The sequence below is a fragment of the Allobosea sp. ASV33 genome (genome assembly GCF_016428755.1).
GTDB lineage: Bacteria > Pseudomonadota > Alphaproteobacteria > Rhizobiales > Beijerinckiaceae > Allobosea.
This window is the reverse complement of record NZ_JAELTI010000002.1, coordinates 57,030-113,819: the sequence shown is the minus strand read 5'-3', so window position 1 is coordinate 113,819 and position 56,790 is coordinate 57,030. Positions and strand designations below refer to the sequence as shown.

Annotated in this window: 52 protein-coding genes and 1 riboswitch (2 of these 53 running past the window's edge); of the genes, 19 read left to right on the top strand and 33 right to left on the bottom strand. The window is 63.8% G+C overall.

The annotated features are described in order from the left end of the window. The 10 genes in view from JHD80_RS01205 to JHD80_RS01160 are tightly spaced (at most 34 nt apart) and all read right to left on the bottom strand, a layout consistent with a single transcriptional unit that may run on beyond the window. Positions 1 to 850 carry the 5' portion of a peptide ABC transporter substrate-binding protein gene (locus JHD80_RS01205; RefSeq protein WP_199084543.1) on the bottom strand. The gene continues 788 nt to the left of window position 1, outside the view, so only the first 850 of its 1,638 coding nucleotides appear in the window; it begins with the start codon at positions 848 to 850; its stop codon lies beyond the left edge, outside the window. A 33-nt stretch (positions 851 to 883) separates the two neighbouring features. Then, complete coding sequence (locus tag JHD80_RS01200) at positions 884 to 1,771, bottom strand: ABC transporter permease (RefSeq protein WP_199084542.1); 888 nt, start codon at positions 1,769 to 1,771, stop codon at positions 884 to 886. A gap of 10 nt (positions 1,772 to 1,781) precedes the next feature. Further along, positions 1,782 to 2,747, bottom strand: coding sequence for an ABC transporter permease (locus JHD80_RS01195; protein ID WP_199084541.1), 966 nt, complete (start codon positions 2,745 to 2,747; stop codon positions 1,782 to 1,784). A gap of 3 nt (positions 2,748 to 2,750) precedes the next feature. Further along, entirely contained in the window at positions 2,751 to 3,956 is a 1,206-nt protein-coding gene (locus tag JHD80_RS01190; RefSeq protein ID WP_199084540.1) for a trans-sulfuration enzyme family protein, read from the bottom strand. A gap of 34 nt (positions 3,957 to 3,990) precedes the next feature. Next, complete coding sequence (locus tag JHD80_RS01185) at positions 3,991 to 4,605, bottom strand: sarcosine oxidase subunit gamma family protein (RefSeq protein ID WP_199084539.1); 615 nt, start codon at positions 4,603 to 4,605, stop codon at positions 3,991 to 3,993. Next, positions 4,592 to 7,516 (bottom strand): sarcosine oxidase subunit alpha family protein, encoded by a 2,925-nt coding sequence (locus JHD80_RS01180; protein WP_199084538.1) that lies wholly within the window; start codon positions 7,514 to 7,516, stop codon positions 4,592 to 4,594. Before JHD80_RS01180 ends, JHD80_RS01185 begins: the two co-directional genes overlap by 14 nt. Next, positions 7,513 to 7,788 carry a sarcosine oxidase subunit delta gene (locus JHD80_RS01175; RefSeq protein ID WP_199084537.1) on the bottom strand — a complete coding sequence of 92 codons (276 nt, stop codon included), beginning with the start codon at positions 7,786 to 7,788 and terminating at the stop codon, positions 7,513 to 7,515. Before JHD80_RS01175 ends, JHD80_RS01180 begins: the two co-directional genes overlap by 4 nt. A gap of 13 nt (positions 7,789 to 7,801) precedes the next feature. Further along, positions 7,802 to 9,079, bottom strand: a complete 1,278-nt coding sequence (locus JHD80_RS01170; protein WP_199084536.1) for a sarcosine oxidase subunit beta family protein — start codon at positions 9,077 to 9,079, stop codon at positions 7,802 to 7,804. Beyond that, positions 9,063 to 10,244: an NAD(P)/FAD-dependent oxidoreductase gene (locus tag JHD80_RS01165; protein ID WP_199084535.1), complete on the bottom strand. Its 1,182-nt coding sequence runs from the start codon at positions 10,242 to 10,244 to the stop codon at positions 9,063 to 9,065. The genes JHD80_RS01170 and JHD80_RS01165 overlap by 17 nt, the downstream gene beginning before the upstream one ends. Next, on the bottom strand, positions 10,241 to 11,710 hold the full coding sequence (locus JHD80_RS01160; protein WP_248311330.1) for an FAD-dependent oxidoreductase: 1,470 nt from the start codon (positions 11,708 to 11,710) through the stop codon (positions 10,241 to 10,243). The genes JHD80_RS01165 and JHD80_RS01160 overlap by 4 nt, the downstream gene beginning before the upstream one ends. On the opposite strand from JHD80_RS01160, the gene JHD80_RS28540 reads away from it, so the two are divergent. From JHD80_RS28540 to JHD80_RS01150, 3 genes are all read left to right on the top strand, one after another. Beyond that, positions 11,621 to 11,884 (top strand): hypothetical protein, encoded by a 264-nt coding sequence (locus JHD80_RS28540; protein ID WP_248311332.1) that lies wholly within the window; start codon positions 11,621 to 11,623, stop codon positions 11,882 to 11,884. The two genes, JHD80_RS01160 and JHD80_RS28540, sit on opposite strands and share 90 nt — an antisense overlap. Before the next feature lie 470 nt (positions 11,885 to 12,354). After that, positions 12,355 to 12,534 (top strand): hypothetical protein, encoded by a 180-nt coding sequence (locus JHD80_RS01155; protein WP_199084533.1) that lies wholly within the window; start codon positions 12,355 to 12,357, stop codon positions 12,532 to 12,534. Positions 12,535 to 12,628: 94 nt separating this feature from the next. Then, positions 12,629 to 13,609 (top strand): 3'-5' exonuclease, encoded by a 981-nt coding sequence (locus JHD80_RS01150; RefSeq protein ID WP_465246488.1) that lies wholly within the window; start codon positions 12,629 to 12,631, stop codon positions 13,607 to 13,609. Between the two features lie 38 nt (positions 13,610 to 13,647). Here the strand turns inward: JHD80_RS01150 and JHD80_RS01145 are convergent, their stop codons facing one another. The 3 genes from JHD80_RS01145 to JHD80_RS01135 are packed head-to-tail and all read right to left on the bottom strand — an operon-like array spanning position 13,648 to position 17,013. Then, positions 13,648 to 15,552: a coiled-coil domain-containing protein gene (locus JHD80_RS01145; RefSeq protein ID WP_199084531.1), complete on the bottom strand. Its 1,905-nt coding sequence runs from the start codon at positions 15,550 to 15,552 to the stop codon at positions 13,648 to 13,650. Further along, positions 15,527 to 16,012 (bottom strand): ABC-three component system middle component 2, encoded by a 486-nt coding sequence (locus tag JHD80_RS01140; RefSeq protein WP_199084530.1) that lies wholly within the window; start codon positions 16,010 to 16,012, stop codon positions 15,527 to 15,529. Before JHD80_RS01140 ends, JHD80_RS01145 begins: the two co-directional genes overlap by 26 nt. Continuing rightward, positions 16,009 to 17,013, bottom strand: a complete 1,005-nt coding sequence (locus tag JHD80_RS01135; protein WP_199084529.1) for an ABC-three component system protein — start codon at positions 17,011 to 17,013, stop codon at positions 16,009 to 16,011. The genes JHD80_RS01140 and JHD80_RS01135 overlap by 4 nt, the downstream gene beginning before the upstream one ends. A gap of 345 nt (positions 17,014 to 17,358) precedes the next feature. Between JHD80_RS01135 and dcm the strand changes: the two genes are divergently transcribed. Next, entirely contained in the window at positions 17,359 to 19,464 is a 2,106-nt protein-coding gene (dcm, locus tag JHD80_RS01130) for a DNA (cytosine-5-)-methyltransferase (protein ID WP_199084528.1), read from the top strand. A gap of 156 nt (positions 19,465 to 19,620) precedes the next feature. Here the strand turns inward: dcm and JHD80_RS01125 are convergent, their stop codons facing one another. Continuing rightward, the gene (locus JHD80_RS01125) at positions 19,621 to 20,037 is read right to left on the bottom strand and encodes an Lrp/AsnC family transcriptional regulator (protein WP_199084527.1); all 417 of its coding nucleotides are present in this window, start codon (positions 20,035 to 20,037) and stop codon (positions 19,621 to 19,623) included. Between the two features lie 130 nt (positions 20,038 to 20,167). On the opposite strand from JHD80_RS01125, the gene JHD80_RS01120 reads away from it, so the two are divergent. Beyond that, positions 20,168 to 21,820, top strand: a complete 1,653-nt coding sequence (locus JHD80_RS01120; protein WP_199084526.1) for a M20/M25/M40 family metallo-hydrolase — start codon at positions 20,168 to 20,170, stop codon at positions 21,818 to 21,820. Between the two features lie 34 nt (positions 21,821 to 21,854). On the opposite strand, the gene JHD80_RS01115 is transcribed toward JHD80_RS01120, so the two are convergent. Together JHD80_RS01115 and JHD80_RS01110 are read right to left on the bottom strand one after the other, a co-directional pair. Next, a complete protein-coding gene (locus tag JHD80_RS01115) occupies positions 21,855 to 22,586 on the bottom strand; it encodes an SOS response-associated peptidase (RefSeq protein ID WP_199084525.1) in 732 nt (243 codons plus the stop codon). Positions 22,587 to 22,598: 12 nt separating this feature from the next. Beyond that, on the bottom strand, positions 22,599 to 22,847 hold the full coding sequence (locus JHD80_RS01110) for a hypothetical protein (RefSeq protein WP_199084524.1): 249 nt from the start codon (positions 22,845 to 22,847) through the stop codon (positions 22,599 to 22,601). 362 nt (positions 22,848 to 23,209) lie between these two features. On the opposite strand from JHD80_RS01110, the gene JHD80_RS01105 reads away from it, so the two are divergent. Next, entirely contained in the window at positions 23,210 to 24,142 is a 933-nt protein-coding gene (locus JHD80_RS01105; protein WP_349237186.1) for an NADP-dependent oxidoreductase, read from the top strand. Positions 24,143 to 24,299: 157 nt separating this feature from the next. Here JHD80_RS01105 and JHD80_RS01100 read toward each other — a convergent pair whose 3' ends face one another. Further along, the gene (locus JHD80_RS01100) at positions 24,300 to 26,150 is read right to left on the bottom strand and encodes an ABC transporter ATP-binding protein (protein ID WP_199084522.1); all 1,851 of its coding nucleotides are present in this window, start codon (positions 26,148 to 26,150) and stop codon (positions 24,300 to 24,302) included. A 314-nt stretch (positions 26,151 to 26,464) separates the two neighbouring features. Between JHD80_RS01100 and JHD80_RS01095 the strand changes: the two genes are divergently transcribed. Then, a complete protein-coding gene (locus JHD80_RS01095) occupies positions 26,465 to 26,629 on the top strand; it encodes a hypothetical protein (protein ID WP_199084521.1) in 165 nt (54 codons plus the stop codon). Between the two features lie 118 nt (positions 26,630 to 26,747). On the opposite strand, the gene JHD80_RS01090 is transcribed toward JHD80_RS01095, so the two are convergent. From JHD80_RS01090 to JHD80_RS01065, 6 genes are all read right to left on the bottom strand, one after another. Next, on the bottom strand, positions 26,748 to 26,951 hold the full coding sequence (locus JHD80_RS01090; protein ID WP_210339768.1) for a hypothetical protein: 204 nt from the start codon (positions 26,949 to 26,951) through the stop codon (positions 26,748 to 26,750). 88 nt (positions 26,952 to 27,039) lie between these two features. After that, on the bottom strand, positions 27,040 to 29,112 hold the full coding sequence (locus JHD80_RS01085; RefSeq protein WP_199084519.1) for an ATP-dependent helicase: 2,073 nt from the start codon (positions 29,110 to 29,112) through the stop codon (positions 27,040 to 27,042). Between the two features lie 378 nt (positions 29,113 to 29,490). Next, complete coding sequence (locus JHD80_RS01080) at positions 29,491 to 29,724, bottom strand: hypothetical protein (protein WP_199084518.1); 234 nt, start codon at positions 29,722 to 29,724, stop codon at positions 29,491 to 29,493. A gap of 136 nt (positions 29,725 to 29,860) precedes the next feature. Next, a complete protein-coding gene (locus tag JHD80_RS01075) occupies positions 29,861 to 30,355 on the bottom strand; it encodes a flavin reductase (RefSeq protein WP_199084517.1) in 495 nt (164 codons plus the stop codon). Positions 30,356 to 30,571: 216 nt separating this feature from the next. After that, positions 30,572 to 31,603: a methionine synthase gene (locus JHD80_RS01070; RefSeq protein WP_199084516.1), complete on the bottom strand. Its 1,032-nt coding sequence runs from the start codon at positions 31,601 to 31,603 to the stop codon at positions 30,572 to 30,574. 27 nt (positions 31,604 to 31,630) lie between these two features. Beyond that, positions 31,631 to 32,617, bottom strand: coding sequence for a DUF1852 domain-containing protein (locus JHD80_RS01065; RefSeq protein WP_199084515.1), 987 nt, complete (start codon positions 32,615 to 32,617; stop codon positions 31,631 to 31,633). 230 nt (positions 32,618 to 32,847) lie between these two features. Between JHD80_RS01065 and JHD80_RS01060 the strand changes: the two genes are divergently transcribed. After that, positions 32,848 to 33,735: a LysR family transcriptional regulator gene (locus tag JHD80_RS01060; RefSeq protein ID WP_199084514.1), complete on the top strand. Its 888-nt coding sequence runs from the start codon at positions 32,848 to 32,850 to the stop codon at positions 33,733 to 33,735. A 44-nt stretch (positions 33,736 to 33,779) separates the two neighbouring features. Here the strand turns inward: JHD80_RS01060 and prpB are convergent, their stop codons facing one another. The 4 genes from prpB to JHD80_RS01040 are packed head-to-tail and all read right to left on the bottom strand — an operon-like array spanning position 33,780 to position 37,910. Continuing rightward, complete coding sequence (gene prpB, locus JHD80_RS01055; RefSeq protein WP_199084513.1) at positions 33,780 to 34,715, bottom strand: methylisocitrate lyase; 936 nt, start codon at positions 34,713 to 34,715, stop codon at positions 33,780 to 33,782. A gap of 11 nt (positions 34,716 to 34,726) precedes the next feature. Next, positions 34,727 to 35,914 (bottom strand): bifunctional 2-methylcitrate synthase/citrate synthase, encoded by a 1,188-nt coding sequence (gene prpC, locus JHD80_RS01050; RefSeq protein ID WP_199084512.1) that lies wholly within the window; start codon positions 35,912 to 35,914, stop codon positions 34,727 to 34,729. Positions 35,915 to 35,928: 14 nt separating this feature from the next. Further along, positions 35,929 to 37,479: an MmgE/PrpD family protein gene (locus JHD80_RS01045; protein ID WP_199084511.1), complete on the bottom strand. Its 1,551-nt coding sequence runs from the start codon at positions 37,477 to 37,479 to the stop codon at positions 35,929 to 35,931. After that, complete coding sequence (locus tag JHD80_RS01040) at positions 37,476 to 37,910, bottom strand: acyl-CoA thioesterase (RefSeq protein WP_199084510.1); 435 nt, start codon at positions 37,908 to 37,910, stop codon at positions 37,476 to 37,478. Before JHD80_RS01040 ends, JHD80_RS01045 begins: the two co-directional genes overlap by 4 nt. 152 nt (positions 37,911 to 38,062) lie before the next feature. Between JHD80_RS01040 and JHD80_RS01035 the strand changes: the two genes are divergently transcribed. The 4 genes from JHD80_RS01035 (at position 38,063) to JHD80_RS01020 (ending at position 44,580) form a co-directional block, all read left to right on the top strand. After that, positions 38,063 to 39,484 carry a short-chain fatty acyl-CoA regulator family protein gene (locus tag JHD80_RS01035; protein WP_199084509.1) on the top strand — a complete coding sequence of 474 codons (1,422 nt, stop codon included), beginning with the start codon at positions 38,063 to 38,065 and terminating at the stop codon, positions 39,482 to 39,484. Between the two features lie 73 nt (positions 39,485 to 39,557). Then, on the top strand, positions 39,558 to 40,097 hold the full coding sequence (locus tag JHD80_RS01030; RefSeq protein WP_199084508.1) for a hypothetical protein: 540 nt from the start codon (positions 39,558 to 39,560) through the stop codon (positions 40,095 to 40,097). 38 nt (positions 40,098 to 40,135) lie between these two features. Then, a riboswitch (cobalamin riboswitch) is annotated at positions 40,136 to 40,336 on the top strand. A gap of 111 nt (positions 40,337 to 40,447) precedes the next feature. After that, complete coding sequence (locus tag JHD80_RS01025; protein WP_199084507.1) at positions 40,448 to 43,363, top strand: ribonucleoside-diphosphate reductase subunit alpha; 2,916 nt, start codon at positions 40,448 to 40,450, stop codon at positions 43,361 to 43,363. 89 nt (positions 43,364 to 43,452) lie between these two features. After that, positions 43,453 to 44,580, top strand: a complete 1,128-nt coding sequence (locus JHD80_RS01020) for a ribonucleotide-diphosphate reductase subunit beta (RefSeq protein WP_199084506.1) — start codon at positions 43,453 to 43,455, stop codon at positions 44,578 to 44,580. Between the two features lie 244 nt (positions 44,581 to 44,824). Here the strand turns inward: JHD80_RS01020 and JHD80_RS01015 are convergent, their stop codons facing one another. Further along, positions 44,825 to 45,124, bottom strand: a complete 300-nt coding sequence (locus JHD80_RS01015) for a hypothetical protein (protein ID WP_199084505.1) — start codon at positions 45,122 to 45,124, stop codon at positions 44,825 to 44,827. A gap of 168 nt (positions 45,125 to 45,292) precedes the next feature. Here JHD80_RS01015 and JHD80_RS01010 point away from each other — a divergent pair, with 168 nt between their 5' ends. From JHD80_RS01010 to JHD80_RS00980, 7 genes are all read left to right on the top strand, one after another. Continuing rightward, a complete protein-coding gene (locus JHD80_RS01010; RefSeq protein WP_199084504.1) occupies positions 45,293 to 46,066 on the top strand; it encodes a DJ-1/PfpI family protein in 774 nt (257 codons plus the stop codon). A gap of 114 nt (positions 46,067 to 46,180) precedes the next feature. Then, positions 46,181 to 46,693 carry a YcnI family copper-binding membrane protein gene (locus JHD80_RS01005; protein ID WP_199084503.1) on the top strand — a complete coding sequence of 171 codons (513 nt, stop codon included), beginning with the start codon at positions 46,181 to 46,183 and terminating at the stop codon, positions 46,691 to 46,693. A 47-nt stretch (positions 46,694 to 46,740) separates the two neighbouring features. Continuing rightward, on the top strand, positions 46,741 to 48,330 hold the full coding sequence (locus JHD80_RS01000; RefSeq protein WP_199084502.1) for a copper resistance CopC/CopD family protein: 1,590 nt from the start codon (positions 46,741 to 46,743) through the stop codon (positions 48,328 to 48,330). A 29-nt stretch (positions 48,331 to 48,359) separates the two neighbouring features. Beyond that, on the top strand, positions 48,360 to 49,475 hold the full coding sequence (locus JHD80_RS00995; RefSeq protein WP_199084501.1) for an ABC transporter substrate-binding protein: 1,116 nt from the start codon (positions 48,360 to 48,362) through the stop codon (positions 49,473 to 49,475). 58 nt (positions 49,476 to 49,533) lie between these two features. After that, the gene (locus tag JHD80_RS00990; RefSeq protein ID WP_199084500.1) at positions 49,534 to 50,652 is read left to right on the top strand and encodes an ABC transporter substrate-binding protein; all 1,119 of its coding nucleotides are present in this window, start codon (positions 49,534 to 49,536) and stop codon (positions 50,650 to 50,652) included. Then, positions 50,649 to 51,713, top strand: coding sequence for an iron chelate uptake ABC transporter family permease subunit (locus JHD80_RS00985; protein ID WP_199084499.1), 1,065 nt, complete (start codon positions 50,649 to 50,651; stop codon positions 51,711 to 51,713). The genes JHD80_RS00990 and JHD80_RS00985 overlap by 4 nt, the downstream gene beginning before the upstream one ends. Beyond that, positions 51,710 to 52,456, top strand: coding sequence for an ATP-binding cassette domain-containing protein (locus JHD80_RS00980; RefSeq protein ID WP_199084498.1), 747 nt, complete (start codon positions 51,710 to 51,712; stop codon positions 52,454 to 52,456). Before JHD80_RS00985 ends, JHD80_RS00980 begins: the two co-directional genes overlap by 4 nt. Before the next feature lie 9 nt (positions 52,457 to 52,465). On the opposite strand, the gene JHD80_RS00975 is transcribed toward JHD80_RS00980, so the two are convergent. From JHD80_RS00975 to JHD80_RS00955, 5 genes are all read right to left on the bottom strand, one after another. Next, positions 52,466 to 53,488 carry an amino acid ABC transporter substrate-binding protein gene (locus JHD80_RS00975; protein ID WP_199084497.1) on the bottom strand — a complete coding sequence of 341 codons (1,023 nt, stop codon included), beginning with the start codon at positions 53,486 to 53,488 and terminating at the stop codon, positions 52,466 to 52,468. A 110-nt stretch (positions 53,489 to 53,598) separates the two neighbouring features. Next, on the bottom strand, positions 53,599 to 54,783 hold the full coding sequence (locus JHD80_RS00970; protein WP_199084496.1) for a trans-sulfuration enzyme family protein: 1,185 nt from the start codon (positions 54,781 to 54,783) through the stop codon (positions 53,599 to 53,601). 84 nt (positions 54,784 to 54,867) lie between these two features. Next, a complete protein-coding gene (locus JHD80_RS00965) occupies positions 54,868 to 56,028 on the bottom strand; it encodes an amidohydrolase (RefSeq protein WP_199084495.1) in 1,161 nt (386 codons plus the stop codon). Positions 56,029 to 56,048: 20 nt separating this feature from the next. Beyond that, a complete protein-coding gene (gene ehuD / locus JHD80_RS00960; protein ID WP_199084494.1) occupies positions 56,049 to 56,708 on the bottom strand; it encodes an ectoine/hydroxyectoine ABC transporter permease subunit EhuD in 660 nt (219 codons plus the stop codon). Beyond that, positions 56,698 to 56,790, bottom strand: partial view of an amino acid ABC transporter permease gene (locus JHD80_RS00955; protein ID WP_199084493.1) — the 3' portion only. The gene runs 567 nt beyond the window's last position; only the last 93 of its 660 coding nucleotides appear in the window; its start codon lies beyond the right edge, outside the window; it ends in the stop codon at positions 56,698 to 56,700. The genes ehuD and JHD80_RS00955 overlap by 11 nt, the downstream gene beginning before the upstream one ends.

The following is a 56,790-nucleotide window of genomic DNA, read 5'->3' as shown; positions in this document are numbered from 1 at the left end:
CGAGCGGGAAGAAGTGCCGGTCGGGGAGCTTGGCGGCCTCGGTCCACCGATCGAACGGCACCCCGGACACGCCGATGTAGTCGATCTCGCCCGTCCTGGCCTGGCCATAGGCCACAAGCTGATCGGGCACGAATTTGTGGATGAACTGCCGGATCTTGGGCGCGCCGCGGTGATAGTTCGGGTTGGCCTCGTAGACCATGTGGCTACCTGCTGTGCGGGTTTTGAGCAGGTAGGGGCCGGTTCCGATAGGCTGCGCGTTGAAGCCGGAGGTGTTGATGTTCTCCTCCTTCGACAGCAGGTGGTGGGGCACGATGTGCATGTTCTGCCAGGCCCACATGAAGGGCACGAACGGCCGTTCGAGCTCGATCTCGACGGTGTGTGGATCAGCGACCTTGAAGTTCTTGATCAGATCGAAACCGCTGCGCGAGCGCACTGCGACCTTGGGATTGATGATGGTCTGGTAGGTGAATTCGACGTCCTTGGCAGTAAAGGGTTGGCCGTCGCTCCATTTGACGTCGCGCTTGAGGTTGATGCGCCAAACCTTTCCGTCGGCTGAGATATCCCCGTTCTCGACCGAAGGGATGCGCGCGGCGAGATTGGGGATGAACTCGCCCTTCTCATTGACGTCCCAGAGCGCGTCGAACAGGCAAGCTTCCGGGATATTCTCGGCACCGGCATTCACATAGAGCAGCGGATTGAACTGCACCGGCTCCTGGGTGGTGCCGAGAATGATGCGGTCACGCTTCTGCGCGATGGCGGGGCTATAGATGCCCGTCACCGGGACGATCAGACCGGATGCCGCGGCGCCCTTGAGCACGGTGCGGCGGGTGGGTGAGAACTTAGTAGGCATCGCGCATTCCCCTCTTTCTGGTTGGAATTTGGTTCAGGGATCGATCTTCAGCCGGGCGTCGATGGCGTCGCGGAGGCCATCGCCCAGGAAATTGAAGCTCATGACGGTGAAGGTGATCAGGACGCCCGGGAGGATCGCCAGGAAGGGCACGGTGTCGAAGTAGCCCTGGGCGTTGGTCAGCATGTTGCCCCAACTCGCCATCGGCGGCTGGACGCCATAGCCGAGGAAGCTGATGTAGGACTCCATCAGCACCGCCGTCGCGACCTTGAGCGTCGCGGCGACCAGCACCGGCGCCATGATGTTCGGCAGCAGCTCGACCAGCATGATCCTCCAGTTCGAGGCACCGAAGCCGCGCGAGGCCTGGATGAAGTCCATCTCCTTGAGGGATGAGACCTGCGCCCTGACGATGCGGGACACCTCCATCCAGGAGGTCAGGCCGATGATCAGCGAGATCGACAGGATGGTCGGGGGCACGAACGCCGCAATGACGAGCAGCAGGAACACCTGCGGGAAGCAGAGCAGTGTGTCGACTAGGCGCATCAGCAGGTTGTCGATGATCCCGCCGTAATAGCCCGCCGCGAGCCCGACCAGCGTCCCCGTAACCATGGTCGTCAACATCGCGACGATGCCGACCGCAAGCGAAACCTGGCCGCCATAGAGCAGGCGGCTCAGCGTGTCGCGGCCAAGGTCGTCCGTGCCCAGCACATGGCTCCACGAGACGAAAGGCGGCAGAAAGCGCTGGGAGGTGTCGATCCGCATCGGATCCTGCGGCGAGACGAGCTGCGCGAACAGCGCTGAGGCGCAGAGCAGCACGACCATGATGGCGCCCGCGACGGCGAGACGATGGGACAGGAAGCGCCGCGCGATCGTCTGTGCGTAGGAACGGGCCGGGACGGCGTCGGAAACGGAGATGTCAGCCATGTCCGCGTCCTCAGGCCAATTTCACGCGCGGATCGATCGCCGCGATGGCGACGTCCGCGATCAGATTGCCGACGATGACGAAGAGCGCCGTGAACATGATCATCCCCATCAGGATGGGGTATTCCTTCATATTGAGCGCATCGACGAAGAGGCGCCCCATCCCAGGCCAACTGAAGATCGTCTCCGCGACGAGGGCGCCGGAGAACAGGGTTGGCAACTGCACGCCGAGCAGAGCGACGAGCGGGATCACTGCGTTGCGAAGAGCGTGACGGAAGAGAATTTGGCGCTCGCCGAGCCCCTTCGACCGCGCGGTACGGATGTAGTCCTGCTGGATCACATCGAGGAAGCTCGAGCGCGAATAGCGGCTCCAGGTAGCCAGCAGGACCAGCGTCAGCACCATCACGGGCAATACGAGGTGGCGGGCCAAGTCCCAGGGGTTACCCTCCTCGCCAAGCTCGTACATGCCGCCGGACGGCAGCCAGCCGAGCTGGATCGCGAAGACATAAATCGCCATCAGCCCGAACCAGAAGGTCGGAAAGGACAAGGCGAGCATGGCGCCCGTCGTGGCCAGATAATCGAAGATCGAGCTGCGCTTGACCGCGCCCAGGATGCCGATCAGCGTGCCGATGACGATGGCCAGCGCCAAAGACGTGCCCATCAGGATCATCGTCGCCGGCACACGCTCGAGGATGACTTCGAGAACCGGACGACCGCCGAAGAAGGTGACTCCCCAGGAGCCCGTCAGCATCGCTTTCGCCCAGCTCAGATATTGCAGGTGGATGGGCTGATCGAGGCCGAGCGCGACGCGGAGACGTTCGATATCCGTGACGGTGATTGTCGGATTCAAGGTGTAGACCGCCAGCGGCCCGCCGGGCGCCAGGTGCATGATGCCGAAGCCGATGATGGAGACGCCGATGACGAGCGGGATCGAATGCAGGATCCGGCGCAGGACGTAACCGATGACGTCTCCGCTCATGGCTCAGTCTCCGCTCAGTGCTTGTTCGAGGTCGGCGATCAGGTCGTCGGCATCTTCAAGGCCGATAGACAGGCGCATCAGGTCCATGGTCACGCCGGTGCCGAGTTGGGCTTCGGGGTAGACCTTGCGTCGCGCCTGCAACAAACCGCCCGGGTGCATGATGAGCGACTCGACGTCGCCCAGGCTGACGGCGCGGGCGATCAGCTTCAGCCTGTCCATCATCCGCACCGCACCGTCGTAGCCCGCGTGCAGTTCGAACGACATCATGCCGCTGCCGCCGCTCATCTGTTTGCGGGCGATCGCATATCCGGGGCTGCTCTCGAGGAAGGGATAGCGAACGACGCGGACGGCCGGGTGGGCATCCAACATCTGAGCTACGGCGAGCGCATTCTCGCTATGCTGGCGCATCCGCACCTTGAGCGTCTTGAGACCGCGCAGGACGAGGAAGCAGGCCATCGGCGAGAGCGTCGCGCCGGTCAGATAACGAAGACCCAGCCCGCGCACCTTGTGCATGGTCTCGGCATCGCCGAGCACGATACCCCCGAGCAGGTCTCCGTGGCCGTTGATGTACTTGGTCAGTGAATGGACGACGATATCCGCGCCATGCTCCAGCGGCCGCTGCAAGGCGGGTGAAGCGAAGGTCGAGTCGACCACGACCCGCAATCCGGCCTGGTGCGCCAGAGCCGAGATCGCGGCGATATCAAGCACTTCTCCAGTGGGGTTGATCGGAGTCTCGAAGTAGACGAGCCGGGTTCTCTCCGTGACGGCCGCTGTCAGGTTGGAGGGATCCGAGAGGTCGACCTTGACGACATTGATCCCAAGGCGCGGCAGACCCTCGCCCGTCAGCGCCGTCGTGTTGTTGTAGAGGGTTCGGTGGACGATGATCTCGTCGCCCGGCGAGAGCAGAGACAGGAAGAGCGAGCTGATCGCCGCCATGCCGGATGCGGCCGTGACTCCGGCTTCCGCGCCTTCCAGCGAGGCAACGCGCTGTTCCAGCAATTGCTGCGTCGGGTTGTGCTCGCGTCCATAGAGGAACCCCTCGGCCTCATCGGCGACCACCGCGTCGGCCGCCGCCACATTGGGGAAGGCGAAGGTCGACGTCATGTAGATCGGCGGCGAGACCGCGCCGCGCTCCAACAGCGGGTCGTAGCCCTCGTGGATTGATCGCGTCTCGAAGCCGAGCTGACGATTGGAACGATGAGCTGTCATGGCGCGCTGTTCCGGTGCTGGTCGGTGGGAGAAATCATGCGGCGGCGCCCTGCGCGGGCTGGAATCTCCAGCCATCGCTGGCGGCCGCGCCTTGGAGTTCGTCGAGAAGCCATTCGGCGAAGGTCGAGCCGACGATCAGGCTGAATGAGGGGACCGGCGCTTCGTTTCGGTAGAGCTGGCAGGAAACATGGCCGACGATGGTCGAGGCACTGCTCCCGAGCGGGAACGCCCGATCGTGCAGATCGAGTCGGCACAGGCGCGCGAGAACCGCGTGCGCATGCTTGCCGCTGAGCTCGAACACGCTTCGACCATGGCTTTGATCGACCACCGCGGCGGTGCCATCGAGGGCTTGGCGGAGACGCGCCGCCAGGTCCTCCCGCTGATCGCCCGATGCCCGGATCAGCCAGCTTCCGGGCTGGACCCAGATCGCCGTTCCGGCCGAACCGCTGGCGACGCGACCGGAAGCGGGCAGCTCAATCGAAAAGGTGTGGCCGAGGGTGGCGGAGACGTCGTTCTGACGCCCCTTGCGTGCGGTGACCTGCACCAGCGCAGCATGCTGCTCCGTGATGGTGAGGGCATCTCCTCCGTTCCGCCCACCGGAAAGCGAGCGGGAGATCGGGAAGCGCGAACGGCGATCAGGCGCGGACACGAGCGTTCTCCGGATCGACATGATGGGGACTGGTGATTGTCACCTCGACGCTCTCGTCATGGAGCGGCGAGACGGCGAAGAGCCGCTGGCTTTTCAGGACCTCGCCGTTCTCGACGAGGGCCAGGCCGATCCAGCAATTGTGCTCGATCGACTGGGTCACGCTGCTGACCCAACCCATGCTGGTTCCCGAGCTCGGCTCCCGCACGATGTGGGCGCCGCCGCGCAGGCGCTTGCTCGTATCGACCGGGCGGATGCCGACGAGGCGTGGGCGGCCGGGATCGGCCAGGCCCGGGCGACCAGCGAGGACGCGCCCGATCACGTCGCCACTCTTCTTCATCATCCGGCCCATGCCGAGATCGGCGGCGGTCGTCTGCCCGTTCAGCTCGGGGCCTGCGGCATGGCCCTTCTCGACCCGCATCAGGCTCATGGCCTCGAGCCCGTACGGCACGATGCCGAACGGCTTGCCCGCTGCCAGGATCGCTTCCCAGACGGTCTCGGCCTGACCGGACGTTACCGCGATCTCGTAGGCGAGTTCGCCGGAGAAGCTGATCCGGAACAGGCGGACCGGGACCCCGGCAATCTTGCCTTCGCCCACGCCCATGAAAGGGAAGGCCTCATTGGAGAGGTCGAGACCCTCGACGGCGGTGGCGAGCGTCTCGCGGGATTTCGGCCCGGCGACGGCGATCTGCGCCCACTGGTCGGTCACCGAGCAGAACTGGACGTCGAGTTCGGGCCAGACGGTCTGCGCGTGGAACTCCATGTGTTCCAACACCGGCGCGGCGTTGCCCGTGGTCGTGGTGACCAGGAAGTGATCCTCGGCCAGCCGGGATGTGGTGCCGTCGTCGAAGACGATGCCGTCCTCGCGGAGCATCACACCGTAGCGGCATTTGCCGACCGCTAGCGTCGAGAAGGTGTTGATGTAGAGGCGATCCAGGAAGGTCGCGGCATCGGGTCCCTGGACGTCGATCTTGCCGAGCGTGGAGACGTCGCAGATTCCGACGGACGACCGGACGGCGCGCGCCTCGCGGAAGATCGGATCCCAGCCGGTCTCGCCGGGCTTGGGATAGAAGAAGGGGCGCATCCAAGCCCCTGTCGGCTGCATCGCGGCACCGTTTCGCAGGTGCCAATCATGCAATGCCGTGCGGCGGACGGGCTGGAAGTGCGCGCCCGAGGCATGACCCGCCAGCGCTCCGAAGGCGACCGGCATGGTGTAGGGCCGGTGCGTCGGCACGCCGACGGCGTCGACCGTTTCCCCGCGCGCCTCGGCCAGGATCGCGGACCCGACCAGACTGCCGAGCTTGCCCTGGTCGGTCGCCATGCCGTGCGTCGTGTAGCGCTTGGCGTGTTCGACATGGCTGAAGCCCTCGCGATGAGCGAGCCTGATGTCCGCGGCGGTGACGTCGTGTTGCAGGTCAACGAAGCTCTTGCCGGGAGCCTTGACCTCCCAGAAGGGCGCGATCGGCTGCTCGGCCTTACCGGGTTGGGGCAGGGCGAACTCCGATGCCTTTTCGAACCCGGCCGCTGCCGCCGCATCTCGCCCGGCCTTCGCGCCTTCCTGCGCGGCCGCTCCGATGCCGAAACTGCCATTCGCCGCCCCCGCCGACCGTTCGGCCTGCACCGGGTCTCCGGAGACATGGCTCGCCAGCGTCGCGTCCCAGCGGGGCTTCGCTCCGGACTGGCTGGCAAGCTGAACGTTCGGGTTCCAACCTCCGGAGAGACTGAGGAGGTCGGCGACGATCTTCTCGCCCCCGGCGCCGCCGCGACGGCGGATCATCGCCGTCTTGCCATCGAAGGACGCGACCTCGCAGCCGAGCCTGACGTTGATGCCGCGCGCAGTCAGTGCGTCGGCGAGCGAGCTCTGCGCCCGGACGTCGACGAGCGTGACCTTTCCGGTCCTCGCCTCGGCAAGGGCGAGGGCGGTTTCGTAGGCGCTGTCGTTGTTCGTGAAGACGACGGCATTTCTGCCGGGCGCTACGCCGAAGCGGCGAAGATAGGTGAGCGCCGCTCCGGCCATCATCGTGCCGGGGCGATCGTTCCCGGGAAGCGCGATCAGTCTCTCGCTCGCGCCGGTGGCCAGCACGACCTGCTTCGCTCGGAATGTCCGATAGCGCTGGCGAACCTCATGCGGGTCGGGCTGGACCTTATGGTCCGCGACGCGCTCCACGGCTCCCAGCAGGTTGTGGTCGTAATAGCCGAACACGTTGGTGCGGGTCAGGATCTCGACGTTCGGCAGTTTCTCCAGGGACGCCAGCATCTCCTTCCGCCAGGATTCATCTGCGGGTGACAGGAGGAGGCCACCGCCGAGAAGGAAGTCGCGTTCGCAGAGGATGACGCGGGCTCCGGCTTCGCCGGCCGCGCGCGCCGCGGTGAGACCGGCCGCGCCCGAACCGACCACGAGCACGTCGCAATGCGCGTGCATCGCTTCGTAGTGATCGGGATCGGGTTGCGAGGCCGCGCGTCCGAGACCGGCGGCGCGGCGGATCAGCGGCTCATACAGCTTCTCCCAGAAGCTCTTCGGCCACATGAAGGTCTTGTAGTAGAACCCGGCCGAGAAGACAGAACCGGCAAGCCCATTGACCGCCATCAGGTCGAAGGCGAGCGAGGGCCAGCGATTCTGGCTGGCGCTGACAAGGCCGTCGTGCAGCTCGATCTCTGTGGCCTTGCTGTTCGGCTCGCGCCGCGCGCCATCCCGCAGCTCGACGAGCGCGTTCGGTTCCTCCGACCCAGCCGTCATGATGCCGCGCGGCCGATGATACTTGAAGGACCTCCCGACGAGCCTGACGCCGTTCGCGAGCAAGGCCGAGGCGAGGGTGTCGCCCGGGTGGCCGGTGAAGGTACGGCCGTCGAAGCTGAAGCGGATTGTCTGGGCGCGATCGACGGATCCGCCGGAGGGCAAGCGCTTCGAAGTCATGGCGTCGCCTCCGGCAGCGCATCCGCAGGTCCGGCCGAGGCCGCGACGACATGAGTCAGCGTGTTTCGCCGAACCTTGATCCACTGTCGGCAGCCCGCGTAGTGGTGCCACCATTCATCGTGCCAGCCGCGCGGATTGGCCCGCGTGTAGACGTAGTCGTAGAAGGCCTGTTCGCCGGAATCCGGGGCCGGTCGCTTCACCGTCGCGTCCCCGCGATAGTGAAACTCGTCCTGGGGACGTTCGCCGCAATAGGGGCAGGGGATCAGATGCATTGCCGCCGCCGCCTCACTGCGCCCAGGGGTTGGGGCCGGCACCCCGTTCGTCGATCATGCGGCCGTCGCGGAAGCGGTCGATCGTCAGGTCGGCGTTGAAGGCGTGGGGTTCGTCCCGCGCGATTGTATGGGCGAAGCACCAGCCTGAGCCCGGGGTGGCCTTAAAGCCGCCGTAGCACCAGCCGCCGTTGAAATAGAGGCCGTCGATCGGCGTCTTGCAGATGAAGGGAGAGGAATCCATCGTCATGTCCATGATGCCGGCCCATTGCCGCAGCACCCGCAGACGGGACAGGGCAGGGATCATCGAGACGGCCGCACCCAGCAGGTGCTCGACCACCGGAAGATTTCCGCGCTGGGAATAGGAATTGTAGCCGTCGAGGTCGCCGCCGAAGACGAGGCCACCCTTGTCCGACTGGCTGATGTAGAAGTGCCCGGCGCCGAAGGTCACGACGCCATCGATCATCGGCTTGATCGCCTCGGAGACGAAGGCCTGGAGCAGGTGCGATTCCACCGGCAGGCTAAGGCCAGCCATCGTCGCCAGGCGCGATGTATTTCCGGCAACGGCGACGCCGACCTTCTTGGCGCCGATGAAGCCCCGAGGGGTCTCGACGCCGGTGACGCGCCCGCCTTCGCGGCGGATGCCCGTAACCTCGCACTGCTCGATGATATCGACGCCGCGTCGGTCGGCTGCCCGGGCGAACCCCCAGATCACCGCGTCGTGCCGTGCGGTGCCTCCGCGCCGCTGCATCAGGCCGCCAAAGATCGGGAACATCGGATTATCCATCTCGATGAACGGCGCGTATGCGCGCACCCCGTCTCGATCCAGCAGTTCCGCGTCGACGCCCTGAAGCCGCATCGAGTTGCCGCGCCTGGCGGCGGCATCGCGCTGCGAGTCCGAATGGAACAGGTTGAGCACGCCGCGCTGGCTCATCATGACGTTGTAGTTGAGGTCCTGCTCGAGGCCCTCCCAGAGCTTCAGCGAGTGCTCGTAGAAGCGCGTATTACTCGGCAGTCCGTAATTCGAGCGCACGATCGTGGTGTTGCGCCCGCCATTGCCGAGGCCGATCGGCCCCTTCTCGACCACCGCGACATTGGTAATGCCGTGAACGCTGGCGAGGTAATGCGCCGTCGCCAGCCCGTGGCCGCCGCCGCCGACGATAATCACGTCATAGGAAGCCTTGGGCTCGGGCTTGCGCCAGGCGGGTCTCCAGCCTTGATTGCCGGAGAAGCTCTCCTTCAGCAGGCGCCAGGCCGAATAGCGATCGGCGATCGGTTCAGGCCGCGCGGGCATCGTCATCTTCCGTTTGAGGGGGAAGCCAGCCGCGCTCTTCGCGCCAGTCCGGGCTCAGGTTGCCGAAGCGCGACAAGCGAAAGCTCGACAGGTCGGCGAAGTCGCACCGGCCGTCGATCACGAGCTGCGAGATCGCGCGTCCCGTTGCCGGTGACAGGCCGAAGCCCACGCTCGACATGGTCGCGACGATCGCGTTCGCGGCGGTCGGGAGCCGATCGATCACGGGGCGGCCGTCTGGCGTGTTTTCGATGACCCCGGCCCAACTACGGATTACGCGGATATGGGCGGCCTTCGGAAAGAGTTCGGCGAGGCGCTTGGCGACGTTGCGGGCGAGCGGGCTCGAGGGGCGCGCAGCGACCGCGTCATCCTCCGGCCTAAGCCATTCATGCGGCCCGCCGCCATAGGCGAGATTCCCGCGTAAGGTCTGGCGGCCGTAGAGATGATTGCCGTCGACACCGCCGATCGGCATCAACGGCAGCGGTTCCGTGACGATCATCTCGGCCCGTGCCGCGGTGACCGGGACTTCGCTGTCGAGCAGGGCCGAGAGCCGACCGGTCTGCGGCCCGGCCGCCAGGATCAGCGTGTCGCAGGAGAAGACGCCCGCGTTGGTTTCGACGGCGGCGACCTTGCCGCCCCGGCGTTGAAAGCCGGTGACCGCGGTATGTTGCAGGATGCGTCCGCCGAGATCCTGCAAGGCCCAGGCATAGGCCTGCACTGTTCGTTGCGGGTTCGCGTGGCCGCCTCGCTCGTAATAGACGCCGCCGACGACATTGTTTCCGGCGAGGGGGACGAGATCGCGGACCTGCTTCGGGTCGAGCCATTCGGCCGGAAAGCCCTGACCGCGCGTATTCTCGACGCCGATCTTGAATTCCTCGACCTGCTGATCGCTCAAAGCGATGCGGATGCGCTTCGGCTGGAACTCGGTCGGATAGCCGAGCAGTTCATCCATCTGCGGCCACAGCCGCTGCTCCTCGAGGAAGAGGGGGCTTTGATGGTGCGTCGCGCCGCCGCCGTTTCGTCCGGAGGCGCCCCAGCCGACGATGCCCTTCTCGATGACCATGACGTCGACGCCCGCCCGGGCAAGCCACCAGGCGCTACTCAGGCCGGTGACGCCGCCACCTATGACGATGACGCTGGCGCCCTTGGTCCCGACGGTTGCGTTCATGAGCGCTCCTCCGCGCTGGCGCCATCGGCAAGCGTCCAGAACGGGTCCCATTGGCCGGATATGCCGAACCAACCCTCCCAGTTGTCGCTGACAACGCCGGGTTCGAGATCCTCCGCGAAGGCGGAGAGCGGGAGCGGTCGGACCGGCGCGCGATAGCTCGGCAGCGGAAGCTTCGCGAGCGGCGTCCCCGTTGCCCGTGCCAGCACCGCGCTGACCTGTTCACGGCAACGTCGTCCTTGGCAAGGTCCCATGCCCGCACGGGTCAGCCGCTTGATCTGGTCCTGATGGACGAGGCCGTCGTTGGCGAGAGAGGCGAGGTCGCGCGCCAGCATGGGGGCTTGATCTCGCGGAAGGTAATGCGGCGGTCGAACGCCGAGAAGATCGGGGATGCTGACTTCCTCGCACTGGCAGATGTGCGTTTCGGTATCCGCGACGGTCATCGCCGCTTCGATCCACGCCGAGCGGCTGGCTTCGACATCGTCGGTTGCCGTGCCATCGGCGGGCAGGGCCTGCCATGAAGCGTGCGAGCCGCTCTCCAGCTCCGAGCAGGCCGCGGCGGCAGCGCGACGACCTTCCTCCGCCGCGATCGCGGGATCGGCGGTCTTGTCCTGGGTAATCCCGGCGCAGTCCCCGGCTGCGAAGAGGCCTGGGATGGAGGTTCGCCCATCGGTGTCCGTAAGCGGAACGTGACCGCCGCGAGAACTCATGAAAGCAATCTCGGCACCGGCGACGTCGAACAGTTCGATCACGGGCGCAGTGCCGATGGCGAGCACCACCGTGTCGCAGGGAAGGTGGCGGCCGTCGGTTCCGGTCAGCTCCACGTCTTCGACGCCGTCCGATCCGCCAGCCGCGCGAGCGACCATGGCTCCCGTCAGGACCGCCACGCCCTGGGACGCGAGCTTCGCGCAACCCTTCGCGTCGCGGAGAGCATCCGCGACCTCGACCATCGCGACGACGGTCCGCCCTGCCGCGACGGCTGCTTCGGCGAAGCTCGTCGCTTCCGCACCGGAGCCGAGGATGACGATCCGCTGGCTCTCTAGCGCGTCATAGCGTTGCAGCAACGTCTGCGCTGCGGTGACACCCATGACGCCCGGCAGTTCCCAGCCCGGGAAGGCCAGCCCGATGTCCCGCCGCCCGGTGGCGAGGATCGCGGCATCGAAGGAAGCGTACCAACTGCTCTCGCCATCGCTGAGACCGACGACCGGCCCGGTCAGCCAACGGAGGCCGGGCTTGGGGGAGAACAGGCCCCAGGCGGAGACGCCAAGACGAACGTCAACTCCGGCTTCGAAGGCGTCCGCGATCCGTTCATCGGAAGCCGCGATCGCTTCCATCATTCGCGTCTTGTTGCGGGTCGCTCCGCTCATGCGCTGGCCGAAATGGAAAGGGACGTCGAGGCCCATCAGGGCGCTGTCGACGGGATGTTCATCGACCAATACGACTTCAACGCCGCGTCGAGCAGCTTCCAGCGCCGCAGCGAGGCCAGCCGGACCGGCGCCGACGACGAGAAGGCGCAAATGTTCCCGTACAGGCAACGGCTTGCCAGCCGTCGACCGTTCATCTACGCGAGACATTGCAGAAATCCCCTCTGCAAATATTGTTATTCTTGGATTTTATATTCGGACAAAAAAGTTACGTATTGAAAGTTGCCGTATCAGCGACTTCCAATGTGTCATCAGGCAGCGATTTAATTCGCCAATTCGCTGGCTGGCTTTGCGCCCGGCGTTTTGAATTGGTCGACTAATATTGGATCGGCCATACGGGTTCACTGTTCCAAATGCGACGGAAAATGTTTCAGAGGGGACTTTATGATCGGTCGGGACTTCGGTGCCGGACGCCGGCTACCGTTCCTGGGGAGACGTGGGTGAAGGGTCTCTCCGAGGTGCCTGGATTGATTCGGGTGAAACGGCCTTCAGGGTTGGAAAATTTCGCTTCAGCGCCAAATACACGAATCGAAATATTCACTAGTGATTTCGTATATTTATGGACGAGCTTGGTGATTCTGGTGTGGGCAACCTGCGTGCTTTACTTGCAGCGACAACAATTTCGGGCGTTATAAAACTTTGTAGCCCAGACGGCCTCTCAAGTTTCTTCTTGCTGAGAGGGCCGACCGATGGCCGCTGAGCCGAAGCCCCCGAACCGCCGAAAGCCGAAATCCGAGCATTTCGTCCAATTCCGCTCGAAATGGATCGAGGGGACGGCCACCGGCTACGGCATCTTCGTTTTGCCGGTGCTCACGGGGATCATCGCCATCATCGTGCTCAACCTAGCGGCGATCATGTGGTTGGGATGAACATCAGCCCGTCGTGTCGCGGCTTCCTCAATTTCTGCTGATGACGACTCCTGGCAGTCGGTGACGAAAAAACGGATAAGGTCGCCGGATGAAGATGGCATCCACCCAGATCGACCTTTTCGACGATGCGCCGGGTTATCGGCAGACGCCCCGACCATCTCCCAGGAAACGCCGGTCCGAAGTCCTGTTGCCATCCAGCGATGATGAGGAGCTTGCCCAAAGACTAGAGGAGACTGGACGCTTCAAGGTTCTGCGGAAGCTGGTACCCCGTCCGATCGTTGCCCGGGAGCAAAGCGCGTTCCCGAACGTCGCGGTGCTGGTGGATACAGAAACCACCGGGCTGTTTCATTCCCGGGACGAGATCATCGAAATCGGCGCAGTGAGCTTCACCTACAACGATGTGGGCATGATTGGGGACGTCATCGGGGTCTACAGCGGCTTGCGTCAGCCATCGGCGCCAATCCCAGCAGAGATTACCAGGCTGACCGGCATCACGGACGAGATGGTGTCTGGCCGCTACATCGATATCGCCGCGCTCGACGCTCTCGTTGAACCGGCCGACCTCGTCATTGCGCACAATGCCGCATTCGATCGCCCATTCTGCGAAGGGCTTTCGCCAACCTTTGCGTCGAAAGCCTGGGCATGCTCGGTCACCGAGATCAGGTGGGCCGACCTGGGCTTCGAAGGCAACAAGCTCGGGTACCTCGTCGGTCAGTCCGGACTATTCCATGAAGGGCATCGTGCAACCGATGACTGCCACGCTCTCCTGGAGGTGCTGGCACGGCCAGCGGGGCCTAATGGTACGCGCCCGTTCGCAGAGCTATTGCGATCGAGCGCGCAGAGCAGGGTCCGCATCTTCGCCGAGAACGCGCCCTTCGACATGAAGGACCAGCTCAAGACCCGCGGCTATCGCTGGTCGGATGGGAGCGACGGACGGCCCAGAGCTTGGTGGATCGAAATCGACGAGGAGCTCTATGACGAGGAGCTACGTTATCTGAGGTCCGACATCTATTGCTGGGAGGATGCCGAACCGCTGACCCAGCGGCTAACGGCGCTTGATCGATTTCGTGCCTGAATATTTGCGCTGGCTAAAATTACGCGTGACCCACGGGTTCAAAACAGACCGCGTCGGCCCGAGTTGCCGTGTTCGCCTGCGAAGACATGCTCGCGCACACTTTCTGGAAGCGGGAACGGAGGATCCTGGTTCTCGATGACGATGAACTGCGCGTCATTGGAGCGTTTGATAAGATAGTTGTAAAAGTGCACGTTCAGCCCTGCCGCGGCCACGGTGGCTTCGTCTGCGCTCAGTTCCTTGTGCTTGGACTTGAGCGGATCTCGGTAGCTGAGAAGCGGGCTGTCGAGGACGACGATGCCCGGATGTGGAAGTTTGCGAGTCCGGCAGACATCCATGACGCCGATCTTGAATGCGGCGTTCAGCAATGCCCTTACGCCCTTGCCGTTGGCGTTCCGCTGCTTCCCGTTCAGTAGGATATCATGGGTCTGCTCGTGAAATGTGATCCGAGGATCTCCCGGGTACTTCCATTCTTTGAAGATGCTCTGCACCGCAGCCGCGAGTTCATCGCCGACCACGGTGCCGACTCCGGTGATGACGCTTCCCCTGGCGACGCCCTTCGGCTTGAACCTCGACAGCTCCGCGTGACGAGCCCCTAGTCCGCTAATCCTCCGCTCGACGGACATCGCATCATGGAGCTTCTTGCGCGCCACATCGATCGCTTCGTACTGTTCGCGTGTTTTGACCGCGGCATTTCGCGCAGCCTCGATCAGCCCATCCTTGACTTCGATGTCACCGAAAAGGGAATCAATCCGCCTCCGCATCCCGATCGCTTCGGCCTTGAGCGACGCTATCGCCTTCGCCAATCCGGCGCTTTCGGCACGGACCTTCCTCAACTCAGCGGAAACGGCCTTCTGGGAAGTTTCCACGGCCTCGAAACCGTGCTCGACATGCTGATGTTCTGGATCGGCGCCGCACAGAACGCATGTACGTTTCGCACCTGCCATAAGGGCCGCGGCCCCTTCTTCCAACATTATCAATCTGCGGATATCGCTTGCAAAGCTGGTGGCCAGCAATTCGAAGCGCTCGATGGTTAATGCTGCCTCGTCCGCCCGTTCCGTCAGTTCCTCACGCTCGGAAACCAGCAGTCGGCGTTCCATGGAAAGCGAGTCGAGAGCCGAATGACCCTTCGCCAAGTTCGATCGGAAGGCTTCCAACGTCGCATCCAGCCGCTCGGCCTGCTGGTCGAGTTTCAAGGTCGTCAAATCCTCGACGCCCGGGTACATGGCTGCAAGTTCTGCCACAGCCGCGTTCAGCATCTCCTCAACGATTTCAATGCGGCCCGCGTTCGTCTGTCTCTGCTGCTTCGTATCGGGGACTTTCACCATCGACTTGTCGTCGACGCCTGTGAGGATGAACTTGAGGACGTTCTTATTGAACGTGTCACTACTTTGGCGGTCCACGACAATCGGGCTTTCTTCCGCGATCATCGGGGTCTCTTCGGTGAACAGGTAACTGGCGAAATGCCGGATCGTGAAGGTCGACTTGTCTCCGCTCTGGGTCCGGGCGATTTCCGTGTCGCCGACGCCGAGTTCTCCAAGGAGGAATGTCGAGAGGCTCTCCTTCTTAGTGGTGTGATTTTCGGCCAGAGTGCGGTCGCTTTTCCGCGCGAGCGCTTGGTCGAACTCGCCCTCGAAAAGATCGTATCCACCCTTTGACATCGAACGTGCGAGAGTGATCCGACCGGACTTCGGCAGATCCATTTCTAGCCAGCACCTGTCATATCCGACGGCTTCGGTCAGGCCCGGCAGGGCAGATCCGCCACCGAACATGTAGTCGAGCGCTTTGACCGCGTAGGATTTGCCTGCCTGCGAGCCACCCCAGACGACAGTCAATCCCGAAGCGAAGTCGAGGCCGACGCTCTGTCTATCCGGTCCGGTAAAAGCCAGGCGCCGCAGGATGAACCGAGATGGCGGCATATCAGGCGCCCGCCTGGGCAGTGCCATGCCCGAAACTTTCGGTCCATTCCCCGATGTGACCGACAACCATGGACTTGAAGCCAGCCTTCGACAGCTCCCGAACCTGCTCTGCGAGCCAGCTCGCGCAGGTCTTCAGATCTTCTGAATAGGAGGACTCCAGCAGTTCGACATACGAGGCGGCCTCCTCGGAAGCTCGCCAAGTGAAGCCCTCATCGTCGGCGACCTTCTCCAGGAGGTGGCATCTGCGCATGAGGTCGAGTCCTGCCTCCACAATGCCGCGTCGAACGAGCAGCTCGCCCCTCCGGCCGGAGACCGCAGCGTGAAGCGACATCGGTCCGCCGACGTCGGATGCGTGGACGACAACGTGGTCGTAAAGGACGACCTCGCTCAGATCGGCAGTGATCGGCCGAAGATGCTCGAGCACCACGACGGCACGGATCCCCGCTTCAAGCGGCGTATGATACAGGTCGGAAATGCTTACGCTCATGGGCTCCACCTGATCTTGCCGTCCGAAACAAGGTGATGACACGTACCCTGTTTCACGGGAGGCCTAGCCATTGTGCCCAGGATTCCCGCAGGTGCAGCCCCCGTATGTTTCATCACCGCGTCGATCCTTGCCAGGGGCGACGGGTGCTCCTCATTATAAACGTCGATCAGTAAATGGTAGATGTCGTTCTTGAATACGTCGACCGATCTCGCCGCCGTATTATCGCGGTGAAAATCACGGAAAGCGCATGCCTGATAGTAGCGCTGCCGCTGAATCCTGAGATGCTCCCCGAACCTGGGGTGCGCGAAAACGTCGTCCAGTGTCGCGAAATCCGACCCGGCCGACCCCGCGTACACATCCCGAAGCTGCGCAATATAAGTCAGCTCAGTGTCGCTGACTTCATCAGGCGTTTCGCCTTCGGGCGCTTCGCCGGGGGGTAGGCGCAACACCTGAACAAGAGCAGGAAGCGCGGCGGGATCCTTGGCCAGTTTCGGCGCGGTCAGGCACTCGACCGCTGAGAAGTCGTACGCCTCGATCAGCGCGCGGATGCCGGCCGTGAGTTCGACAGGATTCCGGCCGGTGATCCTCGTCCGGCAATTCTTGTCCCAGGTCTCCAGCAGTGTCTTCCTGATGAGGGAAGGATTCAGCAGCATTGTAGTCAGCGACCCCTCCATACCTCGCGGCGAAACGAAAACGTACCGTCGCGGGAGGGTTGCGTACGCCCCGGCATCATGATGGTGAAAGACCTTGCCCAGCTCCGTCATGGCCTCGCCAACCCGGAGTTTGGAGCCGCGTGTCTTCCGTTTACACTGGTAAAGGTCCCAGTCTCCCTCGTGGCGGGAGCGCGAGAGGAAACCTATGACGTCACGGCCCTTGTCATTGGCTCCGCCAATGCGCTCGACTTCGACGTAGTCTTTCGATTTTCGTTCGGCGAATATCTCGACGAATTCTTCGAGTTCGTCGTCCTCAAGTTCGACGATGCGCGTCGCCGGCTTCGTCACGGTCGCCCCTGAATCGTTTCATTCGCCCACGTATCGCATCGGCGCGCCATGCCGACAACACTTCGTGCCTGCGTAGACCCGCGAATTCAGATTTATCAGTTGCAATTTCTTTATCAGCCTTTCTGCCCCTTGATGAGAAAGCCTTCGAGCGCTCGAAATCTCGCAACTGTCTGCCCTCGTGACGGCAGAATGGGGTCGAAGCCGCCGAAAGACATGGCACTAATCGTGAAGCACGTGTGCCAGAACTCCACGTTCGAAGGTCCTTCGGATTTTAGCAATCACGCTCACCCGAAATGCACGGCCTAGCCGGCATAGGGTCCGGTAAGTCTCGGAGCCCCAGTGTTAATGAGCGAAGAAGCCTACCTCGCCAGCAGTGATTTTCCCGCTGGGCCCAAAACCTCAACGCTCGAAGAAACCTCGTCCGAGCCGGGGACGGATCAATCTGGGGGCTCACGCGAAAGCCGGCGAGGGCGCTCAGTTGACGAAAAGCGGGAGGGCTCTGACGAGAACCTGGGTGCAGGGGGCGATCGCGAGCTTCTGGAGAGCCTCAAGAAGGTTCGTGATCGCGCGCTCGCCGGTCGTCGCCGCGCCATTGCTGATGCGTTCGCCCTTGCTGATCAATGCAAGGTCTTCGCCCAGCACTTGCCGAAAGCGCATCTCATCGCGTTCATCAGGGCCGAGTGCCGCGTGTCTCGGACGGAGGCAAGTGCTTACCTGCTGCTGGCCGACTTCGCCGATCCGGAACGAGCCGATCTCCAGCAGAGTGCGATCGACGTCAGTGTCCTGTGCCGCCTGGCTAAGCAGCCGCCAGCGGTTCGGGACGAGGCGCTTACGATGTTGCGTTCGGGAAGGTCCATGTCGCTTGCGGATCTGCGATTGCTTCGGCGCGACGTGCTCGCGGCCGAAGCAGCGGTCTCCGGAAAGCCGGATCGTAGCGCCGTCCCAGACTTGAAGAGTGCCGTCAGGTTGAAGGCACGGGAGTTCGTGGACCGCTTCCTCGAAGGCCTGGGCGGATTGGCTAACGATTTTACCGATCTTTACAACGAGACAAGCCCTGAGGATCGCTCGCCCGAAACGGTTTCCAGGGTCGATGCGCTTGCCGAAAATGCTCGTCGGCTTGCAGCCCAGCTCCAGAGGCTCGTACCGGTCGATTTCCTGACTTCAGGCGACGAATGGCCCCAGCATTCGTGGAGCCGCGTACTTCGTACGCTGAATCTACTCGCAGATCGCAGGCTGTGTTCTATCGAAGGATTGTCTTGGCCGGACGTGGATCCGCTTTGGATCGACGAGAGCCGGCACGAGCCCTTGATGTGGGCACTCGGACAAGAGTTGCCGGAGTTGAGCCGTCATCGACGTCGGCTCGGCCAGGGCGTCGTCGCACTCGATCGCCATCCGAAGAGTTCCAGGTCCCGGCCTGCGAAGCCCTATCAGTACTCGGTGCTCGAGCTGTGTGCTGGCGCTGGAGGTCAGGCGATCGGTCTGCACGCCGCTGGATTCTGGCACGCCGGAATCTTTGAGAAAGCTCCCGAAGCTGTCGCAACCCTACGTGCCAATCGTCCCAAATGGCCGGTGTTCGAGGCGGATATCAATACGATCGATCTCAGTCGCTACCGGGGCGTGGATCTTGTTGCCGGCGGCCTGCCTTGCCAACCTTATTCGCAGGCAGGAGAGCGGCGCGGCGCAGGGGACGAACGGGATCTTTTCGATCGAGCTCTTCAGATCATCGAGCTAGTCCAGCCGAAGGCGATCCTGATTGAGAATGTGGTTGGCATCTCCCAGGTCACCCACGGAGCGCGCCGACTTCAAGTATACTCTGAGCTCGAGCGTATGGGTTACGACGCGGAGTGGAGGATCATCGAGGGTCCCGACTTCGGACTGGCTCAGAATCGTCGCCGCGCGATCCTTGTCGCGCTCCGTCGCGGCCTGATGCACCGCTTCCGTTGGCCACTCGCTCCGGAAATGGCGCCGACGTCGGTCGGCAGCCGGTTGAAGGATTTGATGGGAGCCCGCGGCTGGGTTCGATTGGATCAATGGGTCGCCGGAGCGGACGGCCTCGCGCCCACGCTGATCGGGGGAAGCGCGAAGAAGATGGGCATCGATTTGGCCCAACCAAATTCGCGGCAGGCCTGGTTCAATATCGGCGTAGATCCCAGAAAGCCTGCCAAGGAAGCGCCCGACCCGGACTTCGATGGAATCCCCTGTCTGACCCTTCCGATGCTCGCGCGGCTCCAGGACTTCCCAGACGATTGGGGCTTCTCCGGATCGCGTCAGGCGCAATTCAGGCAGATGGCCAACGCCTTTCCCCCGAGACTTTCCCGCGTCCTGGGGCTCGCAATCCAGCGTGCACTCTCAGGCGAAGAAATCGATGTGAGAACGGCAATCGAAGCGCCGCTTTTCAAACGGCTCGATCTGGCCGAATTCAATCGACATTTGCGCGAGGCGGCAGAATAGTGTCCGGATTAGCCCATTGCGTCGCTCGCCGAGGGCGGCAGGCTTTCGCGCTGTGCTGATCCAAGATTGGCTCAGGTTCTAGCCGCGTTCATTGTTGTCTCAGTTTTGCTGCGATCAAGCCAGCCATATGTGATGACAATCCGGGCTGCCAACCGATCACGCTGGGCCGAGCAAGAGGTGTGTTTCGGATTTCGATATACCTTCCATGATCCGGATGCCGGTGAGGAGCCGGTTGAACTCGGCCATGCTGGGGACGTCGATTTCCGCGATCAGGTCCCAAAGTCCGTTCGTGGTGTGAAGCGCGGCGAAACCCGGGTTCTTTCTCAAGCTCGCCACGACGCCTTTCACGTTCCGCCCCTCCAGTTCGATCATCATGATGCCGCGGATTCGGTTGGTCGCGTCGTGGTCTTTCAATCGAACGGTGAAGCCGGCGATAACTCCGTTCGCGATCAGTCGATCCATACGGGTTTGGACAGTGCCCCGCGCAACGCCCAGGAGCTTCGCCAACGTGGGGACCGTTGCTCGCGCGTTGATACGCAGCTCTGCGATCAGGCGATGGTCGAGATCATCCATAAGACTCTGCCGATTCCGTCAGTCTTTCTGACAGTATGGGCAATCCATCATCGATTGTGAGCTTGGGCAACGTTTCTGCTCTCCATGTGCTCGGATATGTTGCCGCCTGGCTGCACTCGCGGAGCGTCTGATGAAATCCCGACCGACTTGGAATCCCGGCCCTCGAGTTCGAGAGCTGTCCTGCTGTCTGGTCGGCTGGGGTAGCGAAACCGGCTCACCGGGCGAGGCCGAATTCGGAGAGCGAATGGCCGCAATGCTTCGCGGCATTCCGTACTTCCGAGATCATCCGGACCAGGTGCGGTTGGTGGATAGCCATGGCGATCCGATGAGGCGAAGCGTGGTGGCCATTGTCCGGGGAAAAGGGTCCCGTGCACTGGCCATGGCGGGGCACTACGACGTCGTCTCGGTCGAAAATTACCGGGAACTGGCTCCGCTGGCGTTCAAGCCCGACGAGTTGCTGGCGGCGTTGATTGCCGATCTGGAGAGCCGACCGCTCAACGCAGGTGAACGTCGCGCTCTGGAGGACTTCAGGAGCGGCGAGTTCCTGCCCGGTCGCGGGCTCCTCGATATGAAGAGCGGCATAGCTGTCGGGATCGCCGTTCTCGAAGCCTTCGCAGCCGATCCGGACCGGCTCGGCAATCTCATCCTCATCGCGACACCCGACGAGGAACGTGGCTCGCGGGGAATGCGTAGCCTACGCGATGCGCTTCCGACCATCGCGGCCGAATTCGGACTTGAGATCGAGGCAGGCATCAACCTAGATGCGACGAGCGATCAGGGAAATGGAACAGAGGGCCGCGCGATCTATCGCGGCACGATCGGTAAGGCCTTGCCCTTCGCGTTCGTCGTCGGCCATTCCTCCCATGCAAGCTATCCGTTCGAGGGTGTCAGCGCACAACTGATCGCGTCGGAGATCACGAAGGCCGTGGAGGCTAACCCTGTGCTGTCCGACAGGGCAGGGGGCGAGGTCTCCCCGCCGCCGATCTGCCTGGAGGCGAAGGACCTACGAGGAGGCTATGAGGTCACCACGCCCGAGCGGGTCTGGATCGCTTTCAACTGGCTCTCGCACAACTGGACGGCCCCTGAGCTTCTGAGTCTCTTCGAACAAACCGTCCGAACGGCCGCGGCTGGGGCCATCGAGCAGTTCAATCAGCGTGCGCACAGCTATTCGGCGATGCTGGGAATACCACAGGCGGCCCCGGTGGCAGCCGCGTCGCTTATCACGGTCGGAGAACTGATGAAGCGGGTCGAGCAGGTCGGCGGAGCCGATGCAGTTGCCCGGGTTAACGATGTAGAGCTCGAGTGGCGCGCCTCCGACGATCCTCTCGCTCAGACGCGTGCGATCGTCGGTGCCATGGTTACGGAAGCCAGCGTGACCGGTCCTGCCATCGTCTATGGCTTCAGCAGTCTCGTATATCCCTCGACCCACCTCTCCAGGACGGCAAACCCCTCCCGCTTTGCCGACGCGATCGAAAGCGCGCGGCTCGCGCATGAGAGCGTCGGTGGAGGAGCGCTAAAGTATCGTGAGTACTTCACCGGAATTTCGGACATGAGCTTTTTTGGACATCGCCCATCCGACGCCGATAGCGACACCGTTGCCGCCAATACCCCGGCCAGCGAGCTTGTCGACGCAGCGCGGGAAGATGTCCTGTCCTTCCCGGTTGTGAACATTGGCCCGTGGGGACGGGAATTTCATCAAAGGCTCGAGCGAGTGCACACTCCTTACGCTTTCGATGAATTGCCCCGGTTGCTGCGGGAGATCGTGAAGCGTTTCCTCGGATAGGTCTGCTGAAACCCAAGCGGGGGGAACCAATCGCTTAGAATAAGCTGCCCTGGGGAGGCGGTTCCTCGGGCGGACGTTTCGCTGGCGGGCTTTCGGCGGGGACGGGCTCCTCGGTGGCAGGATCGTCGTCGCCGACCTTTGCGTTGTTCATCCTGCTGTTGACGACCCATTCTCGAAGCTCGGGTGGAGGCTGGTCGAGGAGCTCCTTCCCGCCGGTGCCGTCGAGCCAGGCGTCGAAATCCCTGGGGTGCAGCATTGCGGGCATCCGATGATGGATGGCTGACATCCACTTATCGGCGTCCCGGGTAATAATTGTGCAGGAGACGATCTCCTCCCCGGTCTCCGGATCGGTCCATCGATCCCACAGCCCTGCGAACGCCAGCAATCCGCCATCCGCAGCGCTGATCAGGTGCGGGACCTTTTCGCCCTTCGTGCCCGTCCACTCATAGAACGCGCTTGCCGGGATGATGCAGCGCCGCTTGACGAAGGCCGAGCGAAACATCGCGCTGTCGCTCATTCGGTCGGAGCGAGCGTTATGGGTCGACCCGACCTCCGAAACGGTCTTCTTCCACCATGCCGGAACCAGGCCCCATCGGGCCTTCCGAAGTTCCCGCCCCGCCTCGGTCTTCACGATGATGTCGATTTCGGTGGTCGGCGCGATGTTGTAGCGGGCCTGAAGGTTCGGCCGATCCGCGGGCACGGTCAGTGGCTGGCTGAACGCGACGATCTCTTCCCAGGTGTAGGCTTGGCTGAAACGTCCGCACATCGGGTGCTGCCCCTATTGAATGGGAGAAATCTTGGCCTGCTCCTCGTTGGCCTTCGCGAGGAAGGCTTCGAGCTTGGCCAGCAACCCGGGCGTGAAGACCAAGTTCATGACCTGGCCGCCGGCCATCTCCAGGCTGATCATCGTTTCTCCCTGAGGATCGGTCATTATCGCCACCTGCCTCACGTCAACGACGTCGAGATCGATTTCAGGCAGCTCGCCAGGCTTCTTCGCCATCAATCCCGGTCCGTGGTCGGTCGCCATAATTCATCCGGTACGCGCTCCCCGGTCACTTGTTCCTCGGCTATGCGGTCGGCTTGAAGCTCGGCTTCGATACTCGCAACCTCGAGGAAATACGCGAGAGTACCGAAGCCGCGTGCATGTCCGCCTTCAACATAACGATGCGCTCGAGCAAACCATCTGCGCGACGGAGCGGGACGCTCGGAACAGAGCTCCGAACGGCATCCGTCATGGTGCCTCGTGATCCCTCACCTGTAGCTGAGCTTTTCCGATGACGCGACAAGCCGCATAGTGCCGACATGAAGGCCTTTGTCCTCACACGATATGGCGGACCTGAGACAGCACAGCTCTGCAATGTCCCCAAACCGGTTCCGGGGGGTGGCGACGTGCTCGTGCGCGTATGCTCGGCAGGTCTGAACCCCGTCGACTTCAAGACCCGCGAGGGCAAGCTGCGCGTCATCCAGGGCTACCCGCTACCGATCGTGCTCGGGAACGAGTTTGCGGGCATCGTCGAGGCATGTGGCGGGGCCGTCTCCCGCTTCGCTCCGGGCGATCGGGTTTTTGCGCGCGTTCCGAAGGACAGGATGGGAGCCTTCGCCGAATACGCTTGCGTGCCTGAACAGGTGGTCGCGGCCATGCCGGAAACCCTTGATTTCGATGCAGCCGCCGCCATTCCGCTGGCAGGGCTTACGGCTTTGCAGGCGCTGCGTGATGAGCTGCATCTGCGGCCGGGAAACCAGGTCTTCATCTCCGGAGGCGCCGGCGGGGTCGGCACCCTCGCGATCCAGATCGCCAAATGGCTCGGCGCTCAGGTCGTCACGACTGTATCGCCACGTGGCCGCGCCCTTGTCGAAGAGCTCGGTGCCGATACGATCATCGACTATACGGCCGAGCGGCTCGGAGATCGCATCCGAAATGTCGACGGTGTCTTCGATCTCGTTGGCGGCGAGACGCTCGACCAATCGTTCGCACTGGTGAAGCCCGGCGGCACGGTCGTTTCAATCACCGCCACGCCGGAACCCGAGACCGCTCGGAAGGACCTCGGGCGCGGCCTGATGCTGGCAGGGCTATTCTGGTTCGCCAGTCTTTCGCTGCGGATGAAGGCGCGAAAGCACGGCGCGCGCTACCGCTTCCTGTTCATGCATCCCAGCGGAGCCGAGCTTTCCGAGTTGGTCACTCTCGTCGATGCCGGCCGGCTTCGTCCAATCGTCGACCGGGTGTTCCCATTCGCGGAAATCGAGCAGGCGTTTGCCTATCTCGAAACCGGGCGGGCGAAGGGCAAGGTCATCGTGCAGATGCACAAGCCGACAGTCGGCTAGCGACCGCATGACGAACTGTACCGTCCGCTCACGACCCAACTCGGACATTGGCCGCGCGTTCGCTTTGCGGCCGAGGTTGGCCCTATGCGCACACTAAGAGAGTCTGCTTTCGGACAGGCTCGCTTGCAAGCCTACAGGAGTTGCGCCGACGGGACGTTTACGGCATGCGGGAACCCTGCGGGCGTGGGGGCACGATAAAGCCTCCCGATTGATGCGCCCACAGATCGGCGTAGAGCCCGCCGCGATTTAGCAATTCCGCATGGGAGCCTTGCTCAACAATGCGCCCGCCATCCATCACCACAAGCCGGTCCATGAGTTGCAGCGTGGACAGGCGATGCGCGATAGCGATGACGGTCTTCCCGCGCATGAGATCCGAGAGCGCATCCTGGATCGCGGCCTCGACCTGCGAGTCGAGGGATGACGTCGCCTCGTCGAGCAGGAGGATAGGGGCGTCCTTCAGGATCACCCGCGCAATGGCGATGCGTTGACGCTGTCCCCCGGAGAGTCTGACGCCGCGTTCGCCGACGAAGGCTTCGAAACCATAGCGCCCCTTGCTGTCCACCAGCTTGTCGATGAAGCCGTCGGCTTGCGCCTTCCGGGCGGCGTCACGCATCATCTGCTGATCGGCGTCGTGGCGGGCGTAGAGGATGTTCTCGCCGATGGAGCGGTGCAGGAGCGAGGAATCCTGAGCCACCAATGCGATCCGGGCGCGCAATGACTCTTCGGTGACTGCGGCGATGTCCTGACCGTCGATCAGGATTCGGCCCGATTGCGGTTCGTAGAAGCGCAGCAGCAGATTGACGAGCGTGGACTTGCCCGCGCCCGAGCGCCCGACCAGACCGATCTTTTCACCGGCGCCGACGGTCAGGGACAGCCCGTCCACCACGCGGTGCGGCTGCGTGTAGTGAAAATGCAGATCCTCGAACCGGATCTCACCATGGGGAGCCTCGAGCGGACGCGCGCCAGGCTTGTCGAGCTGGCTTAGCGGCTGCGCGATCGTCTTCATGCCTTCCTGCACGATGCCAATATTCTCGAAGATGCCGGCGATTTCGAACGCCACCCAATTTGACATGGCGATGATCTGGGTTGTCAGGAGAACGGCGGTCGTCAGCGTGCCCGCATCGACGCGTCCTAGCGAGAACAGCCAGACGCCGATACCGCCCGTCGCCGCCAGCAGGATCGCGTTGAGGCAGACCAGGCAGAACACATAGACGGTGTTGAGCCGCTGCTGGCGGGCGAAAGCGGCCTGGAAGCGTCGGAAGCCGTCGCGCATATAGGCGTCATCATCGGTCCGGCGCCCGAACAGCTTGACGGTCATCATGTTGGTGAAGGTGTCGACGATCTTGCCGGAGATGGCCGAGCGCGTCTCCGAGGTCTCGCGCGAACGGACCTGCACCTTCGGCAGCGTGTAGGCGAGGAGCGCGCCGTAAAACAGAAACCAGGCCATCATCGGCGCGGCGAGCCGAATGTCTTGCGTACCGAGAAGACCGATCGCGGTCGCGCCAAAAATGAGGATCTGCCAGACCGCGCGAACGAAGGAGACGATCGTATCCCGCAGGGGCCGGCCCGTCTGCATGACCCGGTTGGCCAAGCGCCCGGCGAAGTCGTCATGAAAGAAGGCAAGCGGCTGGCGCACGACGTGCCAGTAATTCTGCCAGTTAATCAGCGTCGTGAAAGAGACGGCGATCGCGTGGTTCACGAGCAGGCGAAACAGGATCGTGCCCAGCGGCCGCACCACGAGCACGATCGCCGCCAGGATCAGAAGCAGATGGCCGGCAGCGTCGAAAACGCGCTCGCGCGGCATCGACGACAGGACAGAGACGAGGCGCCCGATCAGATAAGGCACCACGGCGTCAACGACGGCAAGCGCAAAGCCGAGCATGAACAGCGCTGCGAACAGGCCCTTCGCCTGGCGGACGAAATGCCAATAGAACCTTCGTAGTCCGCTGGGAGGCTCGCCCGGGGGCGATGCTGTCGAATCAACGAGAGAATCGAAGAACCTGAACATCATTCCTTATGGTTGCTAGGGCGTCGGCGTGGCAACCTCGAATGGTCGAGGCCAGCTCTAGGCTATTCGGCCGCGTTTCGACCGAGCCGCCCAAATGAGCAGCATTCGCTGTTTCTGAGCGAATGCTGCTGAAGGGTCGATATCGGCCATTCGCGCAATGTCTGCTTACTGGAGAATGACGAGCGTCTGGATCTGGCGCGCATCGGCAGAAACTCATCCTGCCGCCGAACTTCCGCTCCCGACCCGTTGCGGAACCTGCGCCAAGACCTCACTCTTGAGTGCCGAATAAGCCGCCGCACCAACGGGCCAACACCATGATCGTTCATCAGAACGCCAAAGCGACGAGCATCATTCGGATGAATCTTGATGGCGAAAAGAGAGTGCTCATGGTCGATGCCGACCTCAAGCTGGATGGCGAGCACCCAAACTACAGCCCGAAGGAGTCTTCAGCCTCAAACAGGCTTGCCAATCATTTGTAGAGGGAAACCCCGAACTGGTGGACACCTACGCCATCCGAGCGTGGAACTGAGGCGCGAGAGCGAGCGTACGCTTCCTGCCTTTGCGCAACGTCGGCTGGCCATCGCCACGTCAGTGCCGTCAACCGCCCGACAAGCTGTCATAGAAAGCCTCATCATCAGCATCGGCCGCAAGAGCCCCCGCAACTTCATCGACGGGGACGATCCGGCTGCCGTGGTAATGCGGGAATGCCCGGACGATTTTCTCCTCCGTGAAGCAAACGCGCATCTGCCCTGTCGCGCCGAGCGAGGATCCGATGCGGTAACGGATTTCCCATTCCTGCAACCATGTCTCCATCGCGGGAGCTTCATCTGGAACCCGGCGGGGGGAACTTCGATCTCAACCTGGTGAGGCCCATGCTCGGCCACCCCGATCATCTCCACATGCCGCGCATCTTGGCTCGAACGTCGACCTTCGGGGCACCGCTCGGCGTCCGGCCGGTTTCCGTCCCTGAGGCGATCGGCCAGGCGATCCGCTCGAAATGACCGAGCAAGCCATTCGGGATGAACCTCGTGCGGTTGGCGTAAACGTGGCGGTCACCGGTTCCGGACTGGCCGGACGTGAAAAAGCGTTGCGGCACGATCAGGTGAAGGTCGTCCTTCGCCCGCGTCATCGCGACATAGAGCAGGCGCCGTTCCTCCTCGATCTCGTCCCTCGATCCAGTCCCAAGGTCAATGGGAAGGCAGCCGTCGACGGTGTTCATGACGAAGACCGACTTCCATTCCTGGCCTTTGGCGGAATGGATTGTCGACAGGATCAGGTAGTCTTCGTCGAGATGCGGTACCCCGGCCTGGTCGCTTGTCGCATCGGGGGGATCGAGCGTGAGCTCGGTTAGGAAGCGCTCCCGGGAAGGGTAGCCGCTGGCGATCTGCTCGAGCTGCACCAGGTCGGCCTGTCGCGTGGATGCGTCCTCGTGAATTCTTTCGAGATGCGGCTCGTACCAGCGCCGGGCGCGCTCAATCTCACCGGGCCAGCCAGCGCCGCCGGAGCGGATCTCGGCGACCGCAGCGAGAAACCCGGGCCAGTCGTCGCCGGCGCGCTGTGGGGCAGGGGCGTTCTCCAGCGCTTCGATCGGGGAGGCCGCCTGTGCGATGTGAGCGAGCACACGCTGCGCCGATGTCGGCCCCACTCCCGGGAGAAGTTGCATCACGCGGAAGCCGGCGACCTTGTCCCGCGGGTTCTCCACGAACCGGAGCATCGCCAGCAGATCCTTGATATGCGCACTATCGAGGAACTTCAGCCCGCCGAACTTCACGAACGGAATGTTGCGGCGGGTCAGCTCGATTTCGAGCGGACCGCTATGGTGCGACGCCCGGAACAGGATCGCCTGCTGCTTCAGCGTCGAGCCGCCTTCGCGGTTCTCGAGGACCTTATCGGCGATGAAACGGGCCTGATCGGCCTCGTCGCGAACATGCACGAGCTGGGGAGGCGACCCGTTGGCGCGGTCGGTCCAGAGGTTCTTGGTAAAACGTTCCGTGGCCAGATCGATCACCGCATTGGCGGCCGAGAGGATGGCCTCGGTCGAGCGGTAATTCTGGTCGAGGGTGACGACCTCCGCAGGGGGCGAGAATGCGGCGGGGAAGTCGAGGATGTTGCGGACCCTCGCGGCGCGGAACGAATAGATCGATTGCGCGTCGTCGCCGACCACCGTGAGACCGCGACCATCCGGCTTGAGCGCGAGCAGGATGGAGGACTGGAGGCGGTTGGTGTCCTGGTACTCGTCGACCATCACATGGTCGAAGCGCGCGCCGATATCCGCAGCGATGTCCGGGTCGGTCATCGCCTGCGCCCAGTAGAGCAGCAGGTCGTCGTAATCGAGGACGTTCTGGCTCTGCTTGGCCTCGACGTAGGCCGCGAAGAGGTCCTTCAGCTCCGCCGCCCAGGCGACGCACCAGGGATAGGACCGGCCGAGGACTTCCTCAATGGGCGCTTCCGCGTTTACGCAGCGCGAATAGATCGCAAGGCAGGTCCCCTTCGTCGGAAACCGTGACTCGGTCTTCGAGAAACCGAGCTCATGGCGAACCAGGTTCATCTGATCGGCAGAATCCTCCCGATCATGGATGGTGAAGGCAGGGTCGAGGCCGAGCTGATCGGCGCAATCCCGAAGGAGCCGGGCTCCAATGCCGTGGAAGGTGCCTGCCCAGGTGAGGGCATCGCTCAGCACCCCGGCACCGTCACCAAGAACCTTCCGCGCGATGCGCTCGACGCGCTTCGCCATCTCCGATGCCGCGCGGCGCGAGAAGGTCATCAGCAGAATGCGCCGCGGGTCGGCGCCGCTGACCAGCAGGTGCGCGACCCGATGCGCTAACGTGTTGGTCTTGCCCGATCCGGCGCCCGCAATGACCAGGAGCGGAGACGACACTATTGCGCCCACGCCATGAACGACGGCGCGCCGCTGCGCCGAATTGAGCGTGTCGAGATAGCTGATCGGGGCGACGGCGTTCATGAGGATCTGCTGGATGATGATTCGCCCGAACCTACCATGTCGAATGATAAGCGCGCGTCAGGATCGGCTGCGCTTGGCATCGCGGGCGGCTCCACGCCCCCGATACCAGGTTCCCCAATAGGCTCCGCGGCCGCGATCTCGATGATCGAAATCGAGCCCGCCCATAATCTCCCTGAAGCGCGCGGCCTGATCGGGATCGGAGAAGCAAAACACGCGATATCGCTTGCCGTCATACGCGACCTCATGGCCCCGTGGCGCGAGCGAGGATAGGGGTCCTGTCGATGGGACAATGCCGAGCCCATGGCCCGGCGGGATCTCGACTGCGCTGGTGAGGCCAGCGAAGGTCAACCTCCGAGGGCGGCAGCTCTCCCTTCCGTCTCATGTTTCGTCGACGACGCGAGGACGGCGCCGCCCCTCCGAAAAGCGACCGCGCAAGAAACCGCGCGACGAAGCTGCATCGGCGTCGGCAGCCATGACAGCAATATCCCGGAGAACCATCCGGATCGCCTCCCGGGAATCTCCGCTGGCTTCCTCCAGGACCGCATCGACCTCCTCATCGGAAACGGCAAACGGATCTGGTTCAGGCGGGCGGGAAGCCTCGACTGCTGCCATCGGTCATGTCCTCAATTGATGGAACATAAAGAGAACAAACAGAACGGCGAGTCAAGCACGCCTCGCCGACAGCGTCTCCTTCGTTGTGCGAAATCATTCCTGGGCAGAGCGGTTCGTTCGGCGCGTTTCTTGGGCTCTATCCCTTTAGATAGCGACGCATGCAATAGAGCAGCGTCGCTTGCTCTTCGTGCTCGCGAACGTCGATGACGCGCCCGAAGAGGATGCGGTGGGTTGCCTCGTCCACGGCATTGGTGAGCTCGCATTCGAAGCTGACCGAGGCGTTGGCCAAGACCGGGACGCCCGTCAGGCCCTCCCTCCATTCGCCAAGCGCGAACCTGTCCCGCACCGGATTTCTTCCGCCGAAAACGTTGGAGATGTCCTCCTGGCCTGGCAGTAACGTATTCACGCAAAAATGCCGCGCGTTCTCGAAGGCGTGGAAACACGAACTCGCACGATTGATACAGACGAGGAGCGTCGCTGGGGTGTCGCTGACGCTACAGACGGCTGAGGCCGTGAAGCCATAACGCTCGCCACCGGATCTGGCGGTGACGACGTTGACCGCCGAGCCGAGGCGCGACATGCCGTTGCGAAATGCGGCTTTGTCCACGATGTCGAAGCTGTGGTTCATCATCCCCATATCGGCCTCTCGACGAAGTCGGGACTGGCAGAACCGAAGCGGTCGCACGCCATCCCTTGCTCGCATTCGGTTACGGCCCCCCCCCCCGCCTGAAAGACTATTCCGACGGGATCGTCGCGGTCGTCCGGCGAGCGCGGGGACGCCATGTTGACTTTGTTGGCGGTCCCGATGGCGATCAGGCCGCCAACATGTCGGCGAACATCGCCTGTGCTAGGCCGCTCCGAGTTCCTCTCGAACGATCTTTGCTCCTGCGCCCAGAGCGCTCAGCTTGCCCCTCGCGACGCGGCGGGACAGGGGCGCCATTCCGCAGTTGGTGCAAGGATAGAGCTTATCGGCATCGACGAACTTGAGCGCCTTCCGAAGCGTGTCGGCGACCTGCGCGGGCGTCTCGATGGTGTCACTCGCGACGTCGATGGCCCCGACCATAACCTTCTTGCCCCGGAGGAGTTCGATCAGGTCCATCGGAACGTGGGAGTTCTGGCATTCGAGCGAGACGATATCGATGCTGGATTTCTGGAGCTTCGGGAACGTCTGCTCGTACTGCCTCCACTCCGAACCCAGGGTCTTCTTCCAGTCCGTATTGGCCTTGATGCCGTAGCCATAGCAGATGTGCACGGCGGTCTCGCATTTGAGGCCTTCAGCCGCCTTTTCCAGAGTGGCGATGCCCCAGTCGTTCACCTCGTCGAAGAAGACGTTAAACGAGGGCTCGTCGAATTGGATGATGTCGACGCCGGCAGCCTCCAGTTCCTTGGCTTCCTCATTGAGGATCTTAGCAAACTCCCAGGCCAACTTTTCGCGGCTCTTGTAATGGCTGTCGAAGAGCGTATCGATCATCGTCATCGGGCCGGGCAGGGCCCATTTGATCGGCTGCCTGGTCTGCTGGCGCAGAAACTTGGCGTCGTCGACGAAAACCGACTTCGGGCGAGACACAGCGCCGACAACCGTCGGCACGCTCGCGTCATACCGATTGCGAATTCTGACAGTCTCGCGCTTCTCGAAATCGACGCCGTCGAGGTTCTCGATGAACGTCGTGACGAAATGCTGGCGCGTCTGCTCGCCGTCGCTGACGATATCGATGCCGGACTGGGATTGAGCTTCCAGAGACAGGAGCAGAGCGTCACGCTTGCCCTCGGCCAATTCCTCGTCCTGAAGCTTCCAGGGCGACCAGAGCTTCTCGGGCTCCGCAAGCCAGGACGGTTTCGGCAAGCTGCCGGCGGTCGAGGTGGGCAACAGTGTCTTCATGATCGGCAGCCTTGTGTCTTCGGTTCGTCAGGAGGCGTAATTGGCAGACCACTGCTCGAGCATGGTCCTGTAGGGCGCGATGAATTTTTCCTCGGCGAACTTTCCCTGCTCCAGCGCCAGCCGGCTGCGCTCCTCGCGATCGTAGACGATCCGGGTCAGCGAATAATCCTCGTTCTTCAGGCTCGGCTGATAGCAGGTGCCTGCGGCAGCATTGGCGTTATAGATTTCGGGCCGATAAATCTTCTGGAACGTCTCCATCGTGCTGATGGTGCTGATGAGTTCCAGATTGGTGTAGTCGCGGAGGATGTCGCCCATGAAGTAGAAGGCGAACGGCGCGACGCTGTTCGGCGGCATGAAGAAGCGAACCTTCAGACCCATCTTTCTGAAATACTCATCCGTCGGCGAAAATGCGTTCTGAACATACTCGACGCCGAGGATGGGATGCTGATTGTCAGTGCGCTGATAGGTCTTGCTGCTTGAGGCGCTCAAGCAGATGACGGGCGGCTTGCTAAAGTGATCCCTGTAAGCCTTCGAGTTCAGGAAGAGCTTGAACAGATTGCCATGCAACTCGCCGAATTTCTCCGGCGTGCTGAAATCGGTCCGGTTCTTGTTGTGCTCCGGGAGAAGAACGCTGAAATCGTAATCCCGGACGTAGGACGAGAAGTTGTTTCCGACGATTCCTTCGGTCACCTCGCTCGTCTCGCGGTCGACGATGCTGGTTTTCAAAATCTCGATTAGCGGGAACGCACCGCTGGTGTCGCCCTCGCCGACGTTCATCTCGACGGAGATGATCTCAAGCTGGACGGAATAACGGTCCGCGTTCGGATTGTCCCAATGCGCCAGGCTGTTGAATCGGCTGTCGATCATCTTGAGCGCATTGCGCAGGTTCTCTCGCCGATTGTCGCCCCGGGCCAAGTTGGCGAAGTTGGTCGTGGCGCGCGTGCTCTCCGAGGGATGATAATCCTCGTCGAAGCGGATCGTTTTGATATTAAACGTGAAATCCTGGCTCGTCATGATCCGGCACCCCAACTTCCAAGACGATCCTTCGATGACTGCCTGCTTTTCCAGGATGGCCCCATTTTTCTTCGGGGCTACCTCCAGCGGCAGTCATCTGCCCGTCTTCAGGCAAAACATTTTGTCCTTTATAGCGGACGCAATCGTTGACAAAAAATGGTAATGTCTCATGAATGCATGAGTGATCGTCATTGGTTGCCGCAAGCGCCGGGAAGTGGGCAGGCATAGCGATGCTGGACAGGCAACATCTCTCGATCCTGCGTGAAGTCGACCGGATGGGCAGCCTGACGGCTGCGGCGGAGCGGCTGAACGTCACGCAATCCGCTCTCAGCCACACGGTGCGCAAGCTGGAGGAACGCTATGGCGTTGCCATGTGGGAGAAGGACGGCCGCAAGGTCCGCCTCACCGAGGCCGGCCGCTCCGTCGTGACGCTGGCGCAGCGCGTTCTGCCCCAGATCGAGAGGGCCGAGGAGGCGCTGTCGGACTATCGCGATGGCCAGCGCGGGTCCTTGAAGATCGGTATGGAGTGTCATCCCTGCCATCAATGGCTGATGGGCGTGACGAAGCCCTATCTCATGGCTTGGCCGAATGTGGACCTGGAACTGACGACATCATTCGCCTTCGGCGGTGTGGCAGCCCTGACGGGATATGAGATCGATATCCTGATCACGCCGGACCCGCTCGAGGCGCCGGGAATCCATTACCTACCGGTGTTCGATTATGAGCTGGTGCTCGCCGTCCCGGCCGGTCATCCACTGGCAGCCGAAGATCATGCGGAGCCTATACATCTGCTTGAAGAAACGCTCTTCACCTACCCGGTGCCGCCGGAGCGGCTCGACATTTTCACGCAGTTCCTGGTGCCCGCCAACAGCCGCCCGCGCCACCACCGGAATGTCGAGACCACGGAGATGATGCTTCAGCTCGTGGCGGCAGGTCGCGGGGTCAGCGCGATCCCGAACTGGCTGGTGCGCCAGCAGGAGGAGGCGCTCGGCGTTCGTCCCGTTCGTATCGGCGAGTCAGGTATTCAGAAAAGCATCCATCTGGGCTTGAGAACCGGCGACGAAACCATCGATTTCATCGCCGGGTTTCTGGGGACGTCGCGTCAGACATCGGCCTGACTCATGCCGACGAACGATCCGCGACCGCGCAGACGTCCCTCGTGTCACGACGCCTTGCGATCGCGCTGCGGCATCCCTTCCGGAATGACCGTGGCAACGATCGAGGCGTCGAGCGTCTCGTAATCGGCAAGCCCGATTGTCTGGTAGAGCTCCGCGCGGGTCTGCATCTGATCGACCATGGCGTGGGTCCCGCCGTCTCGCGCGATGGTCGTGTAGAGACGCTGCTGGGCCTTGTTGGCGGCGCGCAGCGAGGAGACCGGCCAGATTACCATGCGGTATCCCATGCTCTCGAATTCGTCGGCGGTGAAGAAGGGTGTGCGGCCGAACTCGGTCATGTTGGCGAGCAGCGGCACGCCGGGCATGCGCCGAGCGAACTCGCGGAACATCTCGGCAGTGGTCAACGCCTCCGGGAAGATCGCGTCGGCGCCGGCTTCCACATAGAGCTTCGCCCGCGCGACGGCGCCGTCCATGCCTTCGCTCGCAGCCGCATCGGTACGGGCGATCAGGTAGAGGTGGCGACGCGCCTTCGCTGAGGCAGCGACCTTGGCCGCCATGTCATGGGCATCGGCCAGCTTCTTGTCGTTGAGGTGCCCGCATTTCTTGGGCAGGAGCTGGTCCTCGATATGGACGGCGCCTGCGCCCGCCTCCTCGAACACGCGCACCATATGCATGACATTGAGCGCCTCGCCGTATCCGGTGTCGCCATCGACAAGCAGCGGCAGGCCGGAGGCTCGGGCGATCTGACGTATGAAGAAGGCGACCTCGTCGACGGTGATGATGCCGAGATCGGGGATGCCCATCGATGCCGTCATCGCTGCGCCGGACAGATAGAGGCCCTCGAAGCCCGCAGCCTTGGCCTGGAGGGCGGCCATGCCATTATGGGCGCCAGGCAGGCGGGCAATGCCGCCACGCTCGACCAGGGCGCGGAAGCGCTGGCCTGCGGGCTGGTCCGAGATTTCGGAACCGACGAGATAGGGCATCTGCAATCTCCTTACGCGGCCCGGGCCGGGGAGGCGGTGCGACCGCGCGCCTCCAGCGGCACGAAGGGCAGGTTTTCCGGGCCGACATAGTTGGCGGAAGGCCGGATGATCTTGTTGTCCTGCCGCTGCTCGATGATGTGCGCGGCCCAGCCCGAGGTGCGGGAGATCACGAAGAGTGGCGTGAACATTGCGGTCGGAACGCCGAGCAGGTGGTAGGAGACCGCGCTGAACCAGTCGAGATTGGCGAACATCTTCTTTGTCTCGGCCATGACCGCTTCGATCCGGTCGGCAATCTCGAACATTTTCATCGCGCCCGCTTGGCGCGAAAGCTGCCGCGCCACTTCCTTGATCACTGCATTGCGCGGATCGGCGAGGGTATAGACCGGATGGCCGAAGCCGATCACGACCTCCTTCGCCTCGACCCGGCGGCGGATATCCGCCTCGGCCTCGTCGGCATCGGCATAGCGCTTCTGGATGTCGAAGGCTGCCTCGTTGGCGCCGCCATGCTTGGGCCCGCGCAGCGCGCCGATCGCTCCGGTGATCGCCGAATAGATGTCGGAGCCGGTTCCTGCAATCGAGCGGGCGGTGAAGGTCGAGGCGTTGAACTCGTGCTCGGCATAGAGGACAAGCGAGGTATGCATCGCCCGCACATGCTCCGCGCTCGGGGGCTTGCCGTGCAGCAGGTGCAGGAAATGACCGCCGATGCTGTCGTCATCGGTCTCCACCTCGATCCGGCGACCATTCTGGGCGAAATGATGCCAGTAGAGCAGCATCGAACCGAGAGAGGCCATCAATCGGTCGGCGATGTCGCGCGCGCCGGGGTGGTTGTGATCGTGCGCCTCCGGGAGGACGCAGCCGAGCGCCGAGACGCCCGAGCGCATCACGTCCATCGGATGAGCCGCGGCCGGGATGGCTTCCAGAGTAGCCCGCACCGCCGCCGGTAGGCCGCGCAGGGAGCGGAGCTTGACCTTGTAGGCTGAAAGCTCGGCCGTCGTCGGCAGCGCTCCGTGAACGAGAAGATGGGCGATCTCCTCGAACTCACAGGTCTCGGCGACATCGAGGATATCGTAACCGCGATAGTGCAGGTCGTTGCCGGTCCGCCCGACGGTGCACAGGGCGGTGTTGCCGGCGACGACACCGGACAACGCCACGGACTTCTTCGGAGCCGGCTTGGCCGGTGCGATACTTTCCTGACTCATGATATCTTCCCTCGTCAGGCCACGACGGAAAGCCCGGAGCGGGCCTCGCCATGGCCGCCGTTCCAATCGAAGATGCCGGTGGTGCGCGCGCCGAGCAGACTGGGATCGACCGCGAAGTTCAGGCTCGCGAGATCGTCCGCCTTGAGCCGCTCCAGCCGCGCGACGGCGCCGAGGAAGCGCTCCTGCTCGGCGGCGGAGACGATGCCCTCGGCCAGCGTGCGGAACTTCTCGATGTACTGGGCGCGGGCGAAGGGGCGGGCGCCGAGCGGATGCGCATCGGCGATGGCGAGCTCGTCGGTGACGGCTGACCCGTCCTGAAGCGTGACGACGACGCGGCCGCCGAACGCCTTCTCTTTGGGATCATGGTTGTGATAGCGCCGCGTCCACTCCGGATCCTCGACCGTCGAGATCTTGTGCCAGAGCGCCACCGTCTCGGGGCGGTTGGCGCGCTCGGGCGTATAGGAGCGCTCGTGGTGCCAGCCGCCGTCCTCGAGCGCTACGGCGAAGATGTACATGATCGAGTGGTCGAGCGTCTCGCGGCTCGCCTTCGGGTCCATCTTCTGCGGGTCGCCCGCGCCGGTGCCGATGACGTAATGGGTGTGATGGCTGGTGTGGATGACGACGCTCTTCACCCGCGAGAGATCGACGATCTTCGGGCCCATGCGGCGGGCGAGGTCGATCAGCGCCTGGCTCTGGTACTCGGCCGAGTGCTCCTTGGTGTAGGTCTCCAGGATGGCACGCTTGGGCTCGCCCTTTTCCGGCAGCGGCACCTGGTACTCAGCCTTCGGGCCCGAGAGCAGCCAGGCGATGAAGCCGTCCTCGCCTTCCCAGGCCGGTGAGGGAGCGCCTTCGCCACGCATGACGCGGTCGACGGCCTCGACCGCCATCTTTCCCGCGAAGGCGGGGGCATAGGCCTTCCAGCTCGAAATCTCGCCCTTGCGCGACTGGCGCGTCGTGGTGGTGACGTGCAGCGCCTGCTGCACCGCCTGGTAGATCGTTTCGACCGGGAGGTTGAGGGCGGTACCGATGCCTGCTGCCGCCGCCGGGCCGAGATGGGCGATGTGGTCGATCTTGTGCTCGTGCAGGCAGATGCCCTTCACCAGGTCGACATGGATTTCATACGCCGCAGCGAGACCTCGAACCAACGCCGCGCCGTCGAGCCCGCAATGCTGGGCGACCGCGAGCACCGGCGGGATGTTGTCTCCGGGATGGGAGTAGTCGGCGGCGAGGAAGGTGTCGTGGAAATCGAGCTCGCGGACGGCGACGCCATTGGCCCAAGCCGCCCATTCCGGAGATACGCGGCGGTGCGCCGACAGGCCGAACACGGTCGCGCCGGGCTTGAAGGGGTGGGCGAGTGCCTGCGTCCGGGCGCTGGTGACCGGGCGGCGTATCAGCGAGGCCGCAGCGACCGCGGCATTGTCGATGATGCGGTTGCCGATCATTTCGACGACGGCGGGCTCGACCGGCACGGGATCGGCGGCCAGCTCGGCAAGCTTCCAGGCAAGCTGCGCCGGGCGCGGCAGATGCTCTGCGGATTTGTGGGTGCGGACGCTGTGCTGCTTCACGACAGAACTTCCTGGGGCGGTGTGGAGGTTGATGAAACCGGAATGCGGATGGGTCGGCCGTTTGCGGCCACGGCCACCATCTCGAACGCGCCACGCACCGCGAGGCGGCGTTCGCCGGAGATCAATGCCTCGGCGATGACCTCGATCGTCACGGTCATGGAGGACCGGCCGACCCGGGTAACCTCGGCACTGAGTTCGACGAGTTCACCGACCCTCACGGGTTCATGGAATTCGACCTTCTCCGAGGTCGCCATGACGACGGCGCAACGCGCCCGGCGTGTCGCGGCGACGAAGGCGGCCTTTCCCATCAGGCTCAGCACATGGCCGCCGAAAAGTGTGCCGTAATGGTTGGCCTGTTCCGGAAAAATCATTTCCACGAAGCGCGTCGGCGCTTCCTCGCCTCCGGTCTTCCGGGGTGCCGATATCGACATGCTGTCGTGCTCATCCGCTTGCAATCGTCAGTCGACTTCGCAATATCTGCGAAGGGGGTGACGCATAAAGGGCTGAAATTGCGGAGTTTTGCGAAGGTGGGGCGGCGAAGTTGCAAAGATTGCGAAGACGCCGTGGGTTGCGAGGGAAGGCCATGAAGAAGGCTTTCATGGGCGTTCGCATCAAGCGACTGCGCGAGGAGCGCCGCCTGACTCAAGCCGCGCTTGCCTCGGCGCTCGGCCTATCGCTGAGCTATCTCAATCAGCTCGAGAACAACCAGCGGCCACTGACGGTACCGGTCCTGCTCAGGCTGAATGCCGCCTTCGGCGTCGATGTGCAGCTCTTCTCCGAGGATGACGAAGCGCGGCTCATCGGGGATCTGCGGGAGGCGCTGACCGATCCGGGCATCGGCGAGCAGATTGCCACGGCGGAGTTGCGCGAACTCGCCTCCAACATGCCCGCCGTCGGGCGGGCACTCGTTACGCTTCATCGGCGCTATCGCAGCGCGCTCGAACAATCCGCCGCGTTGGCGTTGCGGATGGGTGACGACCGTCAATCCACGCTGACCACGACGGTCTCGACGCCGTTCGAGGAGGTGCGGGACTTCTTCTATGAGCGGCATAACCATATCGATTTGCTCGATCAGGCGGCCGAGGCGATCGCGCGGGAGCTCGGGGCCGATGGAGCGGACGCTGAGGCGCCGCTGGTCGAACGCCTGCAAGCGAAGCATGCGACTCGGGTCGCCCATCTGAAACTCAACGGCGAGGACGACGGCCAGCGCCATTTCGATCCGGCGGAGGGCGTGCTCCGGCTGTCCTCCCATCTGGAGAAAGGGCAGCGCGCCTTCCAGATTGCGACCCAACTTGCCTTCCTGGAGCACAGGGAAGCGATCGACGATCTCGTCGCGACCGGCCGCTTCGGCAGCGATGACTCCCGCCGCCTGGCCCGCATCGGACTCGCCAACTATTTCGCCGGGGCGCTGATGCTGCCCTATCGGACCGTCCTGAAGGCCGCGGAAGCGTGTCGATACGATATCGAGCTTCTCGGCCAACGATTTGGCGTTGGATTCGAGACCATCTGCCATCGGCTCTCGACCTTGCAGCGGCCGGGTGCCCAGGGCGTGCCGTTCTTCTTCATCCGTGTCGATCGAGCCGGGAACATCTCGAAACGGCAATCGGCCACGGATTTCCATTTCTCCCGGGTCGGCGGAACTTGCCCGCTCTGGAACGTCTATGACGCCTTCGCCCAACCTGGTCGCGTGCTGACGCAGGTGGCGCGGATGCCCGATGATCGTACCTATCTCTGGGTGGCGCGCTCGGTTTCCCGAGGCAGAGGAAGCTATCACCAGCCCCGGAAGACCTTTGCGGTTGCCCTGGGCTGCGACCTGCGCCACGCGGGCCGCCTAGTCTATTCCGATGGCCTCGACTTGACGAACGGCGATGCTGCGACGCCAATCGGCGCCGGATGCAGGATTTGCGAACGCCCGGCCTGTCCCCAGCGCGCGTTTCCTCCGGTCGGACGGCCGCTGCATGTGGACGAACAGAGAAGCGCGTTTGCGCCGTACGCGGTGAAATAAAGCCTGGGCAGGCGTGATCGGACCGGGGGGAGCGCGGTCGAGCGGGCTGACGGGCGGAGACGATGGGTTCGGGATGAAGGCGCTCGATGAGCGGAGCCGATGCGCGACGCTGGAAGAATGCGACGATGGTTACCGCCTGACGAGCCGCATCCCCCGCGATGCGACGCTTGGCTCGCGAATGCGCGCAAAGGAACTCCGTCGGATCATCGGGCGGATGATCCGCCACGCGAAACCGCTGTCTCTCGTCGCCAACGAACATGAGGTTTCCGCAGTGTTCGATGGGAGCGAGCCGGAAGCGAACATAAAGCGCTTGTTGAGCGACCTGAACCGACGTGTGGACGAGTTTCGAAGGGAACGTCTGCACCCGCGGGTGGTCGATGAACTCCTTGAAATCTCTTCCCGGGAACGCCGGCGTTGGATCAAGGATGGTAGGCTGCCGATCTCGGGAAGTGCATCATTTCGCCGAGGAAAGCAGGATATTCACTTTCCTCTCCATCCACCTGACAGGATCGCACGCCTGGCGCAGGCTCCCGACATCATCGCCGAATGGCGGGAACGGGACCGCGTCGGGACTCGCGACATCGATCTCCGCTCTTCACAGGTATCCGGCTAGGGGGCTTACGACCGATTGACACTTGCAAGGCCTTGGCCACTAAATATAGGGGTCGATGGTCTCTCGAATCGCAAGATCGAGAGCTAAGAGGGAAGCCGGTGCGATACCGGCGCTGCCCCCGCAACTGTAAGCGGCGAGTTCTGGGCCCAGCAAAGTCACTGAAGCCGAAAGGCTTTGGGAAGACGGGACCAGAGCGCTGACCCGCGAGCCAGGAGACCTGCCGCGACCTAGTGAACGTCCTCGGGCGGGGTGTCCCGGTGGTGCGCTTGGCAGGTCGCGGCCTTGTGGTGTCGCGCGCCTTCTCGACGCAACCGCTCTGGCCTTTGCCCCCAACATTTGGGGTTGATGCCATGTCTCTTTCTCTTGAAGCCGAGCGGCCGGTTGCCGTTCCTCCGGCTGCCGATCTCGCGGTCACCAAGGCATCCGGCAGTGAACCCGGTTACCAGGTCATTCGCCGCAACGGTGCGGTCACGCCGTTCGATCCATCGAAGATATCCGTCGCGCTGACCAAGGCGTTCCTGGCGGTCGAGGGGTCAAATGCTGCCGCCTCGCGTCGAATCCATGAAGCCGTCGCGGAAATGACCGAGCAGGTCGTGGCGGGACTGACCCGCCGGGCCGCGAACGGCCGCACCTTCCACATCGAGGACGTGCAGGATCAGGTCGAGCTCGCGCTGATGCGCGGCGAGCACCACAAGGTCGCCCGTGCCTATGTGCTTTATCGCGAGGAGCGGGCGCGGGAGCGCGCCAAGGCGGTCGCCGAGACGAAGCCTTCCGCCGTTGCGGTGCCGTCGCTGCATATGAAGGTTGCCGACGGAACGCTCGTTCCGCTCGACGCCGCGCGCCTCGACAAGGTGGTGCGCGAGGCCTGCGCCGATCTCGACGGTGTTTCGGCCGGGCCGATCCTGACCGAAACCCGCCGCAACCTCTATGACGGCATCTCCCTCGACGAACTGGCGCTGGCGCCGATCCTGGCGGCGCGGACGCTGATCGAGAGCGAGCCGAACTATGCCAAGGTCTCGGCCCGCCTGCTGCTCGACAAGCTCCGTCGCGAGGCGCTGAGCTTCGTCCACGGCCATGCCGAGCAGGCGTCGCAGGAAGAGATGGCCGCCGGCTATGGCGAGTATTTCTCGGCCTACCTCAAGACCGGCATCGAGAACGAGCTGATCGACCCCGAGCTCGGCCGCTTCGACATCGCCCGCATCTCGGCGGCGCTGAAGCCGGAGCGCGATCTGCAATTCGACTATCTCGGCTTCCAGACGCTCTACGACCGCTATTTCCTGCATGTTCGCGGCAATCGTTTCGAGTTGCCGCAGGCCTTCTTCATGCGCGTCGCCATGGGGCTGGCGCTGCGAGAGATCGACCGGGAGGCGCGGGCGATCGAGTTCTACGACCTGCTGTCGTCCTTCGACTTCATGGCCTCGACGCCGACCCTGTTCAATTCGGGAACGCTGCGGCCGCAGCTCTCTTCCTGCTTCCTGACCACGGTCGCCGACGATCTCGACGGCATCTTCAAGGCGGTGAAGGACAATGCGCTGCTGGCCAAATATTCCGGCGGCCTCGGAAATGACTGGACGCCGGTGCGGGGCCTTGGCGCTCACATCAAGGGCACGAACGGCGAGAGCCAGGGCGTCGTGCCGTTCCTGAAGGTCGCCAACGACACGGCCATCGCGGTCAACCAGGGCGGCAAGCGCAAGGGCGCGGTCTGCGCCTATCTCGAGACCTGGCATGTCGATATCGAGGAGTTCCTCGATCTCCGGAAGAACACCGGCGACGACCGCCGCCGCACCCATGACATGAACACGGCGAACTGGATTCCCGACCTGTTCATGCAGCGCGTCGAGGCCGGCGCCGACTGGACGCTGTTCTCGCCGGACGAGGTGCCGGACCTGCACGACCTCTATGGCAAGCCATTCAAGACGGCCTACGAGGCTTATGAGGCGAAGGTAGCCGCTGGCCAGATCAAGGTCTTCAAACGGGTGAAGGCGCTCGACCTCTGGCGGCGCATGCTGACCATGCTGTTCGAAACCGGCCATCCCTGGATCACCTTCAAGGACGCCTGCAATCTGCGCTCGCCGCAGCAGCATGCCGGCGTGGTGCATTCCTCGAACCTCTGCACTGAGATCACGCTCAACACCTCGGCCGACGAGGTCGCGGTCTGCAATCTCGGCTCGGTGAACCTCGCCGCGCATGTCACTGCGGAGGGGCTGGATCAGGCGCGGCTGGCCCGCACCGTGAAGACTGCGATGCGGATGCTCGACAACGTCGTCGACATCAATTTCTACACGATCCCCGAGGCACGCCGCTCGAACCTGCGCCATCGCCCGGTGGGCTTGGGGCTGATGGGTTTCCAGGACGCGCTCCAGACACTGCGTCTGCCGGCGGCCTCGGAAGGCGCCGTCGCCTTCGCCGATACGTCGATGGAGGTGATCAGCTTCCATGCGATCTCGGCCTCGGTCGATCTCGCCGCCGAGCGCGGGCGCTATCCGAGCTTCGAGGGTTCGCTCTGGTCGAAGGGTATCCTGCCGATCGACTCGCTCGACATCCTCTCGGAGGCCCGCGACGGCGATGTCGAGCTGGATCGCTCCTCGACACTGGACTGGGAGAGCCTGCGCGAGCGGGTGAAGACCACCGGCATGCGCAACTCGAACACGATGGCGATCGCGCCGACTGCGACGATCTCCAACATCGTCGGCGTCTCCCAGTCGATCGAGCCGTCCTACAGCCAGCTCTACGTCAAGGCGAACATGTCGGGCGACTTCACGGTGGTGAATGCCGGGCTCGTCCACGACCTGAAGGCGAGGGGGCTTTGGGACGAGGTGATGGTCTCTGACCTCAAATACTATGACGGCAAGGTCAGCGGGATCGACCGCGTCCCGGCCGATCTCAAGGCGCTCTACGCCACCTCCTTCGAGATCCCGACGGAATGGCTGATCAAGGCCGCCGCCCGCCGGCAGAAATGGATCGACCAGGGCCAGTCGCTGAACCTCTACATGGCGCAGCCCTCCGGCCGGAAGCTCGACGAGGCCTACCGCCTGGCATGGCGGCTGGGCCTGAAGACGACCTATTACCTGCGCGCGCTGTCGGCGACCCATGTCGAGAAGTCGACGCTGAAGGGCACCGACGGCAAGCTCAACGCCGTCTCGGCCACCGTGCCGGTCCCGGCCAAGGCGGCAGCGCCGATCATCGTCGATATCCCGCTGGAGAACGGCATGGCGGTCCCCAACGCCTGTTCGATCGATGATCCCACCTGCGAAGCCTGCCAGTAGCGGCTGCTTCGGCTCGAACTCTTCGCGATGACAGCGCCCCGGGTGGCCCCCGGGCGCCCGCGCCCTCAGATCAAGAACGGAATATCCTCATGCTCGACTGGTCCGACACCACGCCGGCGCCCCCGGCCAACCCCGCCATCCTGACCAACCCGGCACCCGCCGCCGACGCCACCGGCCTCGGCGAGATCGACCGCAAGGGCGGCCGCGTCAGCGTCGACGAGAAGCGGATGATCAACTGCCGTGCAGATGTGAACCAGCTTCTGCCGCTCAAGTACAAATGGGCCTGGGAGAAATACCTCTCCGGCTGCAACAACCACTGGATGCCTACCGAGGTCTCGATGCAGGCCGATATCGCGCTGTGGAAGTCGAAGGATGGCCTCAGCGAGGACGAGCGGCGCATGCTCAAGCGCAATCTCGGCTTCTTCGCGGCGTCCGAGAGCCTCGTCGCCAACAACATCGTGCTGGCGATCTACCGCCACCTCACCAACCCCGAATGCCGGCAGTATCTGCTGCGCCAGGCCTTCGAGGAGGCGATCCACACGCACACCTTCCAGTACATCGTCGAGAGCCTCGGGCTCGACGAGGGCGAGCTGTTCAACATGTATCGCGAGGTGCCCTCGATCACCGACAAGGCCGCCTGGGCGCTGAAGCATACGCAGAACATCGAGGACCCGGACTTCAAAACGGGAACGCCGGAAAACGACCAGGCGCTGCTGCGCGACCTGATCACCTTCTACGTGATCTTCGAGGGCATGTGGTTCTACACCGGCTTCGCGCAGATCCTGTCGCTCGGCCGGCGCAACAAGATGGTCGGCATCGCCGAGCAGTACCAGTACATCCTGCGCGACGAGTCGATCCATCTGAACTTCGGCATCGATGTGATCAACCAGATCAAGATCGAGAACCCGCATCTCTGGACCAAGGCCTTCCAGGACGAGGTCCGCGGCATGATCCACGATGCGGCCGAGCTGGAGGCGGCTTACGGCCGCGACACCATGCCGAGGGGCTTCCTCGGCCTGAACGCGGCACTCTGCGAGCAGTACATGCACTTCATCGCCAACCGCCGCTGCGGCCAGCTCGGGCTAACTCCCGTCTTCGCCGAAACCGAGAACCCGTTCCCCTGGATGAGCGAAGCGATGGACCTGAAGAAGGAGAAGAACTTCTTCGAGACCCGCGTTATCGAGTACCAGAATGGCGGCGCGCTGAACTGGGAGTGATCGTGGCTTCTGCCATGTCGTGAGCCCGCCCGGCCTTATGAACCGGGCCGGCCATCACACTTCGGCACAACTCCTGTCCCACGCCCGTTCGATTTTCATCGATAGGCGGCACTGAAGCGCCTCTGCCGTAGACCTTTCCTTGTCGCAGCAGTGGCGCTTTGTCGCTTTGCGTCCGACTGGTCGGGCGCTATGGATAGCGCACTGGAGGATCTGAGTGTCGAATTCCGTCGCATCGCGGGGTAGGTCATGGATCGCGGTTTTCGCGGCCTATCTGCTCGTGATTCAGGCGGTTTTCACAGGGCTGGCCGCGGGCGCTTATGCCAATGCGGTCACATTCGATCGCAGTCTCGCCCTGACGCATTGCGCGCCGAGCGGCGACGCTGTTCCTGGCGGTGATCACGACAAGTCGCAAGCCCATGCCGGGATGAGCTGTTGCACGGCCGCGTGCCAAGCATTGGCCTCTGGTGATCCAACCCAGCCAGAATTTGAGCTCCTGACGCAGCGGCCATCCGATCTCGTTGCGTTTATCCAACGGCTCGATCAACCCGTTGGCTATCTCTCAGACTATTCCCCGGGAAGTCCGCGCGCACCGCCAGCCCTGGCCTGAGCCGCCGTCTCGGACGAGTGTCCGCGACGGCTGTCTTCAGCCTGCCCGCGGTCGTCAGCAAGGTCATGGACCTGATCCGACGCCGTAGGGGCGCGGATCCTCACCATGAATCGCAGAGAAGTAACATCCGGCTTGGCGATAGCCGGACTCGCAGCAGTTGTTGATGCGAAGGCGCAAAGTCCGGCGCAGCCCGACGCCCCCAGCTTCGCGATGCTGGTCCACCCGAAGATAATCATGATCGATCTGGTCGGTCCGCTCAGCGTCTTCAATCTGACCGGCGGCAAGATCCATCTGGTCGGCAAGGACCGGACGCCGGTTCAGACCGAACTTGGCATTCCGGTGACGCCGACGACGACCTTCGCGGAATGTCCTCGCGACGTCGACGTCCTCTTTGTGCCCGGCGGGCTCGACGGCACGATCGCCATGCTCGACGACGGCGAGACGATTGCCTTCCTGCGCGAGATCGGAGGCAAGGCGCGCTACGTCACGGGCGTCTGTACCGGCACGCTGCTGCTCGGCGCCGCCGGCCTCCTTCAAGGCCGGAAGGCGACCGGGCACTGGTACATCCGCGACCTGCTACCGCTCTTCGGGGCGCTCCGCTCTGACGAGCGCGTGGTGACCGACGGCAACGTCGTCACCGGCGGCGGCGCCACCGCGGGGCTCGACTTCGGTTTTACGCTTGGAGCCCAGCTCCTCGGCGAAGAATGGGCGCGTCGAGCCCAGCTCGTCCTCGAATACGATCCGCAGCCGCCCTTTGACAGCGGATCGCCGGCCAAGGCCGGACCGGCACTGACGGATGACGTTCTACACCGCCGCGCTCGTGCTCTCGCCGCCGCGCGCGAAGCGGCCGAGCGCGCCGCCGCCAGGCTGAAGGGCTGACGGCATGAGACGTTGTTCGCTCCGTTCCACTTCCGGCTTTTCACCATTCGGCGGGCTGCGAGCCTGTCGCAAACCGGCCGTCACGATGGCCTTCGTCAACCGAGGACAAACACTATGAAATATCTTCTCGCCTTCGCCGGCTTGCTCGTCGCCGGACCCGCTCTCGCCCATATCACGCTCGAAACGGGTTCGGCTCCGGTCGGCTCGACCTACAAGGCGGTGCTGCGCGTACCCCACGGCTGCAAGGGAGCCGCGACGACGAAGGTTCGTGTCCAGATCCCCGAAGGCGTCATTGCGGTGAAGCCCATGCCGAAGCCTGGCTGGACCCTCGAAACCGTCAAGGGCAAGTACGACAAGTCCTACGACTACTACGGTACGCCGACCTCGGAGGGCGTGAAGGAGGTGGTCTGGAGCGGCGGCAAACTGCTCGACGAGCACTATGACGAGTTCGTCCTGCGGGGCTATCTCACCAAGGATCTCAAGGCCGATACCACGCTCTATGTGCCGGTCGTGCAGGAGTGCGAAGGCGGCGCGGTCGAACGCTGGATCGAGATTCCCGCCGCCGGGAAGGTCGCCGACGACTACAAGTTCCCCGCTCCCGGCGTGAAACTCACCCCCGCCAAGTGATCTGACGGCGGCGGGGCGCGTGCTGCGCTCCGCCGCGAGGACAAGCAATGCCCGCCTTCTTGCGCCGATACACCCTGGTGCTGCTCGCCCTGCTGGCCTGCCTCGGCATGCCCGCCTTGGCGCTAGCGCATGCGGCATTGAACAGCTCGGTGCCGGCCGATGGAAGTGTATTGGCGGCAGCGCCCGCGCCGATCGAGCTCGTGTTCAGCGAGCCGGTTTCTCCGCTGGCGCTACGGCTGATCGGGCCGAACGGCGCAAGCAGATCGCTCGATCGCTTCGAGCTGAAGGGAAGCACGGTCGTGATCGCCGTGCCGGCCGGGCTGACGACCGGCACCTACGCGCTGAGCTGGCGCGTTGTCTCGGAGGACGGACACCCCGTCGGCGGGACAGTGGTGTTCTCGATCGGCGCGCCAAGCAAAACGGCGCCCGAAACCGTGGAGCAGGTCGACACGAGCGTCCGGCTCACGGTCTGGCTCAGCCGGCTGGGATTGTATCTCGGATTATTCCTTGGCTGCGGCGCCGCTGCGAGCCGGGCCTGGGTCGGTCCACTGACCGGCGCAGGCCGACGCTTCGCTACCGTCATGACCTTGCTCGGCTTCGTCTGCCTGCCCGTCGCTCTGGGCGCGCAGGGGCTCGACGCGATGGGAGCGCAACTCGGCGCTGTCTTCCAACCGGCGGTCTGGAAGGCCGCGATGGCGACGAGCTATCTTTGGACGATCATCGGCGCGGCCTTGGCTCTGACCGTCTCTCTCATCGGAATTCGGATGCTTGAAGCCGCAGCAAGTGTGGCAGGGCCTCTCAGCGTCTTGCTAGCGGGAATTGCCCTCGCGAGCAGCGGCCATGCCAGCGCCGCTCATCCGCAATGGCTGATGCGCCCGGCTGTGTTGTTGCACGCGAGCGCGATCGCGCTTTGGGTCGGCGCTCTGCTGCCTCTGGCTCTGGCCCTCCCTACCGACAGGGGCCGAAACGCTCTGCTTCGTTTCTCGTCCGGCATCGCCGTCATCGTCGCCGTGCTGCTGCTCAGCGGCGTGGTCCTGGCCGTCGTGCAGGTCGAGACGCCGGCTGCGCTCCTCTCCACGGCCTATGGTCGCGTGCTCCTCGCCAAACTGGGCCTCGTCGCGATTGCCTTCCTGTTCGCTGCGATCAACCGCTGGCGGCTGACGCGGCGGGTCGAAGCAGGCGACAAACCCGCGGCCGGGATCATGGCGCGTGTCGTGGCCGTCGAGCTGACGGCGCTCGTCGCGGTCTTCGGCATTGCCGCGCTCTGGCGCTTCACGCCGCCGCCCCGCGCCATCATGGCGGCGCAATCGCAGCCGGCCTCCCTTCATATCCATACCTTGCAGGCGATGGCCGACGTCACCGTCTCGCCCGGCCGGGCAGGGCCAGTCTCCGTCGAGATCGTGCTGATGAACGGCGAGTTCGGCCCGCTGCCAGCGAAGGAGCTCAGCCTCAGCTTCAGCAATCCGGCAGCAGGCATCGAGTCGATCGAACGGCAAGCCAAGCTCGGCCCGGACGGGATCTGGCGCGTGGAGGACCTGACCTTGCCGGTTTCAGGGCGCTGGGAGGTCGAGCTCGCGATCCTGATCTCCGATTTCGAGATGCGGCGGATCAAGGACGTCGTCGTGATCCGCCCCTGAGCCTTGCCACTGCGAAAGAGTAGGAAACCATGAATAAACTCGCATCATTCGCGTTCAGCACCTTCGCCCTCGTCGCCTCGGCGGTCTCGGCGCTCGCCGCTCCGACCGAGATCTCCGATGCGCTCGGCCGCAAGGTCACGGTCGACCTTCCGGTCAAGCGCGTCGTCGTGAACTTCAATTTCGAGGAGTTCACCGCCGTTGGCGGCGTCGAGGCCTGGCAGAAGGTTGTCGGTATCTCGCGCGCGCCCTGGGAAGGCTGGCGGCCTCTGATCTTCAACCGCTACAAGGCTGTGATCCCCAATCTCGCGGCGATGCCGGATATCGGCTTCACCGAGGACAACAGCCTTAGCGCCGAGAAGATCATCGGGCTCAAGCCCGACGTGCTGCTGATGTCCGATTGGGGCTACAAGGCCGCCAGGACCCAGATGGAGCAGATCGAGGGCGCCGGCATTCCCGTCGTGGTGATCGACTACAATGCCCAGCTCCTGGAGCGGCATGTCGCATCGACGCGCGCGCTCGGCAAGATCACGGGACAGGAAGCGCGGGCGGAGGAACTGGCCACGCTCTACAAGACCCGTTTCGAGGACATTCTGGCCCGCGTCGCCAAGGCCAAGGCCGCCGGCGCCCCGACCAAGAAGGTCTATGTCGAGCTCGGCCAGGCCGGGGCCGACACGATCGGCAACACCTACAACAACACGATGTGGGGGGCGGTCATCACCCAGCTCGGCGCGGAAAACCTCGCGACCGGCCGGATCCCGGGGCCGTGGGGTCCCCTCAACGCCGAAGCCGTCATCGCCGCCAACCCGGACGTCATCCTGTTCGCCTCCTCGTCCTGGGTCGGCAAGCCGAAGGCGGTGCGCACCGGCTACGATGTCACGCCGGAAGAGACGCGCGCGAGCTTGAAGCCCTATGCCGAGCGTCCAGGCTGGGCCGATCTCAAGGCGGTGAAAGCGGGCGAGATTAGCGCCGTCGAGCACGGGCTCGGCCGCACGCTCTTCGACTTCACGGCCATCGAATACATCGCCAAGCGGCTCTATCCCGAGCAGTTCGCCGATGTCGATCCGGTCGCCGATCTCAAGGCCTATCACGAGAAGTATCTGCCGGTGGCCTTCAGCGGCACCTGGATGCTGCCGCTGAAGCCGTAATCCACGCTCTGGGCCGGGACTGATCCCAGCCCGCATTCTTCTCCGACCGGACCATTCCATGACGCGCAATCCGTTTCGGCCGACACGCCGCGCTGCCCTGGCCATGCCATTCGTTCTGGGTATGGCTGCGCAGGCGCGCGCCGCCATCACCATTACCGACGTGCTCGGCAGGCAGGTCTCCTTGCCGAAGCCGGCGGAGCGCGTCGTGCTCGCCTTCTATCTCGAAGAGTTCACCGCGATCGGAGGAGCTATCGGTTGGGATCGGGTTGTCGGCTTTCGCAAGCACCAATGGGCGGTCAACCGCGCCAAGACCTATGAGCGCTTCGTCCAGGCGATCCCGCGGCTCGACACGCTGCCGGATGTCGGACTGGGCGAGAACGAAGTTCTAGTGCCGGAGCGCGTGCTGGAGCTGAGGCCGGATCTCGTCGTCGTCCCGCCCTGGGCGATCCAGGGCTCCGGCGCCGTGACGGCGGCAATCGAGGCCGCCGGCATCCCGATCATCGTTGCCGACTACAACGCACAGACCGTCGACAAGCACGTCGCCAGCACGCTCGCCATCGGTCAGGCGATCGGCGCCAAGGGACGAGCCCGGGAGCTCGCCGATCTCTATCGCGACCGCATCGCCGATATCGGACGGCGCGCGCAGGCGCATCGCGGCCTGAAGCCCAAGGTCTATATCGAGATCGGTTGGCTCGGCCCCAACGAGTTCGGCTCGACCTACAAGAACACCATGTGGGGCCGGATGCTCGATTCGATCGGCGCCGATAACATCGCCAACGAGGCGGTCGCCCAGGCGGCGGGCTTCGTTCCGATCGCGCCCGAAAAGGTGCTGGCCGCCCGGCCCGAGCACATCTTCATCACCGGCTCGTCCTGGGCGAACCGGCCGCATGCGGTGCGCCTCGGCTACGACGTCGATCTCGACACGGCTCGCCAGACGCTGCGGCCGTATCTCTCGCGCCCGGGCTGGAGCGAACTGCCGGCGGTCAAGGCGGGAAATGTCTGCACCGTCGAGCATTCGCTGATCCGCTCGCTCACGGACTGGATCTCGTTGCAATACATCGCCAAGCAGCTCTATCCCGAGCAGTTCGCCGATATCGACCCGGTCAATTCGCTCAAGGAGTTCCACGAGCGCTACTTGCCCGTCGGGTTCACCGGGACCTGGATGGCGAAGCTGTGAACGCTACCGGGAACCAGGGCGCAGGAGCGGCCAGCGTCGAGGCGCTCTATGCTCGCCTCGCCTTGCGGCGACGCGTGGTGCTGCTGTCTGGCCTCGCAGCCATCGCCATCAGCCTTGTGCTCGATGTTGCGACGGGGCCGGCGCTGCTTCCTATCGGCGCCGTAGCCAAATCCGTCTTCGGGCTGGCGCAGGACCGGACGATCGATGCGATCGTCTGGGCGATCCGCCTGCCGATCGCCTTCGTCGCACTGGCGGTCGGGGCTGCGCTCGGCCTCTCCGGCGGCATCATGCAGACCATCCTCAACAACCCGCTGGCGTCGAGCTATACGCTGGGCGTCTCGGCTGGGGCGGGCTTCGGCGCCGCACTGGTCATCGTGCTCGGCGTCGCCATTCCGCTGCCGGAGGCCTGGGCGATCCCGACCATGGCATTCCTCTTCGCAGCGCTCGCCTGCGGCGGTGTCTATGCCATCGGCAGCCTGCGCGGATCCTCCCCGGAGATGCTGGTTCTCGGGGGCATCGCGCTGCTCTTCCTGTTCCAGGCGCTGCTCGCATTGCTGCAATTCGTTGCATCGCCCGAAGCGCTCCAGCAGATCGTGTTCTGGCTGTTCGGCTCCCTCCAGAAGGCAAGCTGGTCGAAGCTCTGGATCATCGTCGCCGTGCTCGCAGTGGCGCTGCCGCTGCTGCTCCTCGATGCCTGGCGATTGACGGCGTTGAAGCTCGGCGACGAGCGGGCGCGCGGGCTTGGCGTCGATGTTTCCCGCCTGCGGATACGGTCTTTCGCCATCATCTCGGCCTTGACCGGCGTCGCCGTCGCCTTCGTCGGCACGATCGGCTTCGTCGGGCTCGTCGCGCCGCATATCGCGCGCATGCTGGTCGGCGAGGACCAGCGCGGCCTGCTGCCGGCCTCGGCGCTGTTCGGGGCGCTCTTGCTGTCGCTCTCCTCCATCGCGAGCAAGACGGTGCTGCCCGGCGCGATCGTGCCGATCGGGATCGTCACCTCCCTGATCGGCGTGCCCTTCTTCGTCTGGCTCGTCATCCGCAGCCGGAGGGCGTTCTGGTGAAAGTCCGGATCGAAAGCCTATCCGTCCGCTACGGTGCGACGACGGCGCTGGCGGGCCTCGACCTCACGGCCGAACCCGCCGAAGTCCTGGCCGTCATCGGCCCGAACGGCTCGGGCAAGTCATCGCTCATCAAGGCCGTCGCGGGATTGGTGCCGCAACAAGGCCGCATCGTCTTCGAAGCAGAGGGCGGAGCGGAACGGCGCATCGGCTACATGCCGCAGGATATCTCCAGCCGTGCGGCGTTGACCGTTCTGGAAGCGGTCCTGCTGGGGCGCCTGGGTCGGCTCGGCTTGCGCGTGAAGCCGGAAGACCTCGCCATGGCGCAAGGCGTGCTCGACGAACTCGATCTAGGGTCGCTCGCCGGGCGCTACCTGGGCGAGCTCAGCGGCGGTCAACGGCAGTTGGTTTTTCTCGCCCAAGCGCTTGCATCCGAGCCCAATCTGCTCCTGCTCGACGAGCCGATAAGCGCGCTCGACATCCGCCACCAACTGGAAGTGATGCAGATCGTTCGTCGGCTGACGCACGGGCGCCGGCTGACAACAATCGTCATCCTCCACGACCTCAACATCGCCGCCCGCTTCGCCGATCGCATCGCGGTGATGGGGCGGGGGCGGCTGGTCTGTCACGGCGCGCCCAAGGCGGTGATCGAGCCAGCCATGGTCGCCGAGGTCTTCGGCGTCGAGGCCGCGATGTCCTCGGGGCCGGACGGGGCGTTGATCGTCACTCCGCTCAGGGCGGTGTGACGACGTGTTTCACCGGAACGGCGGGGAGTATTGCAGTCCGCCCTCGGTCCAAAGCGCGTTTGGGCCGCGCTGGAGCTTCATCGGCGAATTCATGCCGAGATTGCGCTCGAAGCTCTCGCCGTAATTGCCGACTGCGGCGATGATCCGCACCGTCCAGTCATTGGTGACGCCAAGCCCTTCGCCGAATTTCCCATCCTTGCCCAGGAAGCGGCGGATCTCCGGATTCGTCGAGCTTTCCGCCAGTTCCTTGACATTGGCCTTGGTCACGCCGAGCTCCTCGGCATTGATCAGCGCGAACAGGGTCCAGCGCACGAGGTTGAACCAGGTATCGTCGCCGCTGCGCACCCAGGGACCGAGCGGCTCCTTCGAGATAACCTCGGGCAGCACCACGTGGTCGCCCGGATCCCTGAACTTCAGCAGATTGGCCGATAGGGCCGAAACGTCCGTGGTGTAGGCATCGCAACGTCCGGACTCGTAGGCCTTCAGAGCATCTTCGGCCGTTCCGAAGGCCGCAACCTCGTATTTCATCTTCGTCCGACGGAAGTAATCGGCGAGATTGAGTTCGCTGGTTGTGCCCTGAGCGACGCAGATCGAAGCGCCGTCGAGCTTGCTCGCGCTGGTCACGCCAAGTTTCTTAGGCACCATGAAGCCCTGGCCGTCGTAATAGTTCACACCTGTAAAGTTGACGCCTTGGCCCGTGGTTCGCGCCAGCGTCCAGGTGGTCGTGCGGGGCAGAACGTCGACCTCGCCGGCCTGTAGCGCGATCAGGCGGTCCTTCGAGGTCAGCGGGACGAAGGAGGCCTTCTCCGTGTCGTTGAAGATCACGACCGCCAGAGCGCGGCAGATATCGATGTCGAAGCCCTGCCAGCGGCCATTGGCGTCCTGGGTCGAGAACCCGGCGACGCCGGTGCTGGTGCCGCAGATGATCTTGCCGCGATCGCGGATCGTCTTGAGCGTGTCCGCTGCGGCGGGCTGCGCCAGGAGGCAGGCTGCTGCGAGGGCCGCACCCAGCCCGGAGGTAAGCATCTTCATCGTATTTCCCCTTCCTTTTTGTGTTTGAAACGCCGGCTTCAGGCAAAGGCCTCCCCTCACGGCGCGAGCCTCGCGTCGTGTCGTCATCGCAGGATCGATGCTTCTTCCTGTCAGGCAGCCTTGGTCGCGGTGGCCTGACCGAGCACGGACAACAGCCGGCTCAGATCGGCCCAGAGCTCGCCGGGCTCTTCGAGGCCGATGCTGATGCGCAGCAGCGGGCCTTTGGCGGCCCAGGCCGTCGCCGTCCGATCCTGCGCGACCGCTTGCGGCGCGACGAGGCTGCGCGTGCCGCCCCAGGAGGCGCCGATCGCGAAGATGCGCAACGCGCTCAGTGCCGCGCTCATCGTCTCGTCGTCGACCGGCTTCAGCACGAGGCTGAACAGGCCCGAGGAGCGTCCCATGTCGCGCTGCCAGATCGCGTGGCCCGGGCAGGACGGCAGGGCCGGATGCAGGACGCGCTCGACCATGGGGTGATCGACGAGGCGGCGGGCGAAATCCTCGGAAACCCCGCCCATATGGGCGACGCGCAAGCCCATCGTCTCGATTCCGCGCAAGGCAAGCTGGCATTCGTCCGGCGAGACGCCGACGCCGAAGCCGCGCAAGGTCTCCTTCAGTTTCTGGCGCAATGCCATGTCCCTGACGGTGATGGAGCCGAGCAGCAGGTCGGAATGGCCGCCGACATATTTGGTCAGCGCCTCGCAGGCGAAATCGGCACCGTGCTCCAGCGGCTTGAAGATCAGCGGCGTCGCCCAGGTATTGTCGCAGCCGACGAGCGCACCCTTGGCCTTGGCGGCGGCCGCGATGGCGGGCACATCCTGCACCTCCATCGTGTTCGAGCCGGGCGACTCGACCCAGACCAGCTTGACCGTCTCGTCGATGAGATCGGCGATGCCGGCGCCGATCAGCGGGTCGTAGACGCCATAGGCGATGCCGCGCGGCGCCAGGTATTCGGCGCAGAAGCTGCGCACCGGCGGGTAGACGTGATCGGGGATCAGCACCTTGTCGCCGGGCATCAGCACCGACAGCATGACGATGGTGACCGCCGCCTGCCCGGACGGCACCAGCACGGTGCGGATGCCATCGTGCAACTGGGTCAGTTGCGCTTCCAGCGCCCGGGTCGTCGGGGTGCCGTGCAGCCCATAGGTATAGCCGTCGAAGCCGCGATATTTGCGCGCCATGAAGCTCGCGCCATCGGGATAGACGATAGTCGAGGCGCGGTGCGTCGGCACGGCGAGCGAGGCATAGCCCTCCTCATTGACGGCCGGGTGGTGAACGCAAAGTGTCAGGTCATGCATGGTCGGGTTCCCTTGTCGGGTCGATATTCAAAGCTTTGAAATCAGGGAGCAATCTGTCGTCTGGCATCGGATGATGCCGGGATGTTATGGATTGGGGCCGTCGTCCCGCAGCGCGCGCTTGGCGACCTCGTGCATCCAGTCGATTGCCACGGGCAGGATCGCGTCGTTGAAGTCGTAGCGGGCGTTGTGAAGCTCGCCCTCGGGGCCGGCCGGGCCGTTGCCGATCCAGATATAGGCGCCGAGCTTGTCCTTCATCAGGAAGGAAAAGTCGTCGCCTGTGGTGCTGGGGCGCAGGTCGGTTCGCACCTTGGCGCCGATCGCCTCGCCGGCAGCCGCCGCGAGCTTTGCCTCTGCGGGGGTGTTGATGATGGGTCGTCCGGTCGAGAGGATCTCGACATCGGCGCGCATGCCATAGGCTTCGCATGTGCCGGCGATCAGGCTCTCCATCCGCTTGATGACGGCCTCGCGGACCTCCTGTCGATAGGTGCGTAGCGTACCGACCAGGGTGACGCTCTCCGGGATCTGATTGCTGACCACGCCGCCCTGGATCTGGCCGATCGAGAGCACGACGGCATCGCAAGGGTCGACATTGCGCGAGATGATGGTGTGGAGGCCCATGATCAGATGGGCCGAGGCCAGGATCGGATCGCGCGTCTGGTGCGGGATCGCGGCATGGCCGGCAAGCCCGTGCAGAGTGACTTGCCAGCGACCGCCCGCCGCCATGACCGGCCCGTCGTGGACCGCCACGGTTCCGACTTCGAGACCAGGCCAATTATGGAAGGCAAAGATGCGCTCCATCGGGAAGCGCTCGAACAGCCCGTCGGCGATCATCGCCTTGGCGCCGGCCCCATTCTCCTCGGCCGGCTGGAAGATGAACTGGATGGTGCCTGTCCAGTCGGGATCGGCGGCGAGCATCGCGGCCGCGCCGAGCAGAGCGACCGAGTGGCCGTCATGGCCGCAGGCATGCATGACGCCGGCGGTCTGCGAGGCATAGGACACGTCATTGCGTTCTGCGATCGGCAGGGCGTCGATATCGCCACGCAGGCCGACCGAGCGGTTTGAGCCAGGCCGCGAGAGCGTCGCGACGATGCCGGCGCCGCCGATGCCAGCCTCGAAAGGAATGCCGAGTTCGCGCAACCGTTCCTGGAGGAAGGCCGAGGTCTTTGTCTCCTTCTCGGAGAGCTCGGGATGAGCGTGAAGATGGCGGCGCCATTCGGTTAGACGCGGGAGGAGCTTCGTATCCATGGTCAGTCCGTTCGTGGAATTCAGCGCTTTGCGGAGAGCAGCAGATGCTCTTCCAGCCGCCTGACGAGCCAGGCGAGCACAAGGGCGATGGCGAGGAAGATCACGCCGACAACAACCATCGGCTCGGTGTAGCGGAAGGTGTCGGACGAGATGTCGAGCGCCGCGCCGAAGGCTTCGTAGACGGCGATGGCGGCGAGATAGGGCGTCGATTTGAAGATGCCGATGAAGTAGTTGCCCATCGGCGCGGCGATATTGCGTAGCATCTGTGGCGCGATCACCAGAACGACGGTCTGCAAGCGCTTCAGGCCGAGCGCGCGCGCGGCTTCGAACTGGCCGGGCTTCACGCCGTCGATGCCAGCCTTGAAGACTTCGGCCAGATAGCCGCTGTAGTAGAGGCTGATCGCGATGACTCCGATCGCGATGGCTGGCAGCTTGATGCCGTAGGACGGCAGCACGAAGTAGAAGAAATAGAGCTGGACCAGGAGCGGCGTCGAGCGGATGAAATCGATCAGGAAGCGCATCGCATAGCGCATCAACCGGTTGCTGCGCCGCGCGATCTCCAGCGTGAAGCCGAGTAGCGAGGCGCCGACGCAACTCAACAGCGCGACCAGGATCGAGGTCCAGAGGGCGCCGACGATCTTCGGCACGATGGAGAGGGCGAAGCTCGCATCAAACAGCATGGTCGAGCTTCCGTCCCGCGCCGACCTTGCGCTCGACCCAGCGGCCGACGATCGTCGCGGGGTAGCAGAGGATGAAATAGGC

Coding starts and splice junctions, on each gene's coding strand:
- JHD80_RS01200 (WP_199084542.1), bottom strand. CDS start 1,771: ATGGCTGACATCTCCGTTTCCGACGCCGTCCCGGCCCGTTCCTACGCA.
- JHD80_RS01085 (WP_199084519.1), bottom strand. CDS start 29,112: ATGAACGCCGTCGCCCCGATCAGCTATCTCGACACGCTCAATTCGGCG.
- JHD80_RS01070 (WP_199084516.1), bottom strand. CDS start 31,603: ATGAAGACACTGTTGCCCACCTCGACCGCCGGCAGCTTGCCGAAACCG.
- JHD80_RS01040 (WP_199084510.1), bottom strand. CDS start 37,910: ATGTCGATATCGGCACCCCGGAAGACCGGAGGCGAGGAAGCGCCGACG.
- prpC (WP_199084512.1), bottom strand. CDS start 35,914: ATGAGTCAGGAAAGTATCGCACCGGCCAAGCCGGCTCCGAAGAAGTCC.
- JHD80_RS01145 (WP_199084531.1), bottom strand. CDS start 15,552: ATGGCACTGCCCAGGCGGGCGCCTGATATGCCGCCATCTCGGTTCATC.
- JHD80_RS01140 (WP_199084530.1), bottom strand. CDS start 16,012: ATGAGCGTAAGCATTTCCGACCTGTATCATACGCCGCTTGAAGCGGGG.
- JHD80_RS01000 (WP_199084502.1), top strand. CDS start 46,741: ATGCCCGCCTTCTTGCGCCGATACACCCTGGTGCTGCTCGCCCTGCTG.
- JHD80_RS01115 (WP_199084525.1), bottom strand. CDS start 22,586: ATGTGCGGACGTTTCAGCCAAGCCTACACCTGGGAAGAGATCGTCGCG.
- JHD80_RS01120 (WP_199084526.1), top strand. CDS start 20,168: ATGAAATCCCGACCGACTTGGAATCCCGGCCCTCGAGTTCGAGAGCTG.
- dcm (WP_199084528.1), top strand. CDS start 17,359: ATGAGCGAAGAAGCCTACCTCGCCAGCAGTGATTTTCCCGCTGGGCCC.
- JHD80_RS00990 (WP_199084500.1), top strand. CDS start 49,534: ATGACGCGCAATCCGTTTCGGCCGACACGCCGCGCTGCCCTGGCCATG.
- JHD80_RS01035 (WP_199084509.1), top strand. CDS start 38,063: ATGAAGAAGGCTTTCATGGGCGTTCGCATCAAGCGACTGCGCGAGGAG.
- JHD80_RS01060 (WP_199084514.1), top strand. CDS start 32,848: ATGCTGGACAGGCAACATCTCTCGATCCTGCGTGAAGTCGACCGGATG.
- JHD80_RS00965 (WP_199084495.1), bottom strand. CDS start 56,028: ATGGATACGAAGCTCCTCCCGCGTCTAACCGAATGGCGCCGCCATCTT.
- JHD80_RS01020 (WP_199084506.1), top strand. CDS start 43,453: ATGCTCGACTGGTCCGACACCACGCCGGCGCCCCCGGCCAACCCCGCC.
- JHD80_RS28540 (WP_248311332.1), top strand. CDS start 11,621: ATGGAAAGGGACGTCGAGGCCCATCAGGGCGCTGTCGACGGGATGTTC.
- JHD80_RS00975 (WP_199084497.1), bottom strand. CDS start 53,488: ATGAAGATGCTTACCTCCGGGCTGGGTGCGGCCCTCGCAGCAGCCTGC.
- prpB (WP_199084513.1), bottom strand. CDS start 34,715: ATGCCCTATCTCGTCGGTTCCGAAATCTCGGACCAGCCCGCAGGCCAG.
- JHD80_RS01110 (WP_199084524.1), bottom strand. CDS start 22,847: ATGGCGACCGACCACGGACCGGGATTGATGGCGAAGAAGCCTGGCGAG.
- JHD80_RS01175 (WP_199084537.1), bottom strand. CDS start 7,788: ATGCATCTGATCCCCTGCCCCTATTGCGGCGAACGTCCCCAGGACGAG.
- JHD80_RS01025 (WP_199084507.1), top strand. CDS start 40,448: ATGTCTCTTTCTCTTGAAGCCGAGCGGCCGGTTGCCGTTCCTCCGGCT.
- JHD80_RS01195 (WP_199084541.1), bottom strand. CDS start 2,747: ATGAGCGGAGACGTCATCGGTTACGTCCTGCGCCGGATCCTGCATTCG.
- JHD80_RS01075 (WP_199084517.1), bottom strand. CDS start 30,355: ATGATGAACCACAGCTTCGACATCGTGGACAAAGCCGCATTTCGCAAC.
- JHD80_RS01005 (WP_199084503.1), top strand. CDS start 46,181: ATGAAATATCTTCTCGCCTTCGCCGGCTTGCTCGTCGCCGGACCCGCT.
- JHD80_RS01155 (WP_199084533.1), top strand. CDS start 12,355: ATGGCCGCTGAGCCGAAGCCCCCGAACCGCCGAAAGCCGAAATCCGAG.
- JHD80_RS01080 (WP_199084518.1), bottom strand. CDS start 29,724: ATGGCAGCAGTCGAGGCTTCCCGCCCGCCTGAACCAGATCCGTTTGCC.
- JHD80_RS01010 (WP_199084504.1), top strand. CDS start 45,293: ATGAATCGCAGAGAAGTAACATCCGGCTTGGCGATAGCCGGACTCGCA.
- ehuD (WP_199084494.1), bottom strand. CDS start 56,708: ATGCTGTTTGATGCGAGCTTCGCCCTCTCCATCGTGCCGAAGATCGTC.
- JHD80_RS00995 (WP_199084501.1), top strand. CDS start 48,360: ATGAATAAACTCGCATCATTCGCGTTCAGCACCTTCGCCCTCGTCGCC.
- JHD80_RS01030 (WP_199084508.1), top strand. CDS start 39,558: ATGAAGGCGCTCGATGAGCGGAGCCGATGCGCGACGCTGGAAGAATGC.
- JHD80_RS01100 (WP_199084522.1), bottom strand. CDS start 26,150: ATGTTCAGGTTCTTCGATTCTCTCGTTGATTCGACAGCATCGCCCCCG.
- JHD80_RS01170 (WP_199084536.1), bottom strand. CDS start 9,079: ATGCCCGCGCGGCCTGAACCGATCGCCGATCGCTATTCGGCCTGGCGC.
- JHD80_RS01180 (WP_199084538.1), bottom strand. CDS start 7,516: ATGACTTCGAAGCGCTTGCCCTCCGGCGGATCCGTCGATCGCGCCCAG.
- JHD80_RS01165 (WP_199084535.1), bottom strand. CDS start 10,244: ATGAACGCAACCGTCGGGACCAAGGGCGCCAGCGTCATCGTCATAGGT.
- JHD80_RS00970 (WP_199084496.1), bottom strand. CDS start 54,783: ATGCATGACCTGACACTTTGCGTTCACCACCCGGCCGTCAATGAGGAG.
- JHD80_RS01065 (WP_199084515.1), bottom strand. CDS start 32,617: ATGACGAGCCAGGATTTCACGTTTAATATCAAAACGATCCGCTTCGAC.
- JHD80_RS01190 (WP_199084540.1), bottom strand. CDS start 3,956: ATGACAGCTCATCGTTCCAATCGTCAGCTCGGCTTCGAGACGCGATCA.
- JHD80_RS01150 (WP_465246488.1), top strand. CDS start 12,629: ATGGCATCCACCCAGATCGACCTTTTCGACGATGCGCCGGGTTATCGG.
- JHD80_RS01095 (WP_199084521.1), top strand. CDS start 26,465: ATGATCGTTCATCAGAACGCCAAAGCGACGAGCATCATTCGGATGAAT.
- JHD80_RS01125 (WP_199084527.1), bottom strand. CDS start 20,037: ATGGATGATCTCGACCATCGCCTGATCGCAGAGCTGCGTATCAACGCG.